Here is a 57,671-nt window from a genome sequence, read left to right as displayed (position 1 = left end):
GGAGGAGGGGCGGCTGACCGGGCTCGAGGCCTACAGCGCATCTCGCCCGCCGCACTCCGAGGGGCTCGCGGTGACGATCGCGTCCTACCTCGCGCACGAGACCGGGCTCCCGACGATCAACCTGCTCCACCTGTCGTCGGCGAAGGCGCTCGAGGCCGCGATGCTGATGGCCGGGGCGTTCCCGCACGTCGACTTCCGCCGCGAGGTCACCGTCGGGCACCTGCTGGCCGACGTGCACACCGCCGACGGCATCCGCGGCAAGGTCAACCCGCCGATCCGCCCGCGCGAGGACGTCGAGGCGCTGTGGCGGCACGTGCTCGCCGGCGACGTGTCGTGGGTCGTGTCCGACCACGCCTGCTGCAAGGAGGCGACGAAGTTCGGGGACGACCACGAGGACGTGTTCGCGGCGAAGTCCGGGTTCGGCGGGACGGAGTACCTGCTGCCGGGGCTGGTGGGCGAGGGGCTCAAGCGGGGGCTGGGGCTGGGCCGGATCGCCGATCTGGTTTCCGGTGCCCCGGCCCGGCGATTCGGGTTGGGCACGAAGGGCGACCTGGCGCCCGGGTTCGACGCCGACATCGCGCTCGTCGACCCCGACACCTCGTGGACGGTGGACCCGGCCGCGTCGGAGTCGACGCAGGAGTACAGCCCGTTCCGCGGGTTGGAGATCGGCTCGACGGTGACGCGGACGTTCCTCCGGGGTCGGACGGTGTTCGCGGGCGGGTCCGTCGTCGGGTCGCCCGCGGGGCGCTACCTGAAGCGGCCCACGTAGGTGCGCTTCGCGCTCGTGAGCACTAATTGACGTCAGGGCATCAATTAGTGCTCACGAGGCCGGAGGCCACCGAGGACCAGGTCCAGCAGGCGGCCGATCCGGGCGCGGTCGTCCGACACCCCGGTCGCGACGAACACGCCCACCAGCACCGTCACGACGTCGTCGGCCTCCACATCCGCCCGCAACGACCCGTCCGCCGCGCCGGCCCGCAGGATCGTCCCGACGGCGTCGTCGATCGACTCCCGGGTCTGCGCGGCGGCCACGGTCCCGTCGGCGACCATCGCGCGGAACGTGTCGGCCATCCCGCGCTTGGTGGTCACGAACTCGGCGTAGCGGTCCATCCACGCGCGCAGCGCGTCCGCCGGCTCGTGCTCGCGCAGCAGGCCGTGGACGCTCTCGCACAGGGTGGTCAGCTCCGTGCGGTAGACCGCCTCGACGAGGACCTCGCGGGTCGGGAAGTGCCGGTACAGCGTGCCGATGCCGACGCCGGCGTCGCGGGCGATCTTCTCGAGGGTCGGGTCGTCCCCGGCGGCGAAGCCCGCGGCGGCGGCGCGGAGCAGGGCGTCCCGGTTGCGGCGCGCGTCGGCGCGCAGGGGCGGAGCGGGGTCGTCGGCCATGAAGCGGAGGCTCCTCCGGTTTCTGTGCTAGCGTCGGCCGCAGGGAACGGAGGTGCCTCCGTTTTCATCGGCCAGTCTGCCACCGCGCGAGGAGAACCACCATGACCAGCACCGACACGCGTCGTCCGCACCCGGGCGGCCTCGCGACCCTCGCCGGCCGCCCCGTCGCCCGGGTCGGCTACGGCGCCATGCAGCTGCGCTGGGCGGAGACCGACGACGAGCCGGTCGCCGTCCTCAGTCGCGCGGTCGAGCTCGGGGTCGATCACATCGACACCGCCGAGTTCTACGGGGACGGCGTCGTCAACGCCCGCATCCGGAAGGCCCTCGCGCCCTATCCCGACCACCTCGTCGTCGTGACCAAGGTCGGGGCGACGCCGAACCCGGGCGGCGAGCTCCCGCTGCGCCTCGCCCAGCAGCCCGACGAGCTGCGCTCCCAGGTGGAGGACAACCTGCGCTCGCTCGGCGCCGAGCGCCTCGACGTCGTCAACCTGCGCCGGGCGGACGTCGCACCCGGGCTCGTCGCCGAGGGCGACCAGATCGTCGACCTCGACGACCAGCTCGCCACGATGGTCGAGCTCCGCGACGCGGGGAAGATCGGCGCGATCGGGCTCTCGCACGTGTCGGCCGGGCAGCTGCGGCAGGCGCTGCCGGTCGGGATCGTGTGCGTCCAGAACGCCTACAGCCTCGTCGACCGCAGCAGCGAGCCGGTGCTGGATCTCTGCCGGGAGCAGGGGATCGCGTGGGCGCCGTACTTCCCGCTGGGCGGCGGCTGGCCCGGTCAGCAGCAGGTCACCGACCTGCCCGGCGTGCTTGCCGTCGCCGAGCGGCTGGGAGCCACGCCCGCGCAGGTGGGGCTCGCGTGGGTGTTGGCGCAGGCCGAGCAGGCGATGCTGATCCCGGGCACGCGCAGCGTCGCGCACCTCGAGCAGAACCTCGCCGCCGGCGACGTGGATCTCGACACGGAGGCGCTCGCGACCCTGGAAGGCTGAGGCTGTCGAATCGCGGGCAGTGGCGACGACATCCGCGAGACAACCCCAGGAGGAACCCGTGACGACCTTCGTCCTCATCCACGGTGCCTCGTCGGACTCGTGGTCCTTCTCGCGCCTGGCGCCGGTCCTGACCGCGAGCGGGCACACCGTCGTCGCCCCCGACCTCCCGATCGCCGACGAGGCCGCGGGGTTCGAGGAGTACGTCGACGCGGTGATCTCGGCGATCGGGACGCGGCCGCCGGTGGTGCTGGTCGGAGCGTCGATGGGTGCGTTCACCGCGGCGCTGGTGGCCGGCCGGGTGCCGACGTCGCTGTTGGTGCTGCTCACGCCCATGATCCCGGCGCCGGGGGAGTCGATCGGGACGTGGTTCTCGACGACGGGGCAGGGTGCGGCGGTGGAGGCGTACGCGGCCGAGCTGGGCCTGGACCCGGCCGCCATCGACCCGTCCGTCGACCTCCGCGGGGCGTTCTTCCACGACCTCCCCGCCGACCTCGTGGCCCACATGGAGGCGGCCGGCGCGCCGGTGCAGGCGGGCGGGATCTTCGGCGCGCCCTACCCGCTGCAGCGGTGGCCGGAGGTCCCGACCCGCGTCGTCGCCGGGCGCGACGACCGCATGTTCCCGCTGCCGTTCGTGCGCCGGCTCGCGCGGGAGCGGCTCGGGGTGGAGCCCGAGGTGGTGCCGGCCGGGCACCTCGCGGCGCTCGGACATCCGCAGGACGTCGCGACGACGTTGCTGCGCCTGGCCGGGGAGGCGGGTCACGGCTGAGCCGTGCGACGGTGGGGCGGTGGCTGCTCCGGACTCCGACCAGAACGACGTCGCCCGGGCGCGGGAGCTGATCGCGGGTGCGCGGTCGGTCGTGGTGCTCACCGGCGCCGGCGTCTCCACCGACTCCGGCATCCCGGACTTCCGTGGACCGCAGGGCGTGTGGACGCTCAACCCCGCGGCCGAGCGGATCTGGACCTTCGAGCACTACCGCGACGACCTCGAGGTGCGGCGCGCGGCGTGGCAGGAGCGGCTCGAGCACCCGATGTGGTCGGCCACGCCGGGCCGCGCGCACGACGCGCTCGTGACGTTGGAGCGCTCCGGGAAGCTGCGCGCGCTGCTGACGCAGAACATCGACGAGCTGCACCAGGCCGCCGGCTCCTCGCCCGACAACGTCCTCGAACTGCACGGCACCAACCACCACACGGTGTGCCTGGACTGCGGGGTCGTCGCGCCCATGACGGAGGCGCTGGACCGGGTGCGCGCCGGCGAGGACGACCCGCGGTGCGCGCGCTGCGGCGGGATCCTCAAGGCGACGACGATCATGTTCGGCGAGATGCTCGACATGGACGTGCTCCAGCGGGCGCGGGAGGCGGCGCTGGGCTGTGACGTGTTCCTCGCCGTCGGGACCTCGCTGGGCGTGCATCCCGCGGCGGGGCTGGTCGACGTCGCGCGGATGGTCGAGGCCGACGTGATCATCGTCAACGCGGAGCCGACGCCGTACGACGACGTCGCGAGCGTCGTCCTGCGCGGGGGGATCTCCGAGGTGCTGCCGGCGATCGTGGGCGGCTGAACGGGGGGCCGGGAAAGTCAGCGATGCGGCGTTGCTGACGTTGAACGTCAGCCGTGCCGCATCGCTGACACCCCGCCGATAGGCCGAACGGCGGCATCCGTCAGGGTGAGGACCCACGGCCGGAGCCCGACCGCGGCGCCGTCGTCGGGAGGCGGACATGGCACGGACCGGACGGGTCACGGCCGCGCTCGGAGGGTGGCGACGACGCGTCGCGGGGTCGCGGCACACGCGGCGGGCCGGCATGACGCTCGTGCGCTACCGGGACCGCGACGGCAACCACTACGCGGCCGCCCTCACCTTCTTCACGCTGCTCTCGCTCGTGCCGCTGCTGATGCTCGGGGTGTCCGCGGCGGGGTTCGTGCTCGCCGCCGACTCGTCGGTGTTCGCCCAGCTCGACGGTCTGCTCTCCGGGGTGCTGCCGCCCGGGGTGTCCGGGCCGGCGGGCCGGATCGTCGACACCGTGGTGGCCGAGCGCGGCCGGCTCGGCGTCGTCGCCCTCGCCGTCGCGATGTTCTCGGGGTGGAGCTGGATCTCCCACGTGCGCGACGCGGTGACCGCGATGCTCGGCCAGGAGCGCCCCTCGCGACGGCTGGTGCACACGGTCGCCTCGGACGTCGTGACGCTGCTCGGGATCGGGTCGGCGCTGGTCGTGTCGTTCGTGTTCGCGGCGCTGACCGGGAAGGCCGGGATCGCGCTGCTCGACCTGTCCGGGCTCTCCGGGACCCTCGGGGCACGCCTGGTGCTGCTGGCCGGGTCGCTGCTGCTCGGGCTGCTGGCGAACTGGCTCGTCGTGGGGTTCTGCCTCGCGAAGCTGCCGCGCACGCGCCGCCCGGTCGCCGAGGTGCTGCCCGCGGCGGCGGCGGGGGCGGTCGGGCTCGCGGCGCTGCAGCAGCTCGGCGGGCTCTACCTCTCGCTGCTCGGGCGTTCGCCCGCGGTGACCACGCTCGGCGCGCTGGTCGGGCTGCTGCTGTTCGTCTACACGGTGATGCGCTGGCTGCTCGTGGTCACGGTGTGGAGCGCGACGCACGTGGACGAGGCGGTGCCGGACGCGGCGACCGGGGCCCGGCAGGCCGGCGGGACGCTTGCGGTCGGGGCCTCGGCGGGGGTGGCGGTGCGGGCGCTGACGGGGCGCTGATCGCGCTCCGCGCATGTGCGTGCGTTTCCGTGCTGGGGCACGGAAACGCACGCACAAGGCCGGAGGCCGAACCTTGCGTTCGAGCGCGCTCGAAGTCCTAACGTTCCCGGAGTGCCAGGATCGATCTTGGGAACGGCCGTCCGCCGCGTCGAGGACCCGGAGCTCATCCGTGGTCGAGCGACCTACGTCGACAACATCGTGCCGGCCGGCGCCCTGCATCTCGTCTTCGTCCGCTCCCCGCTCGCGCACGCGCTGGTCGAGAACGTCGACGTCGCGAAGGCCCGCGCGGCGCCCGGCGTCGTCGCGGTCCTGACGGCGACCGACCTCGCCGACGTCCCCGATCACCGCCCCGCCATGGTCCTCAACGACGCCTGCGCGCGGCCGCTGCTCGCACGGGGGAAGGTGCGCTTCGTCGGTGACATGGTCGCGGCCGTCGTCGCGACCACCCGCGCCGACGCCGTCGACGCGGCCGAGCTCGTCGAGGTCGACTACGACCCGCTCCCGCCCGTCGTCGACCCGGAGGCCGCGCTCGACGCCGACGCCCCGCTGCAGTTCGAAGAGCTCGGCTCGAACCTCGCGAGCGGCGTCCGCGACCCCGACGACGTCCGCCCGCTCGACGGCGCCGACGTGGTCGTCCGGGCCCGGATGGTGAACCAGCGCCTCGCCGTCGCGCCCATGGAGGGCAACGCGGTGACGGCCACCCCCGGCGCGCCCGACGAGGCCCACGACATGACCGTCCACGTCTCCACCCAGATGCCGCACGGCCTGCGCGCCCAGGTTGCGGCGCAGTGGGGCTGGGAGCTCGAGCGGGTCCGCGTGGTCGCCCCGCACGTCGGCGGCGGGTTCGGCGGGAAGGCGGGGCTGGCGCCGGAGCACGCGGTCGTCATCGAGACCGCGCGCCGGCTGGGCCGGGTCGTCACCTGGACCGAGACCCGGAGCGAGAACCTCACGGCGATGCCGCACGGGCGCGGGCAGGTGCAGTACGGCGAGCTCGGGCTGCGCCGCGACGGGACGATCGTCGGTCTCCGGGCGCGGGTGGTCGGCGACGCGGGGGCGTACGCCGGGTTCGGCGGCGCGCTGGCCCTCGGCCCGACCCGGAACATGGCCCAGGGCGTCTACCGCATCCCGACCATCGCCTACGACGCCGCCGCAGTCCTCACGACGACGACGCCGATGGGCGCCTTCCGCGGCGCGGGCCGGCCCGAGGCGGCGGCGATGCTCGAGCGGCTGATGGACCTCGCTGCCGACGAGCTGACGATCGATCCCGCGGAACTGCGCCGGCGGAACTTCCTCGCGCCGGAGGACTTCCCGTTGACGACGGCGACCGGCTCGCTCTACGACTCCGGCGACTACGCCAAGGCCCTGGACAAGGCGCTCGAGCTCGCCGGGTACGACGACCTGCGGGCCGAGCAGGCTCGTCGTCGGGAACGCAACGAACGGGTGGTGCTCGGCATCGGACTCGCGGTCTACGTCGAGGTCACCGCCGGGGGCGCGGCGCAGGAGTACGGGAAGGTGACGGTCGACGACGGCGGGGCCACGGTCGCCGTCGGGACCTCGGCCCACGGGCAGGGGCACGCGACGTCGTTCGCGATGATCGTCGCGGACCGGCTCGGCATCCCGATGGAGCGGGTGCGGTTCGTGCAGTCGGACACCGCGGTCGTACCGCACGGCGGCGGGACGGGCGGGTCGCGGTCGCTGCAGCTGGCCGGGTCGAGCGTGCTGGTCGCGGCCGACGCGGTGCTGGAGCGGGCCCGGGAGGTGGTCGCGAGCGTCTTCGAGGCGGCGCCCGACGACGTCGTCGTGACCGACTCGGGTGGGCTCGGGATCGCCGGCGTGCCGGGGCGGGAGCTGACGTGGCGCGAGGTCGCGGCGGCCGCGCACGAGCAGGGGGTGCCGCTCGCCGAGGCCCGCGACGAGTCGCAGCCGGGCGCGACGTACCCGTTCGGCGCCCACGTCTCGGTGGTCGAGGTGGACCTCGACACCGGGCGGGTCGTGCCGGTGCGCCACGTCGCGGTCGACGACTGCGGACGCGTGCTCAATCCGACGCTCGTCGCCGGGCAGCAGCACGGCGGGCTCGCGCAGGGCATCTCGCAGGCGCTGTGGGAAGGCTTCTCGTACGACGAGGACGGCAACCCGACGACCGGCTCCTTCGCCGCCTACCTGCTCCCGACGGCCGTCGAGGTCCCGACGTACGAGGCCGCGAGCACCGAGACCCCGACCCCGTACAACCCGCTCGGCGCCAAGGGCATCGGCGAGGCCGCGACGGTCGGGTCGACGCCGGCGGTGCAGAACGCCGTCGTCGACGCCCTGCGCCCGCTCGGCGTCCGGCACCTCGACATGCCGCTGACCCCGGAGCGGGTGTGGCGGGCGGTCCGTGACGCCGAGGCCGGGGTGGTCGCGGATCCGTGGCGCGAGCCGCCGTCGTTCTTCGCGACGCTGCCGGTGCGGGGGACCGCCGTGGATCCGGAAGCGGCGTCGGTGGACATCTAGGTGCGCTCCGCGCTTGTGAGCACAAATTGACGCCAGAGCCTCAATTTCTGCTCACAGGCGCGCAGCGCACCCCCCCTCTTGACCACCGGAGCAACATCCTCGTGGTGAGCACATTCGGGTGGGGGCACCGAGGGGCGGCGGGGGTCGCGCTGCTCGTCGTCGGGATCGTCGTCCTGGCGGGATGTTCGTCCGGTTCCGACGACACCTCCTCCGGACCTCCGCCACCCGCCCCCGCCACCGTCGCGCCCTACCCGGCGCCGTCGGTGCCCGCGTCCGGCGCCGGTCTGGTGCTGCCGCCGGTGGCCGGGGCCGCCGCGCCGCCGCCCCCGCCGTCCGGGGGAGTGCGGGCGGGCGCGGACTGGCCGACGTACCACGGCGACGCCACCCGCACCGGCTACGTCGCCGCCGGACCCGACCCCGCCAACCCCGCGCTGGCCTGGCAGACCCCGCTCGACGGCAAGGTCTACGGCAGCCCGGTCGTCGTCGCGGGTGAGGTGGTGGCCGCGACCGAGGGCGGCTCGGTGTACGGGCTCGACGCGGTCACCGGAGCGGTCCGGTGGCGGACCCATCTCTCCGATCCGGTGCCCGGCTCGGCCCTGCCCTGCGGCAACATCGACCCGATCGGCATCACGGGGTCACCCGCGCTCGACCCCGCGACCGGGCAGGTCTTCGTCGCGACCACCGAGGCCGGCGTGCACCACCAGCTCTACGGCATCGATCCGACGAACGGCGGGGTCCGGAGCAAGCGGGACGTCGACGTCCCCGGCGTCGACCCGGCCACCCACCTGCAGCGCGGCGCGCTGCTGGTGTCCGGCGGCACCGTCTACGTCCCCTACGGCGGGAACTACGGCGACTGCGGCCAGTACCGCGGCAGCATCGTCGGGCTCCCGACGACGGGCACCGGCGCGGCGAAGACCTTCGTCGTCCCGACCCCGCGCGAAGGCGGCATCTGGGCCGCGTCCGGTCCGGCGGCCCTGCCCAACGGGGACCTCATCGTCACGACGGGGAACGGCGAGGCCACCTCCGGGGACTGGGACCACAGCGACTCGGTGCTGCGCCTGAACCCGGCGCTGGCGCTCGTCGACGGGTTCGCGCCGCAGCAGTGGGCCGAGGAGAACTCGACCGACGCCGACCTCGGCTCGATGGGCCCGGTGCTGCTGCCGGGCACGCACTACGTGATCGCCGCGGGCAAGGGCGGCGGGGTGTTCCTCGTCGACCTCACCGCGATGGGCGGGGTCGGCGGGCAGAAGAGCCAGCTCGACGGCTGTGAGGCCTACGGCGGCGGGGCGGCCGCGCCGGTGCAGGGCGGCGGGTCGGTCGCCTACCTGCCGTGCTCGTCCGGGCTGCTCCAGGTGCGGGCGGGGACCGACGGGCGGATCACCAAGGGCTGGCAGGCGCCGTCGCAGGTGCAGGGCTCGCCGTTGATCGTCGGGACGACGGTGTGGTCGCTGCAGCAGGACGGCGCCCTCATCGGGCTCGACGCGGCCACGGGGGCGCAGCGGGCCACGATCTCCGTCGGGGACTCCACCCGCTTCGCCACCCCGGCCTACAGCGGGAACGCCCTGTTCCTCCCGACCAGCCACGGGATCACGGCGGTCCGACTGGGTGCCTGACGGCAGGTGAGCACTCATTGATGCCAGAGCATCAATGTGTGCTCACAGGCCGGAGGCACCGACGAGCACGCGCAACTCGCTGAACAGCTCCGCCCGGCTCTCCGACCCGAGCCGGCGACGGATCCGGGACACGTGGTGCTCGACCGTCTTCGCGGAGAGGAACAGCCGGGTCGCGATCTCGCGGTAGGTCAGGCCCTCGAGGACCAGCGCGGCGATGTCGCGCTCCCGCTCGGTCAGCGCCGCCGCCCCCGCTCGCCGGGCGTGGACGCTCGCGGCGGCCCGGGAGGCCTCGGCGTCGGGAGCCTGGACCGGAGCCGGCGCGACCGGCGCCCGCCCCGCCTGCAGCGTCCGCGCACAGGCGAGCAGCGCGGCGGAGTCGGCGCGGTCGGTGGTGCGGATGGCGGCCTCGCCGGCGAGGCGCGTGCCGTCCCACCCGAGCCCGACCGCGCGCAGCCCCGCCGCGGCCCGCGCGACCTCCTCGGCGTCGACCACCCCCTCGAGCACCGCCAGCCAGACGCGGGCCGCGCGGGCCGGGGCGGCGGCGCGGTCGTTGGCGGCGACGGCGGCCTCGAGCGCGGCGGCGTGCGTGCCCGCGGCGGTGAGGTCGTGCGCGGTGATCGCCGCGTGCAGGCCCGCCCAGTGCCAGGACGTGCCCCACGACGCCGGGCCGCCGAGCGCCTCGAGCAAGGTCGTCGCCTCCGCGAGGTGCGGCTCCACCCAGCGGGTCTCGCCGAGCCGGGCCGCCGCGATCGCCAGCTCGCCCACCGGCAGGAGGCAGTACAGGTCGACCGGGTGGCGCAGCAGTGCCTGGCGCGCGCGCGACCACAGGTCGAGCAGCCCCCGGGTGTCCCCGGCCCGGCGGGCGAGCGCGACCTCGAGTGCCACCGCCGTCAGCTCGTCCCGCGGCTCGGCGGCGCGCGCGAGGTCGGCGGTGGCGGCCAGCGCGCTGCGGGCCGCCTCCTCGTCGTCGCGCAGCAGCGCCGCCCACCCGCGCAGCAGCAGGTGGCGGCGGCGCAGGGCGGGTCCGCCGAGGTCGGCGTCGACGGCGAGGTCGAGCAGCGGGTCGGCGAGCTCCGGCTCCCCGCGGTGCAGCGCGAGCAGGGCGCCGAGCGCGGCGGGGGAGTCGCCCATCGGGGAGCGCTCCACGGACGAGGCGAGCGCGGTCGTCGCGCGGACCAGCAGCGAGAGTGCGGTGCCGGCCGACCCGTCGACCGACGCGAGCAGCCCCTGCGCGGTCAGCGTGTCCGCGGTGTCGCGCAGGGCGGGCAGTCCGCGCCGGGCCGTGGCCGCCTGCCGGCCCTCGGCGAGGGCGCCGGTGCCGAGCAGCGCGACCGTCGCGCCCGCCGTCGCGACGCCCTGCCGGTCGATCAGCCAACGGTGCACGTCCGCGCCGCGGGCGAGCAGTCCGCGCTGCGGCAGCACGGCCGCGAGGACGGTCGCGCCCCGGACCTGTTCGTCCGGGTCGTCGGCCTGCAGGGCGGCATCGGCGCAGCTCAGGGCGGTGTCGAGGTCGCCGTCGGCGGCGGCGCGCTCGGCGGTGTCGGCGGTGCGCGGATGGTCGGGCTCCGGGGCGCTCACGAGCCGGCTCCCGGCGTCGACGAGCCGGTCGGGGCGGAGGCCATGGCGGGCTCGACGGACGAGGGCTCGACGACGGCGGGTGCGACGCTGCCCGGTGCCGGGGCGGCGGTCGCCGACGACGGCGGGTCGGACACCGGGGCGTCCGGTGACGCCGGTGATGCCGGGGTGGCCGTGTTCGGGGAGCTGCCGGAGATCGCCGAGCTGCCGGGGCTCGCCGTCGTCGGGACGAAGGCGGCCGGGGAGGTGCGGCGGGTCGTGGTCGGGCGCGAGGCAGTCGAGCGCGGGGTCGCCGAGGAACCGCTCTCCGAGGAGCCGCTCTCCGAGGAGCCGCTGCTGCCCTTCGAGGAGCCGCCCCCGGAGGAACCGCTTGCCGCGCTTCCCGACGACGAGCCGCCGGCCGCGGTCGTGCTCGGTGGCGCCGACGAGGGCGGGGGTGGGGCGGGGGTCGCCGCGGGCGTGGGGGTCGCGGAGGGCGGGACGGGGGTCGGGGCGGGCGTCGGCGTCTCCGTGGTGCGGGCCGCGGTGAGGCCGGGGATCGGCACGGTCGCCGCGCCCGCGCCGAGCACGACCACCGCGAACCCCGCGACGATCCAGCTCCGGTACCGGCGCAGCGGCCCCGGCTCGGCGTTCGGTCCGATCGGCGGGAGCGCGGTGTTCACCGGCGGGCGCGGGACCTCGCTGGTCGACGGGCGCGTGCGCTCGAGGACCGCGGTGGCCGAGCGTCCGGAGGCGCCGGTCCCGAGGGCGCCGGGTGCGGAGTCGGCGCTGTCGTCGAGGTCGGTGCTCCAGGCCCCGGTCGCAGTGGCGGCGGCGCCCGCACGCGCCGCCGCCGCATCCGCCGGGTGACCCGCCGCGTCCGTCGTCTCGGGGGACCGGTGCCTCGCCCCAGCTGCGCACGTGCCCACCGCGGTGCCGGCCATGACGGCCGCGCCGGCCGCCGCGACCGACCCCGCGCCGGCCGCCGCGAACTCGCCCGTCGCCGGACCCATCGCCTCCCGATGCCGCGTGGCCGCGTGCTCGGCGGCCGCGACCGCGGCGCCCTCCGCGACCACCGTCACCGGGTCGACCCCCGGATGCACCGGGCGTCCCAGCTCCTCGGCGAGCAGCCGCGCGACCAGCGGGATCCGGGAGGACCCGCCGACGAGCACGACGTCGTCCAGCGGCACCCCGGCCGCGTCGACGGTGCCGGCGAACGACTCGACCGTCGCGGCGACCAGCGGCGTGATCCGGCCCTCGAGGTCGGAGCGGGTGATCCGCACCGTCGTGTGCAGCGACCCGAGCGCCACCTCGATCCGGGCCTCGGTGTCCGCGGAGAGCAGCTCCTTCGCGTCGTGGGCGGCCGTGCGCAGGGTGCCCAGGCCGACCCGGGCCTCGTCGTCGGGAAGTCCCTCGATCGCGGCCTCGAGATCGCCCCCGAGCTGCTCGCGGACCAGCGCGAGCACCGCGGCGTCGATGTCGATGCCGCCCGCGCGGTCCGGGGCGCCGGAGTCGGCGAGGACGTCCCTGCCCGCCGGGCCGAGGCGCACGACGGCGGCCCGGAAGCTGCGTCCGCCCAGGTCGTAGACCCCGGCGACCGGACCGCGGGCGCCCCCGAGGGCCGCGGCGCGCGACTCGGAGATCAGCGTCGCGTGGCCCAGGCCGACCCGGATCAGGGCGCGGCGCAGCGTCCGCTCGCGGTGCGGGCCCCAGCCGGCCGGGTGCGTGACGGCCAGCGCCCGCGCGGCCCCGCCCTCCTGCGCGGCGACGCGGCGGACGGCGGCGAGGACGATCTCGGCGGCCACGTCGTCGGGCCGCCAGGGTTCGCCCCCGACGACGTGCGGGACCTCGTCGCCGAGGCGGGAGGTGACGTCGCGGACGACCCGGTCGGGCTCGGCCGCGGCGCGTCGTTCGGCCTCCTCGCCGGTGCGGACCGCGCCGTCGCTACCCCGGTGTGCGGTCGCGGGCAGGGCCGCGGCCCCGTCGAACCCCAGCGGTACCGCCTCGGCCTGCCGTGCCCCCTCGCGCAGGACCGCCGCGACGACGGTCGTGCCACCCAGATCGACCCCGAGGTCGTAACCCACCGTGCTCCCCCCGATCACCCTCCTGGCCGCACATCACTGTTCCCCAGTCAAGTGCAACATACTGAGCCATTCGGATTAATCGATGAGAAGGTTGAGGGGAAACGCCCGAGTGGGTGTCGATGCTCGCGTCGGGTGAGGGGGCGATCCGGGGGTGGTCGGATCCCCCTCCCCCTGGGGGCGTGGTCGCGGGGAGAACACCGATGGCAGCGCCGGTCGGCGTCCTTAGCGTTCATCCCAACGCCGGAGCCACCTGCTCCGGAGAGCCGAAGAATTGCTCACCGAGGAGCCACCACGATGCCCGTCACCGAGGCCAAGACGATCCTGCAGTTCCTGCTCGACCTGCTGCGCGACCCGAACGCCCAGGCCGCCTTCGCCGCCGACCCGCACGGCACCCTCGCCTCGGCCGGCCTCGACAACCTCTGCTTCGCCGACGTCCGCGACGCGCTGCCGCTGGTCATGGACCACGCCCCGGCCGCCGTCGCCGCCCGGTACGACGACGACGTGCGCGCCGGCACCGCGTCCACCGCCGCGGTCGTCTCCGACCCCGGGCACCACTGGAACCACGGCGGGCACCACGAGCCGGCCCACCACTGGAGCCCCGCCCCGGTCCCGGCGCACCACGGGCCGGAGGTCGACAAGGTGATCTCGCACCTGAACTGGACCACGAACAACTACTCGTTCGACTCGCACGACACGACGTTCACGACCGCGCTCGACCAGCACATCATCGCGAACGGCGACGTCACGACCACCGTCGACACCCACCCGCAGGTCGCCTCGGGCGACGGCGCCGTGGCCGTCGGCGGGAACCTGGCCGCCCCGGTCGCGACCGGCACCGGGTCGGTGGCCGGCGACGCCAACCAGGTCAACCACGACGGCACCGCGTCCTTCGGGGCGGGCGACGCCACCAGCGTCGGCGGCTCGGTCGGCGCCTCCCACGGCGGCGCGGTCTCGCTGACCGACCCGGCCACCGGCACCGAGCAGGACTCCGCGGCCACCTCGTTCGGCTCGGGCGACTCGGCCTCGGGCTCCGGCACCGCGGCGGTCACCCCCACCCACGACCAGTCGGACAACTCCACCCACACCGCGACGGCGACCGACACCAGCCACAGCGGCAACACCGACAACTCCACCCACGACGCCACCTCGACCGGCGCCAGTGACGCGGACGCCGGCAGCAACGACGCCGGGCCGCTCTTCGCCCACGACGCCGCGCCGGAGACCCACGTCGACGACGCCCTGGCCGCGCACGAGGCCCAGCCCACCCACGAGGTCGCGGTGCACTGACCTCCCTGTTCGTGCCTCCGGCACCTGTGCGTGCGTTTCCGTGTCAGAGCACGGAAACGCACGCACATGGGCCGCAGGCCCGAACGGGTGCACCGTCCACCGACCGCGCCGGATCGAGCGGGCGCCCGGGATCGCGCTCCGCGGTTATCGTCCTATACACGGCTGAACGGGCTAACGCGCTAGCCCATTAGTCGCGATGAGGGGATGGCATCGAGGACGGGGGGTGGCGCGTGAGCATGCAGATGGGCGCCGGGGACAGCCGGCTCGCAGCGGATCGCGAGGAGGCCCGCGCCGTCACCGCGCTGGCCGTGCGGGCCGCGACCGCCTACGGCCGCCCCGACATCGCGGCCACGCTCGACCTCGCCCACGACCGGCTCGCCGACACCGGCGCCCGCGTCCTCGTCGTCGGCGACTTCAAGCAGGGCAAGAGCGCGCTCGTCGGGGAACTGGTCGGCGTGCCGGTGTGCCCGGTCCACGACGACGTGGCCACCCGGCTCCCGACGGTCGTGCGGCACGCGGAGACGACGACCGCGACCCTCGTCGGCACCGACGCCGACGGCGCCGAGATCCGCCGGCCGATCACCTCGGCCGACCTCACCCGGGCCGTCACCGGCGGCGCCGACGACGACGGCGAGGCGTGGACCGCCGCGGAGGTCACCGTCCCGGGCGGGCTCGCGGCCGACGGGCTCGTCCTCGTCGACACCCCCGGCGAGGGCGGCCCCCGTTCGGCCCGCGGGCTCGCGGTCCGGGCGGGTTTCCCGGAGGCGGACGCGGCCGTCGTGGTCAGCGACGCCTCCCGCGAGCTCACCGCGCCCGAGATCGCGCTGGTCCGCGCGGCGACCGAGCAGTGCGCGACGGTCGTCGTCGCGCTGTCCAAGGTCGACCTGCACCCCCGGTGGCGTGAGGTCCGTGACCTCGACCGTCACCACCTCGCCGCGCACGGCCTCGACGTCGACGTGCTCCCGGTCTCGGCGACGCTCGCCTCGCACGCGCGCCGGCTGGCCGAACGTGCCGAGCCCGCGGCCGACGCCGTCGCCCGGGAGTCCGGCGTGCCCGCGCTCGCCGCGCGGCTGCGCGAGCGGGTCGGCGACCCGGCCGGCGCGCGCCTGGCCGTCGGCGTCCTCGACCAGGTCGCGGGCGCCGTCGCGGAGCTCGGGGCGGCGCTGGAGGCCGAGCGGGTCGGGCTCGAGGATCCCGAGCGCGCCCGCGAGGTCGCCGCCGACCTCACCGCAGCCCGCGACCGCGCCGCCGAGCTCAAGGAACGCAGCGCCCGCTGGCAGCAGACCCTCGCCGACGGCGTCTCCGACCTCGTCTCGGACATCGACTGGGACCTGCGCGACCGGATGCGCCACGTCGTCCGCGCCGCCGAGGAGGCCCTCGACGCCGCCGACCCCGGCGCCTCCTGGGACACCTTCGCGCCGTGGCTCACCGAGGAGGTGGGGGAGGCGGTCGCGACGACGTTCGTGTGGGCCGGGGAGCGCACGTGGCGGCTCTCCGAGCGGGTGGCCGAGCACTTCGCGCTCTCCGGCGACGACGTCCGGGGGCGGCTCCCGGGCGGCGCCGGTGGGGCGCTCGTGCACGCCGGGGTCTGCGACGAGAGCCGGGTCGAGCAGACGATGCCGGGCGGGATGCTGGTGCGCGCCGAGCTCCCGGACGTGCCCGGGATCGACGTGCCCGACCTGGAGCGCATCGGGTTCGCCAACGGCGTCGTCGTCGGGATGCGCGGGTCCTACGGCGGGGTGCTCATGGTCGGGATGGTGACGACGCTGTCCGGGCTCGCGCTGATCAACCCGTTCTCGATCGGCGCCGGGGTGCTGCTCGGGTCCAAGACGATCCGGGACGAGCGCAAGCGCGCGCTGCAGCGCCGTCGGGCCGAGGCGAAGCAGGCGGTCCGCCGGCACGCCGAGGAGGTCCTGCACCTCGCGGGCAAGCGCTCGCGCGACCTGCTGCGCGACGTCCAGCGCCTGCTCCGCGACCACTTCACCGGGCAGGCCGAGACGCTCGCGCGCTCGGTCGCGGAGGCGGTGACGGCGGCCGCGGCGGCGCAGGAGATCGCGACCGGCAGTCAGGAGCGGCGGCTGCGGGACGTGCGCGCCGAGCTCGGGCGGGTCGACCTGCTGGCGGAGCGGGTGGCGGCCTGCCGGGCGGGGTTCGGCACGTCGGATCTGAGCGAAGGGCACCTTCGCTCGAATAGATCGAGCGGGGGGCACCTTCGCTCAGAACCCGGGCACCCGGCCGGATCGGGCGAAGGGCGTCCTCGTCCGGATAGATCGAGCGAAGGGCCCCCTCGCTCAGAACCGGGCCGGACCTACGCCGCGACGGCCGCCCCGTGAGCGGGCTGCTCGACGACGCGCGCGGGGTGCTCGAGCACGCCGCCGGGGTGTTCGGCCGCGATCCCGACGCGCTCGCGGTGCTCGAGGCGCACACCGACCGGCTCGGCGGGCCGCTGCGGGTGGCGCTGGCCGGGTCGGTGAAGTCGGGGAAGTCGACGCTGCTCAACGCCCTGGTCGGCGAGCAGATCGCGCCGACCGGCGTGGGGGAGTGCACCCGCCTGGTCACCCACTACGCCGACGCCGCCAGCCCCCGCATCGGCGTGGTCTACCGCGGTGGGCGTCGCCCGGACGACCCCGTCGAGCTGCCCGCCCTGCACCGGCGCGGTTCGCTCGTGCTCGAGCTGGACCGCATCGCCGTCGACCGCGTCGCCGCCCTGCACGTCGACTGGCCCTCGCAGCACCTGCGCGAGGTCACCCTCGTCGACACCCCGGGCGTCGACTCGGCCGCGCTGGAGGGCCGGCCGCGACCCTGGGTCTGGCACGGCAACGACGGCGCCGGCGACGACGAGCACGGCGGGTGGGGCGCCGACGTCGTCGTCCACCTCGTCCGCCACCTGCACGAACCCGACGTCGCGTTCCTCGAGGCCTACGGCGACCGGGTGGCCGCCGGGGTCGGCGCGGCGGGGACGCTCGTCGTCCTGTCGCGGGCGGACGAGGTCGGCGGCGGTCGGGTCGACGCGGTCATGGCCGCCGGTCAGGTCGCCCGCCGCTACCGCACCGACCCGACGTTGCGCCCGTGGTGCGCCACGACGACGACGGTGGCCGGGCTGCTCGCCGAGACCGCCCGCACCCTGCGCGGCGTCGAGTTCACCGCGCTGCGTGCACTGGCCCGGCTCGAGCGCGCCGAGCTCGACGAGCAGCTCCTGACCGCCGACCGGTTCGTGGCCGCGGGCTCGGCGGGCGACGCCGCGGGACTGCCCGAGGGGACGCGGCTGGCGCTGCTCGACCGGTTCGGGCTCTTCGGGGTCCGGCTCGCGACCTCGCTGCTGCGCCGCGGCGTCGAGGACTCCTCCGCGCTGGCGGCCGAGCTGGGCCGCCGCAGCGGCCTCGACGAGCTGCGCGCCGTGCTGGCCGAGCGCTTCCTGGCCCGCCGTGACGTGTTCCAGGCCCGCGCCGCGCTGCTCGCCGTCGATCGGCTCGTCCGCCGTGCCCGCGCCGAGGAGCCGGTCGACGCCGACCGCCGTCCCTCGCCGGTCCCGCGCGGCGGCGGACCCCGCCCGGGTCCCTCGCCCGCCGCGGTGACCGCGCTCGCCGCCGAACTGGAACGGGTGCGCTCGAGCGCCCACGAGATCGTCGAACTGGATCTGCTGACGACGCTGCGCCGCCGCCCGCTCGCCGCGCCCGGGCGCCGCGACGCCGCCCGCGACGCGGAGCTCACCGAGGAGGCCGAGCGCCTGCTCGGCGACCGCGGCCCGTCGGCGTCGGCGCGGCTCGGGCTCGACGACGGGGTCGGGCAGGGCGAGCTGCGGGCCGTGGCACTCGCCACTCTCGGCCGGTGGCGCGCCCACGCCGACAACCCGCTCGCCGACCGGGACACCACCGAGACGGCCCGCGTCGTGGTGCGCAGTGTCGAGGGCCTGCTCGCGGGGCATCCGGGACCCGTCGGAGTCACCTAGACCGGACGACGCCGAAACCTGAGCGGACCGGACTCACACACCTCCGACCCGGCGTCGTCGTCTCGCCTACGATGGAGTGTCGGGTTCGAACGAGCCGTTCGGGAGGAGGTCCGACGACGATGAACTCCGAGGAACGCCGCATAGCGGTACTGCGCGCGATCGTCGCGGACTTCGTGGCGACCAACGAGCCGGTCGGGTCGAAGGCCATCGTCGACCGGCACAACCTCGGGGTCTCCTCCGCCACCGTCCGCAACGACATGGCGGCGTTGGAGGACGAGGGCTACATCATCCAGCCGCACACCAGCGCCGGCCGGATACCGACCGACAAGGGCTACCGCCTCTTCGTCGATCGCCTCTCCCAGATCAAGCCGCTCTCCGCCGCGGAGAAGAAGGCCATCGCGACGTTCCTCGACGGCGCGGTCGACCTCGACGACGTCCTGCGCCGCAGCGTGCGGCTGCTCGCGCAGCTCACCCGGCAGGTCGCGGTGGTGCAGTACCCGACGCTCTCCCGCTCCACGGTGCGCCACCTCGAGGTCGTCCCGCTCACCCCGGCCCGGCTGATGCTCGTGCTGATCACCGACACCGGGCGCGTGGACCAGCGCGTCGTCGACCTCGGGGACGTGCTCACCGACGACGACGTCGCCCGGCTGCGCGCCCTGCTGAACACCGTGCTCGTCGGACAGCAGCTGACCACGGCCGCCGCCCGGGTGGCGGCGTTGCCGGAGGAGGGCCCGAACCACCTGCGGGCCGTCATGACGACGCTGGCCTCGGTGCTGGTGGAGTCGCTGGTCGAGCACCCCGAGGAGCGCCTCGTGCTCGGCGGCACCGCCAACCTGGCCCGTCAGGGCGGCGACGCGACCTCACTGCGCGGCGTGCTCGAGGCCCTCGAGGAGCAGGTGGTGGTGCTGCGCCTGCTCACGGCGGCGGACGATCCGGCGCAGGTCACCGTGCGCATCGGCGAGGAGAACGAGGCCGAGGAGATGTGGGCGACCTCCACCGTCTCCATCGGTTACGGGCCCCTCTCCACCCCGGGTGCGGCCCTCGGCGGCATGGGTGTCGTCGGACCGACCCGGATGGACTACCCCAGCACCATCGCGGCGGTCCGGGCCGTCGCGCGCTACGTGGGGGAGATCGTGGGAGGGCGCTGACGGCGGCTTCCATCCCTGCACCGTTCCCCGGGGCGCCCCGAACGCCCGTACGACGACGAAGGACGACGAGGACACACCAGCGTGGCCACGGACTACTACGACATCCTCGGCGTGAGCCGGGAGGCCGACGAAGCGGAGATCCGCCGGGCGTACCGCAAGCTCGCCCGTGAGCTCCACCCCGACGTGAACCCCGAGGCCGCCGAGCGCTTCCAGCAGGTCAAGAGCGCCTACGAGGTGCTCTCCGACCCCGAGAAGCGCCGCATCGTCGACCTCGGCGGCGACCCGCTGGCCACCGCGGGCGGCGGCGGCGGCGGCGGTTTCGGCGGCGCGAGCGGCTTCGGCGGGGCGGGCTTCGGCGGCCTCGGCGACATCATGGACGCGTTCTTCGGCGCGGCGGGCGGCGGCTCCGGGCGCGGCCCGCGTGGCCGGGTGCAGCCCGGCGAGGACGCGCTGATCCGCATCGACCTCACCCTCGAGGACTGCGCGGCCGGGGTCGCGCGGGAGCTCACCGTCGACACCGCGGTGCTCTGCGAGCGCTGCGAGGGCGGCGGCGCCGAGGCCGGCTCGCAGCCGGTCCCCTGTGACACCTGCGGCGGCCGCGGCGAGATCCAGAACGTGCAGCGGTCGTTCATCGGCCAGGTCGTCACCGCGCGGCCCTGCCCGGTCTGCCGTGGGCTCGGCGAGATCATCCCCAACCCGTGCCAGCAGTGCGGCGGCGACGGCCGCGTCCGCGCCCGGCGCACGGTCACGGTGCAGGTCCCGCCCGGCGTCGGCGACGGGATGCGCATCCGGATGGCCGGCCAGGGCGAGGTCGGCCCCGGCGGCGGCCCGGCGGGCAACCTCTACGTCGAGGTCTCCGAGGAGCCGCACGAGTACTTCGAGCGCGACGGCGTCGACCTGCACTGCCACGTGACGCTGCCGATGACGGCGGCCGCGCTCGGCACCACGCTGCGCCAGCGCACGCTCGAGGGCGACGAGGAGCTGCACGTCGACCCGGGCACCCAGCCCGGCACCGTCTACACGCTGCGCGGCAAAGGGATGCCCCGGCTGCGTTCCTCCGGGCGCACCGACGGCCGCGGCGACCTGCTGGTCCACCTCGACGTCGGGGTCCCCGAGAAGCTCGACACCCGCCAGACCGAGCTGCTCCGCGAGCTCGCCTCGCTGCGCGGCGAGGAGCAGCCCGAGTACTGGGGGCAGGCGCGCAACGGGCTGTGGGGGCGGCGGAAGACGGCGGGTCGGGGTCGGTGATCTTGCGGTCCCCGTGTCAGCGATGCGGCACCGCTGACACTGGACGTCAGTGACGCCACATCCTCGCGCGCTCGCCTGGTCCCGCCCGGCGCTGTTCCTGCTCGACGCGGTGCCGGGCGCGGGCGAGGTCGTCCTCGACGGCGCCGAGGGCCGCCACGCCGCCGACGTCAAGCGGGTCACGCCCGGCGAGATGATCCTGCTCGGCGACGGGGCGGGCACACGAGCCCGCGCCGAGGTCACCGCCGTCGCCAAGGGCCACGTCACCGCGACGATCCGGGAGCACCGCCACGACGAACCCCCCGCCGTGACGATCACCCTCGCCCAGGCCCTGGCCAAGGGCGACCGCGGCGAGCTCGCCGTCGAACTGGCGACGGAGGCCGGGGTCGACGCCGTCGTGCCCTGGCGGGCCGAGCGCTGCGTGACCCGCTGGGACGACGGGCCGCGCGGCGCCAAGGCCCTGGCCCGCTGGCGCTCCACCGCCACGGAGGCGGCCAAGCAGGCTCGCCGCGCCCGGATTCCGCACGTCGAGGAGCCGGTGACGACGCCGCAGCTGGCCCGCCGTCTCGGTGGCACGACGACGCTGCTCCTCGAGGCCGGAGCCGACGAGTCCCTCGCGACCGTCGCGCTGCCCGAGGCGGGCGAGGTCGTCCTCGTCGTCGGGCCCGAGGGCGGGGTCACCGACACCGAGGCCGCTCGGCTCGCGGATGCGGGCGCCGTCCCGGTCCGCCTCGGCCCCGACGTGCTCCGCACCTCCACCGCGGGCGCCGTCGCGCTCGGTGCCCTCGGGGTCCGGACCGCCCGGTGGACCTCGCGGTGATGACCCGCCGCTCGATGCTCACCACGCTCACCGCCGCGGCCGGCCTGCTCGCCGCCTGCTCCGGACCCGGCGGAGCCACCCCGGCGGCGCGCCCGGGCACCCCGGAACCGCGCCGACTGACCTTCGGCCCCGACCCCTCGCAGTTCGCCGACCTCCACCTGCCGCCCGAGCGCTCGTCCGGTGGCGGCGGCCCATTGCCGGTCGTCGTCGTGCTGCACGGCGGCTACTGGCGCGCGCAGTACGGCCTGGAGCTGGGCACCCCGCTCGCGGTCGACCTCACCAACGCCGGGGTCGCCGCGCTCAACGTCGAGTACCGGCGCATCGGCGCCGGGGGCGGGTTCCCGACGACGTTGGACGACGTCGCGACCGCCGTCGACCTGCTCGCCGGGGCGGCGTCCGACGAGGCGCGGCAGGCCGGGCGGGCGCTCGACCTCGATCGCGTCGTGCTGCTGGGGCACTCCGCCGGCGGTCAGCTCGCGGCCTGGGCGGGGTCGCGGTCGCGGTTGCCGGTCGGTGCTCCTGGTGCGGGACCCCGGGTGTCCGCGCGCGGGGTGGTCGCGCAGGCCGGGGTGCTCGACCTCGTCGCCGGCGCGGAACAGGGGCTCGGCGGCGGCGCGGTCGTCGACCTGCTCGGCGGGCCACCGACCTGCTCGGCGGGCCGGTACGCGATCGCCTCGCCCGCCGCGCTCGTCCCCGCGCCCTGCCCCGTCGTGGCGGTCCACGGCACCGCCGACGTCACCGTCCCACCCGACCAGAGCCGCCGCTACGTCGACGCCGCCCTCGCCGCGCACGGTCAGGCCCGGCTGCGGATGCTCGACGGCGCCGACCACTTCCGACTCATCGACCCCGCCGACCCGGCCTGGGCGGCGGTGCGCGACGAGGTGCTCGCGCTCCTGCGCTGATCGTCCTCTCCGCCGCAAGGGACGAACGAGTCGTTCGTGCACGTAGACGCCACGAACGAGTCGTTCGTCCCGGACGGGGCTTCTCCGGACGGGCCTCGTCCGGGAAATCCCGTTGACCATCCGTCTCCACCCGGTATCGTCGGCGAACATCATGGAGCTCTGACGACGTCCTGACCACGGCCGTGGCCCTTCCGCGCGCCCGCCGTGGTCCTCGCTCCGCCTCCGGAGACGTCGCCCATGTCAGCCCCCGCCACCGCCCTCGCGCCGCTGGTCGCCCACGGCCTGACGCGCACCTTCGCCGCCCGGCCGTGCCTCGACGGCGTCGACCTCGTCGCCGCACCCGGGACCCACGTCGGCCTGATCGGCGAGAACGGCACCGGCAAGTCCACGCTGCTGCGCCTGCTCGCCGGCCGCGATCGTCCCGACGCCGGGTCGGTGCAGGTCCCGGACGACGTCGTGTACCTCCCGCAGGAACCGGAGATCGGGGGCGCCGGCACCGTCGGCCGGCTCCTCGACGACGCCCTGCGCGCGCTGCACGACGCGGTCGCCGAACTGGAGCACCTCGCCGACCGGATGGCGGCCGGTGAAGACATCGCCGCGGAGTACGACCGCGTCCTCCAGTGGGCGATCACCCACGACGCCTGGGACGCCGACCGCAGGGCCGAGATCACCGCGACCACCCTCGGCGTCGGGACCCTGGACCGGGCGCGGCCGGTCGCCACGCTCTCCGGCGGCCAGCGCACCCGCCTCGCGCTCGCGGCGGCGCTCGTCCGGCGGCCGGCGTGCCTGCTGCTCGACGAGCCGACCAACCACCTCGACGACGAGGCCCTCGACCTGCTCGAGCGCTCGCTGGTCGAGATGCCCGGCGTCGTCGTGGCGGCGAGCCATGACCGGACGTTCCTCGATCGCGTCGCCACCGAGCTGGTCGACCTCGACGCCGGGGCGCTCGGCACCGACGGGCATGGCGGGCGCCGGTTCGGCGGGTCGTTCACGGCATACCTCGACGAGCAGGCCCGCACCCGTCGGCGCTGGGAGGAGACCTGGGCCGCGCAGCAGGAGGAGATCGACCGGCTGCGGGAGCGGACCCGGGCCGACCTGCGCTCGGTCGCCGCCGGACGGGGCCCCACCGACAACGACAAGTTCATCCACGCCTTCAAGGGCGCGAACGTCGAGCGGGCGCGGGCGCGGCGGGTGCACGACGCCGAGCGCCGCCTCGAGACGGCCGAGCGGGAGGCGCTGCCGAAGCCGCCGGCGCCGCTGGAGCTCCGCGGCGGCCTGACCAGCGAGGCCCCCAGCGGGCTCGCGGTGACCGTCCGGGACCTGCGCGTGGACGGGGCACCGGGCGCGCCGCCGCGGGTGACGGTCGACGTGCTGGACGTCCCGGCGGGGGAGAAGCTGCTGGTCACCGGGCCGAACGGGTCGGGGAAGTCGACGCTGCTCGCCGTCCTCGCCGGGGTCCTGACGCCCGACGCCGGGCGGGTGGACGTCGGGGCGCGACGCGTCGCGTTCGTCGAGCAGGATCCCGACGTCGGGCCGTCCGACCGGGCGGCCGGTGCCGCCTACGCGGCACTGGTCGGCCCGACGACGGCCGAGGACGTGCCCCTGCGCACCCTCGGTCTGCTCCACCCACGTGATCACGGGACCGCGGTCGGGGCGCTGTCGGTGGGGCAGCGTCGGCGGCTGGCGCTGGCGGTCGCCGTCGCGACGGGGCCCGACCTGCTGCTGCTCGACGAGCCGACCAACCACGTCTCGCTGTGGTTGGCCTCCGAGCTCGAGGAGGCGCTCGGGCAGGCCGCGGGCACGGTGATCGTCACCTCGCACGACCGCTGGCTGCGGGCCCGCTGGGAGGGTCCGACGCTCGCACTCGGGGGCGCCGTGCCCACCTCACGCGGGCAGAACGGTGTCAGGGGGGAGCGCTAGAGTGTCGGGAGAGGCAGAGACCGGTTCCGGGGCGGGCATGAGCGTCGTCGTGGGCACCGGCAACAACGACGCGGGGAGCCGACGCTCCCAGGCAGGAAGCAGGACCGATCTGCACGTGACCGGCCAGGGACCCACGCCAGACCCCGCCACCGGGAGCGCGACCACGTCCGGCGAGTCGCGCATCGTCGTCCCCGAGTCCGCCCTGCTGGCGCTGCTCGGCAAGCGCGACGAGAACCTCCGCGAGGCCGAGGGCCTGCTCGACGCCGATGTCCACGTCCGCGGCAACGAGCTCACGCTCACGGGAGACCCGGCCGACGTCGGGTTCGCGGAGCGGGTGTTCGCCGAGCTCGTCGTGCTCGCCAGCCGCGGCCAGCAGATCGACCCCGACGCGGTGCGCCGCACGGTGCGGATGCTCTCCGAGGCGGAGGGCCCGTCGCCGGCCGAGGTGCTCAGCCTGGACATCCTGTCCCGGCGCGGGCGCACCATCCGGCCGAAGACGCTGAACCAGAAGCGCTACGTCGACGCGATCGACGTCAACACCATCGTCTTCGGGATCGGCCCGGCCGGCACCGGCAAGACCTACCTGGCCATGGCCAAGGCGGTCCAGGCGCTGCAGGCCAAGCAGGTCACGCGGATCATCCTGACGCGCCCGGCGGTCGAGGCGGGGGAGCGGCTCGGCTTCCTGCCCGGCAGCCTCTCCGAGAAGATCGACCCGTACCTGCGCCCGCTCTACGACGCGCTGCACGACATGCTCGACCAGGAGTCGGTCCCGAAGCTGATGGCCGCAGGGACTATTGAAATAGCCCCTTTGGCTTACATGCGTGGCCGCAGTTTGAACGACGCGTTCATCATTCTGGACGAGGCGCAGAACACCACGCCGGAGCAGATGAAGATGTTCCTGACGCGACTGGGCTTCGGCTCGAAGATCGTGGTCACGGGTGACATCACCCAGGTCGACCTGCCGGGTGGGCAGACCTCGGGCCTGCAGGTCGTGCGCCAGATCCTCGACGGGATCGACGACGTGCACTTCTCGGAGCTGACCAGCGCCGACGTCGTCCGTCACCGCCTCGTCGCCGACATCATCGACGCGTACGGCCGGTGGGACGAGCGGAACAGCGGACCGAAGGCGGTCCCGAACGCGCCCCGGAACGGGCCGCCGCAGAACCGCCGCGAGCGCCGGGGACGCTGAGCGCGATGAGCATCGAGATCGCGAACGAGTCCGGGGTCGACGTCGACGAGGCGCCGATCGTCGACGTCGCCCGCTACGCCCTGGAGCAGATGGGCGTCAGCCCGCTGGCGGAGCTGTCGATCCTGCTGGTGGAGCTGGAGCCGATGTCCGAGCTCCACGAGCGCTGGCTCGACGAGCCGGGCCCCACCGACGTCATGAGCTTCCCGATGGACGAGCTGGACACGGCCAAGCGGCCGGACGCGCCGCCGTCGGGTCCGAGCCTGCTCGGCGACATCGTCCTGTGCCCGGCGTTCGCGCGGGACCAGGCGACCTCGGCCGGGCACACGCTCGACGACGAGCTGCACCTGCTGACCGTGCACGGTGTGCTGCACCTGCTGGGCTACGACCACGCCGAGCCGGACGAGGAGAAGGAGATGTTCGGCCTGCAGGGCGAGCTGCTCTCCGGCTGGCGCGCCGAGGTGGCCGAGCGGGCCCGCGCCGAGCGGGAACGACTCACCCTGGAACGGCAGCGCGCGGCGGACGCGAAGCTGCTCGGGACCGTCGGGCTCGGCGAATCCCCCGGAGACGGCGCCCAGCGGAGCTCGACCGGCGACCCTGGCGGGCCGGAACCGTCGTGACCGGCGCCCAGGTCGCCGAACTGGTCGCGGCGCTGCTGCTGGTGCCGCTGGCCGGGGTCTTCGCGGCCGCGGACGCCGCGATCTCCACGATGTCGCCGGCCCGGGTCGACCAGCTGGTGCGCGAGGAGCGGACCGGGGCGCGGGCGCTGGCGACGGTGGTGGCCGACAAGCCGCGCCACCTCAACCTGGTGCTGTTGCTGCGGGTGTCCTGCGAGGCCGTCGCGACGGTGCTCGGGGCGTACGTGGCGCTGCAGTTCGTGGTGATCGACGGCCTGGCGGTGACCATCGCGGCCGTCGTCGTGATCGTCGTGTCCTACGTCCTGATCGGGGTCGGCCCGCGCACCCTCGGGCTGCAGCACCCCTACGGCATCGGCCTGGCCATCGCCCTGCCGATCCGCGCGCTGGTGCGCCTGCTCGGCCCGCTGGCGAACCTGCTGATCCTCCTCGGCAACGCGATCACCCCGGGGCGCGGGTTCCGGGAGGGCCCGTTCAGCCACGAGGTGGAGCTGCGGGAGCTGGTCGACATGGCCGGGGCGCGCGGCCTGGTCGACGACGACGAGCGCTCGATGATCCAGTCGGTGTTCGAGCTCGACGACACGCTCGTGCGCGAGGTGATGGTCCCGCGCACCGAGATGGTGTGGATCGAGCGCGAGAAGTCGGTCCGGCAGGCGCTCGCGCTGGCGCTGCGCTCGGGCTACTCGCGCATCCCGGTGATCGGCGACAACGTGGACGACACCGTCGGCGTCGTCTACCTCAAGGACCTCGTCCGGTTCACCACCGCGCGCACCAACGACCGGTCCGGCACGCCCGCCGACCACCCGGGCGCGGTCGCCGAGATCATGCGCCCCGCGGCGTTCGTGCCGGACTCCAAGCAGGCCGACGAGCTGCTGCGCGACATGCAGCGCACCCGCAACCACATGGCGCTCGTCGTCGACGAGTACGGCGGGATCGCGGGCCTGGTGACGATCGAGGACATCCTCGAGGAGATCGTCGGGGAGATCACCGACGAGTACGACGCCGCCGAGCACCGCCCGCTCGAACGTCTCGACGACGGGTCGCTGCGCGTCTCCGCGCGCCTGCCCGTCGAGGACCTCGAGGAGGCCGTCGGCGTCGAGTTCGACGCCGAGGACGTCGACACCGTCGGCGGACTGCTCGCCCAGCGCCTGGGACGGGTGCCGCTGCCCGGCGCGGAGGCCGAGGTCGCCGGCCTGCGGCTGCGCGCCGAGGGCGGCGAGGACGCCCGGGGCCGGATGCGGATCGTGACCCTGCTGGTGTGGGACCCGAGCCCGCCGGCGGACGAGGAGCAGGCGAACGGCGGGCCGTCGGACGCCGAGGACACCCACGACGTCGGGCTGGTCGGAGCCCGGGGAGAGGAGCACCGTGGCTGACGCGCCGCGCGCAGGGGCCGGGGAACCGGGAGGGTGGTCGGTGCCCGGGCCGAGCCCACGCCACGACGTGGTCGTCGTCGGCGGCGGCATCGTCGGCGTCGCCGTCGTGACCGCCCTGCTCGACGCGGGCCACACCTCGGTCGCGCTGGTGGAGCGGGAGTCGTCGCTCGCGGCGCACCAGACCGGGCGGAACTCCAACGTCATCCACTCCGGGCTGTACTACGCGCCCGGGTCGCTCAAGGCGCGGCTGGCGGTCGCGGGCTGCGCGGAGACCAAGGCGTTCTGCGCCGAGCAGGACCTGCCCTACCTCGAGTGCGGCAAGGTCGTGGCGGCGACCGACGAGTCCGAGCTGGGCCGGATGGCCGAGCTGGTCCGTCGCGGGCGCGCCAACGGCGTGGAGGTGCAGGAGCTCGACGCGGCCGGGGTGCGCGACCGGGAGCCGGCGGTCTCGGCGGTGGCCGGCCTCTGGGTCCCCTCGACCGGGATCTGCGACTACGAGGCGATCACCCGCCGGCTCGCCGAGCTGGCCGTGGCCCGGGGCGCGGTGCTGCACACCGGGCGGGCGGTGCGCTCCGCGGTCCGGCGCCGCTCCGACGTCGTCGTGCACACCGATGCCGGCGACCTGCTGGCCGGACAGGTCGTGGTCTGCGCGGGGCTGCGCTCCGACGAGATCGCCCGCGCGTCCGGGTTCGATCCGGGCGTGCGCATCGTGCCCTTCCGCGGCGAGTACTCCGACCTGCGCGGACCGAAAGCCGACGCGGTGCGCGGACTGGTCTACCCGGTGCCCGACCCGGCGTTCCCGTTCCTCGGCGTGCACGCCACCCGGGGCGTCGACGGTTCGGTGCACGTGGGGCCGAACGCGGTCCTGGCGCTGGCCCGCGAGGGCTACGACTGGCGGACGCTGAAGGTCCGCGAGCTGGCCGGCACGCTCACCGACCCCGGGTTCCTCGCGCTCGCGGCGAAGCAGTGGCGCTACGGGCTGGGGGAGATGCACCGGTCCGTGTCGAAGGCGGCGATGGCGGAGGCGGTGTCGAAGATGCTGCCGGGGACGACGGCGGACGACCTGCAGCCCCCGCACGACGTCATGCGCCGCGCCGGGGTGCGCGCCCAGGCGGTGCGCCCGGACGGGGCACTGGTGGACGACTTCCTGTTCGTCCAGGACGGCTCGGGCGGTGACGGCGAACCGACGGTGCTGCACGTGCTCAACGCGCCCTCGCCCGCCGCGACGGCCGCGCTGCCGATCGGCCGGGAGATCGTGTCGCGGCTCGAGGGCAAGTCGACGGACGGAGCCGTCGCGTCATGACGTGGCCCGAGGGGTTCCGCTCCGGGTTCGCCTGCTTCGTCGGGCGGCCGAACGTCGGGAAGTCGACGCTGACGAACGCGATCGTCGGGCAGAAGGTCGCGATCACCTCGTCGCGCCCGCAGACGACGCGGCACGCCATCCGCGGCATCGTGCACCGGGAGGACGGGCAGCTGGTGCTCGTCGACACCCCGGGGCTGCACAAGCCGCGGACCCTGCTCGGCGAGCGGCTCAACGACGTCGTGCGCACCACGTGGGCCGAGGTCGACGTCATCGGGTTCTGCGTGCCCGCCGACCAGGCGATCGGGCCCGGCGACAAGTTCATCATCTCCGAGCTGCGCAAGGTCGCCGACCGGACACCGGTGGTCGGGGTCCTCACCAAGACCGACCTCGTCAGCCGTGACCAGATCGCGGAACGGCTGATGGCGCTCTCGCAGCTCGCGGAGTTCGCCGAGATCGTCCCGGTGTCGGCCACGAAGGGTGACCAGGTCGAGCTGCTGGCCGATCTCCTGCTCGCGCAGATGCCGCCCGGTCCGCCGCTCTACCCCGACGGCGAGCTCTCCGACGAGCCGGAGACGACGATGATCGCGGAGTTCGTCCGCGAGGCGGCCCTGGAAGGCGTCCGCGACGAACTGCCGCACTCCCTCGCCGTCGTCGTCGAGGAGATGATCGAGGGCAAGACGCTGCAGATTCGCGCCGAGATCTTCGTGGAGCGGCAGTCCCAGAAGGCGATCGTGATCGGTCGCGGGGGCTCGCGGCTCAAGGAGGTCGGGACGCAGGCGCGGGAGCAGATCGAGAAGATGCTGGGCACCAAGGTCCACCTCGAACTGTTCGTCAAGGTGGCCAAGGACTGGCAGCGCGACCCGCGGCAGTTGCGGAAGCTGGGGTTCTAGGTGCGACTCCGTCGCTCGTGCTCACGAGCGCGGAGCGCACCTACGCCGAGTAGCTGTACGAGAAGCTCCCGCCGCCGGCGATGATCGCCACCCAGAACGCGATCCAGGCGAGGCACCCGAGCCCGCCGAGCACCAGCGCGATGATCGCGAGCGGCTTGCCCTGCTCGCCGGTGCGCGCGATCTGCCGGACCGACACCCAGCCGAGCACGACGGCGAGCAGCGGGATGAAGAACGCCGAGATCAGCGCGACGATCGACAGGACGTTCCAGCGCGGCGCGGGCGCGTACCCCGGCGGGCCGTACCCGGGCTGGGCCATGGGCGTGGCGGCGTACGGAGCGTCGGGGCCGGTGGGCTGCTGCTGCGGAGTGGTCATGACCGGTTCCTCTCGGTTCGATGTGACTGAGAGTGACGCTAGCCGGGTGACGATGCCCTGACGATGAGCTGAACAGGTGACGACGCCGCCGTCGGGTCGGAGGTGGCGTGGAGTGCCAGGATGGGCGCGTGAGCTTCTACCGCGACACCGGAGTGGTGCTGCGATGCCAGAAGCTCGGCGAGGCGGACCGCATCGTCACCCTCCTGACCCACCGGCACGGCAAGGTTCGCGCCACCGCCAAGGGCATCCGGCGCACGACGTCCAAGTTCGGCGCGCGACTCGAGCCGTTCGGCCACGTGGATCTCCAACTGCACACCGGGCGCAGCCTCGACATCGTCACCCAGGTCCAGACGATCGACGCGTTCGGCGGCGACCTCGTCGTCGACTACCCGCGCTACACCGCCGGGTGCGCGTTGCTCGAGACCGCCGACCGGCTCACCCCGGAGGAGGGCGAGCCGGCGCGGGAGCTGTTCCTGCTGCTGGTGGGCGCATTGCGGGGTCTCGCGGCCGGTCGTCGGGACCCGCATCTGGTGCTCGACGCCTACCTGCTGCGCGCCATGGTCATCGCCGGGTACGCGCCGGCGATCACCGAGTGCGCCCGCTGCGGGACCGAGCCCGAGACGCCGCTGGACGCGCCCGAGGGCACCCACGGCTTCCACCACCGGTTCGCGGTGACGGCGGGCGGGGCGGTGTGCGACGGGTGCCGGCCCGGCGGCGCCGTCGTCCCGTCGTGGTGGACGTGGCGGCTGCTCGAGGCGCTGCGTGACGGCGACTGGGAGGTCGCCGAGGACAGTCCCCCCGACGCGCGGCGGGACGCCGCCGGCCTCGTCGCCGCGCACCTGCAGTGGCACCTGGAGCGGCGGCTGCGGTCGTTGCCGCTGGTCGAGCGCCGCGGGGTGCCGCGGGTGGATCTCGAGGACGGCGTCCCGGTATCGAGCGAAGGGCCCCTTCGCTCGGAAGGCGCCGACGAACCTGAACCCGACGACGCCGGAGTCGCCCCGTGAGCCCCCTCCGTCAGCGCGCCGACCGCAGCAGCAACGGCGCACCACGCTCGGGCCGCCCCCTCCGCGGCCGCGACGACCCGACGGTGATGGCCCCGACCCCGCACCCCTCCGGCGCGACCGCTCCGCCCATCCCGCCCGAGCTCGTCCCGAACCACGTCGCGCTCGTGATGGACGGCAACGGGCGGTGGGCCAACCAGCGCGGACTGCCCCGCATCGAGGGCCACCGGCAGGGCGAGGGCCAGCTGCTCGACGTGGTCCGCGGGTGCATCGACCTCGGCGTCAAGTGGATCAGCGCGTACGCGTTCTCCACCGAGAACTGGCGCCGCAGCCCCGAGGAGGTCCGCTTCCTGCTCGGCTTCAACCGCGACGTGATCCGCCGCCGCCGCGAGGAGATGCATGCGATGGGGGTGCGGGTGCGCTGGTCGGGGCAGCGCCCGCGGCTGTGGCGCAGCGTCATCAAGGAGCTCGAGATCGCCGAGGAGATGACGCGGGACAACGACGTCGTCACCCTCACCATGTGCGTCAACTACGGCGGGCGCGCGGAGATCGTGCAGGCCACCCGGGAGCTCGCCCGCCGCGCCGCCCGCGGTGAGATCGACCCCGACCGCATCGACGAGCGCGCGATCGCCCGCCACCTCGACGAGCCCGACATGCCCGACGTCGACCTGTTCGTGCGCAGCTCGGGGGAGCAGCGGACCTCGAACTTCCTGCTCTGGCAGTCCGCGTACGCCGAGATGGTCTTCCTCGACACGCTCTTCCCGGATTTCGACCGCCGTCACCTCTGGCAGGCCTGCGAGATCTACGCCTCGCGTGATCGCCGCTACGGTGGCGCCGCCGACAAGCCCGGCGACGCCGACGACGACGGCGGATCCGCCGACGCCGACCGGTCCGACCCGGACGCCGAGCACGCCGAGACCGACCCCGACCACGCCGAGGAGACCCCGTGAGCCGCGAGGCCGCGACCACCGCGACCCTGCTCATCACCGCCCGTGAGTCGCTCGAGAAGTTCGTCGACGTCCGGGTCGACGACGACGGCGCGCTGTCGTTCCGGCACGGCGACGTCCCGTGCGCGGTGCAGGGCATCGAGCTCGTCGAGGGGCTGGCGGTGCTGTCGCTGACCTGCGTCGTCGCCTGGGATCTCCCCGGCGACGACGTGCCCCGCCAGGTCGCCGAACGGGCCGGTCAGGGCCTGTTCGGGACCCTGGGCGCCGTCGCCACCGACGCCGGCTGGGACGTCACGCTGCGCTACGCGTTCCCCGCGGAGGGCCTGGCGACCGACCCGCTCGGGACGCTGCTCATGCTGGTCGTCTCCACCGCCTCCCAGGTGCGCACGGACCTCGTCGACGCCGATTAGGATCTCCCGAATCATCACGTTCGTCCTGTTCATCCCGTAAGGTCCTCTCAACGCCGTGCCGTGAGAGGAGGACGCCCGCCCCCGGGCGGGCGCACCCGCATGACCCAGCAGGAATCGCCGCCGTCCGGAGATCAGGACCGTGCCCGGGCGCCGGTCGACAAGGTGGTCTTCGGCGTCGGGGCGGTGCTCGCCGTCGTCTTCGTGCTGTGGGGGATCGTCAGCACCGGCACGCTCAAGAGCGTCACCTCCGGGGCACTGTCCGGCCTCATCCGCGGCGGCGGCTGGATGTTCATCCTCGCGGCCACCGGGTTCGTGGTGTTCGCGCTCTGGCTGGCGTTCTCGCGGTTCGGGCGGATCACGCTCGGCAGCGAGGGCGAGGAGCCGGAGTTCCGGACGGTGTCCTGGATCGCGATGATGTTCTCGGCCGGCATGGGCATCGGGCTGATGTTCTACGGCGTGGCCGAGCCGCTGTCGTTCTTCACCAGCCCACCGCCCGGGTCGGTCGCCGGCGGGGACCAGGTCGAGGCGCTGCGCACCGCGATGGCGACCTCGCTCTTCCACTGGACGCTGCACCCGTGGGCGATCTACGCGGTCGTCGGGCTCGCGATCGCCTACTCGACCTTCCGCAAGGGTCGCCGCCAGCTGATCAGCCAGGCGTTCATCCCGCTGATCGGGGAGCGGGCCGCGAACGGGGCGCTCGGCAAGGTCATCGACATCGTCGCGATCTTCGCGACGATCTTCGGCTCGGCGGCGTCGCTCGGGCTCGGGGCCCTGCAGATCGGCGGTGGGCTCGACGCGACCGGCTTCCTGCGCGGGGCGGGCAACGAGGTCCTCGTCCCGATCATCATCGTGCTCACCGCGGCGTTCGTCCTCTCCGCGGTGTCCGGGGTCGCCAAGGGCATCCAGTGGCTCTCGAACATCAACATGGTGCTCGCCGGGGTGCTGGCGCTGTTCGTGTTCGTCGTCGGCCCGACGGTGATCATCCTCGACCTGCTGCCCACCGCGATCGGCGCGTACTTCTCGGACTTCTTCGAGATGGTCGGCCGCACCGAGGCCACCGGCGGCGCGCCGATGCTCGACTGGCTGTCCTCGTGGACGGTCTTCTACTGGGCCTGGTGGATCTCGTGGACGCCGTTCGTCGGGATGTTCCTCGCCAAGATCAGCCGGGGCCGGACCATCCGGCAGTTCGTCGGCGGCGTGATCCTGGTTCCGAGCCTGGTCTCACTGGTCTGGTTCGCGATCTTCGGCGGGTCCGCCATCTCCCAGCAGCAACAGGGCCTGAACCCGGCCGGGGCAGGCACCGAGAGCCAACTGTTCGCGGTGCTGCAGGGCTACCCGGCGGCGACGTTCACCGGGATCCTGGTCATGGTGCTCGTCGCGATCTTCTTCGTGTCCGGGGCCGACGCGGCGTCGATCGTCACGGGCACCCTGTCGCAGAACGGCAGCGACGAGCCGAAGCGCTGGGTCGTGATCTTCTGGGGCGCCACCATGGGCCTCGTCGCGATGGTGATGCTGCTCGTCGGCGGGGAGGACGCGCTCTCCGGCCTGCAGAACCTGACGATCCTGGTGGCCGCGCCCTTCGTGGTGATCATGGTGCTGCTGTGCGTCGCGCTGACCCGCGACCTCAACCACGACGCGGTCGTCCTGCGCGAGCAGAAGGGCACCGAGGTCATCGAGCAGGCCATCGACTACGGCACCGACAAGCACGGCGACGACTTCTACCTGCACGTGCAGTCGTTCCCGGTCGACGCGGACGGACCCTGGCGGTCGAACGGCGAGGCGCCGGACCGGGTCACCTACGCGGACATCCGGCGCGGCGTCGATCCGTTCGCCGACGAGCCCGACGAGCTCACCGACGGGCCGGGGCGGGACGACGCGGACGGGGTCGACGACGCGCTCCAGTCCGGACCGGCCGCGGCCGCCGACCCGGCGCCGGCGGGGCGTCCGAGCGCGGAACGGGACTGATCGCCCGACGGTGCGGACGAGCGGACCCGACGACGACGGCGGGCGGCCGACCCGCGACGGCCGCCAGCGAAGATCAGGAGCACGCTGCGCACCCTCGGAGCGCCGAGAACCTGCGCCACGTGCCCCTCGCCGCCGACCCGACGACGCCCAGCCGACCCGACGCGTGACCTCAGGACCGGCAGGACTCGCAGACGCCGATGATCTCGACGGTGTGATCGATCTCGGCGAACCCGTGCTCGGCCGCGACCTTCTCCGCCCAGTGCTCGACGGCGGGCCCCTCGACCTCCACGGTGCGCCCGCAGGTCCGGCACACCAGGTGGTGATGGTGTGTGTCCGAGCACCGCCGGTAGGACGCCTCGCCCGCCGCGGTGCGCAGCACGTCGATCTCGCCGGCCTCGGCGAGCGCCTGCAGCGTCCGGTACACGGTGGTCAGGCCGATGCCCTCGCCGCGGCGGCGCAGCTCCTCGTGGATGTCCTGCGCGGAGCGGAAGTCGTCGAGCTGGTCGAGCAGATCCCCGATCGCGGCGCGCTGGCGCGTCGCGCGCTGGCCCGGCACGACGGTGGGGCGGGCGGTGGTCCCGTCCGCGGGATCGGCGCTCACGCGTCCTCCTCGGCGTGCTCGACGGCGTCCACCACGATGTGGGCGAGATGATCGTCGACGAGACGGTAGACGACCTCCCGGCCGCGCCGTTCGCCCCGGACCACCCCGGCCGCCTTGAGCACGCGCAGGTGCTGGCTGATCAGTGGCTGCGTGACGCCGAGCGCGTCGACCAGCTCGTGCACGCAGCGCGGCGAGGACCGCAGCTGCAGCACCACGGCGATCCGCACCGGGGCGGCGAGCGCGCGCAGCAGCTCCCCGGCGGCGGTCAGCGTGTCGGCCTCGGGCGGTGCCGGCGCGTCCGCGGGGGCATGGGTCGAGCCCGCCGGGAGGTCCCCGGGCGCCTCGGCTGCGAGCGCCTCGGCCGGCAGCGCTTCGGCGGGGGTCATCGCAGCGCCACCCCGATCGTCACCGCCACGAGCACCGCCAGGACGAACCCGCGCGCGAGGCGTTCCGGAGGCGACAGCCGGGCCCACGTTGTGGCGAGCAGGATCGCGACCCCGGCGGCCAGCAGGGCCAGCAGCAGCGCGCCGATCAGCCCACCGACGACGACCGCGACCGCGAACACCGCGGCGACCACCAGGAACACCAGCACCGGCGGCGTCCCGGCCAGCGGGCCGGAGCCGGGCAGCAGGGGTCGCCGCATGTCCCCGCGTCCGCGCCGGCGCGCCCCTGCGCCGCCGCCTTGCGTCGCCACCGTCGTCCACCCCCACCTCAGCTTGGTCCGAACGTCCGGCCCCAGTCTTCCACCTCCTGCCGGTACTGACACCCGGTGTCGATAAGCTCGGGCGGTGCTGCTGGTCTGCCGCTACGGGCCCGAGGAGATCGTCGAACCCGAGGGGGACTTCCTCGCCCGCGCCCGGCACGCGGTCGGCCTGCTCGCCCGGCAACCCGGATGCGAGCGGGTGGAGTTCGGCCGGGCCGTCGAGGCGCCGGGGGAGTGGGTGCTCGTCGCGGTCTTCGCCTCGCTGACCGACTACCGGCGGGCGCTCTCGCCGTTCGACGTCCGCGAGCACGTCGTGCCGTTCCTCGCCGCGGCCCGCACCGACGAGCCGGCCACGTTCGAGCGCCGGCTCTCCGCGAGCGGCCCCGCCGGCGACGACGGCCCGGCCCCGGCCGAGGACGGCGTCGTCGACCACCCGAGCATCCTCGACTGATCCCGGGCCGATCGTCCGTCGTCGCACGACCCGCCTGAGTTCCCGGGCATGAGCTACACCGCAGGCCTCTCCCGCCCAGCTGTCCACCCTCCGTAACGTGATCGGAACGCGCGGTGGCAGAGAGGTGCCGACATGGTGGCGGGATGGCCGGGGATGGTCGTGGTCACGGTCTTCGTGATCACGACGGTGCTGTGCGCCGTCTCGTTGTCGGTCCGGTCCACCTCGCACGGTCCGCGGCTCGCGGCGGCCGAGGCGAACCACGTCGTCATGAGCGTCGCGATGATCCTCATGGCGGAGCCGGCGACGATGTCCGTCGTCCCGCCGGCCGTCGGGGCCTGGATCTTCGGGGCCGCCGGAGCGGGCTGGCTGGCGCTGCTCGTGACGCTGCGGTGGCGTGAGGAACCGCTCGGGCCGGCCGTCGGCCTCGACCGGTGTGCCGCCCACCCGACGCACCTGCTGCTGGTCAACGCCGCGATGGCCGCCATGTACGTGGCGATGATGCCCGCGGGCGGCGACAGCTCGATGGGGGACATGCCCGGGATGGACATGTCCCGGTCCGGGCCCTCCCCGGCGCTCGTGGCCGTGCTGGCGGTGCTCGCGCTCTACCTGCTCGCGCATGCGGTCGCGACGGTCGTCGTGATCGCCCGTCGTCGAGGCGGGGTCGCGACGGCGGGTGACACCGCCTGTCCGACGACGGGTGACCCCGCCTGTCCGACGACGGGCGCGCGGGCGACGACGGGCGCCCCGGAGACGGCGGCGCCGACCCCGACAACCGGCTCCCTCGCCACGCTGGCCCGGCCGGTGCATGCCCTCGCGCACGGCGTCCCGCAGCTGATCGGGCAGGCCGGGATGAGCGTGGCGATGGCCGCGATGCTCCTGCTGATGGTCTGAGCGACACCCGCTACCACCTCACCTCCGACCTCGACCCGAGAGGCCGCCCGTGACCCTGGACGACCGCCCCGGCACCACGCAGGCCGCCGCCCCGTCTCCACCGCAGTCCGGCACCTGGGATCTGCTGCGGCCGCTGATCCTGCGCATCCACTTCTGGGCGGGGCTGCTCGTCGGCCCGTTCCTGCTGGTGGCCGCCCTGACCGGGTTCGCCTACACGCTGACGCCGACGCTGCAGCCGCTGGTCTACGACCACGAGCTCACCGTGCCCGCGTCCGCGGCCCAGGTACCGCTGGCCGATCAGATCCGGATCGGGGAGGGCGCCGCCGCGGGCGCGCCGTTGAAGGCGGTCCGACCGGGCGCGACCCCCACCGACTCCACCCAGGTGATCTTCGACCCGCCGTCGTACCCGGACTCGAACTACCGCACCGCGTTCGTCGACCCCCACACCGGCGAGCTGCGCGGGGTGCTCGACACCTACGGCGGCCAACAGGCGATGCCGCTGCAGGCCTGGATCGACCAGCTCCACCGCAACCTCCACCTCGGGGATCCCGGCCGGCTCTACACCGAACTGGCGGCGAGCTGGTTGTGGGTGATGGTGCTCGGCGGGCTCGCGATGTGGATCGGGCTGGCGTGGCGCCGGCGGCGGGCGCGCGCGGTGCTCGTCCCGCGCGTGCGGGGCGGGCGACGGGCGCGACTGCTGTCGTGGCACGCCGTCGTCGGGCTGTGGGCGGCGGTCGGGCTGCTCGTGCTCTCGGCGACCGGCCTGACGTGGTCGACCTACGCCGGCGACAACGTCACGGCGCTGCGCTCGGCGCTGTCGTGGAGCACCCCGGCGCCGAGCACGAAGCTGCCACCCGCCGCCGTCGCGCCCGGCACCCCGGCCTGGACCCCGGAGGGGTTCGGGACCGCGGCCGCCGTCGCCGACCGGACCGGGCTCGTCGGACCCGTCGAGATCACCCCCGGCAAGAAGCCGGGGCAGGCGTACTCGGTGTCGCAGGTCCGCAAGGCCTACCCGCAGCGTCTCGACGCGATCGCCGTCGACGCCGCGACCGGGCAGGTCACCGACACCGTCCGGTTCGCCGACTGGCCGCTCCCGGCGAAGCTGGCCCGCTGGGGCATCGACATCCACATGGGGACCCTCTTCGGCCTGGCCAACCAGATCCTGCTCGCCGCGCTCGCGGCCGGGCTCGCCTGCATCGTCGTCTGGGGCCATGTCCTGTGGTGGCGCCGCGGTCCGGGGCAGCGCGCCGGGGCGGCGCCGCGCGGCGGGGCGCTGCGCGCGCTGCCGCGTCGGTGGCTCATCGGTGTCGCGGCGGTGACGGTGGCCGTCGGGATCGCGCTGCCGGTGCTCGGCGCGAGCCTGGTGGTTTTCCTGCTCGCCGAGACCCTGCTCGACACCCGGATCCGGGGAGCAGCGGCCGGTGGGTAAACCCCGCTGCGTCCGTCGCTACGCTGGGTAGGCCAAGCACCAGCGAGTCCGGCGGGCCGGCGCGGCCCGCCGTCGGGAGACAGAAGTGCCCAGTCCCACCGGAAGCGCCCGTATCGAGACCGTGGTGAACCTGTGCAAGCGCCGCGGGTTCGTCTTCCCCTCGGGGGAGATCTACGGCGGTACCCGGTCGGCCTGGGACTACGGTCCGCTGGGCGTCGAGCTCAAGGACAACATCAAGCGGCAGTGGTGGCGGTTCATGGTCACCGGTCGCGACGACGTCGTCGGGCTCGACTCGAGCGTGATCCTGCCGCGGCAGGTGTGGGTTGCGTCCGGGCACGTGGACGTGTTCACCGACCCGCTCGTCGAGTGCACCAACTGCCACCGCCGCTTCCGCGCGGACCAGCTGGCCGAGGAGTACTCCGAGCGCACCGGCGGCCCGTCGCTGGAGACCACCGACGAGTCGGGTGCCGTGGGGTACGATCTCTCCACGGTGCCGTGCCCGAACTGCGGCAATCGTGGCGAGTACACCCCGCCGCGCGAGTTCAACATGATGCTCAAGACCTACCTCGGCCCGGTCGAGTCCGAGGAGGGACTGCACTACCTGCGCCCCGAGACCGCGCAGGGCATCTTCGTGAACTTCGCCAACGTCATGTCGACGTCGCGGAAGAAGCCGCCGTTCGGCATCGGCCAGATCGGCAAGAGCTTCCGCAACGAGATCACGCCCGGCAACTTCATCTTCCGGACGCGTGAGTTCGAGCAGATGGAGATGGAGTACTTCGTCGAGCCCGGCTCCGACGAGCAGTGGCACCAGTACTGGATCGACGAGCGGACCCGCTGGTACACCGAGCTCGGGATCGCGCGGGACAACCTGCGTCACTACGAGCACCCGAAGGAGAAGCTCTCCCACTACTCCAAGCGCACGGTGGACGTGGAGTACAAGTTCCAGTTCAACGCCGGCCAGGAGTGGGGCGAGCTCGAGGGCATCGCGAACCGCACCGACTTCGACCTCACGACGCACTCGAACCACTCGGGTGTCGACCTGTCCTACTACGACCAGGCGACCGACTCCCGCTACAAGCCCTACGTCATCGAGCCCGCGGCCGGTGTCGGGCGGCCGATGATGGCGTTCCTGCTCGAGGCCTATACCGAGGACGAGGCGCCGAACGCCAAGGGCGGGGTCGACAAGCGCACCGTGCTCAAGCTCGACCCGCGGCTCTCGCCGGTGAAGGCGGCTGTGCTCCCGCTGTCGAGGAACTCGGACCTGTCGCCGGTCGCGCGGGACGTCGCCGCGACGCTGCGGCAGCACTGGAACGTCGACTTCGACGACGCCGGGGCCATCGGTCGCCGGTACCGGCGCCAGGACGAGATCGGTACGCCGTTCTGCGTGACGGTCGACTTCGACTCGCTCAACGACCAGGCCGCGACGGTGCGCCACCGCGACGAGATGACGCAGGAGCGGGTCGCGCTCGACCAGCTCGAGAGCTACCTGGCGGCTCGGCTCATCGGCTGCTAGGTGGCCTTCGGCCTTGTGAGCACTAACTGACGCCATAGCGTCAATTAGTGCTCACAAGCGCGGCAGCGCACCTACTCGTACATGAGTACTCACTCTTGAACTAGGGCGAGTACTCGTGCTTGAGTACCTCATGAGCAGCGTGCGGCTGTACATCCTCGGAGCTCTCGCGGAGCTCGGCCCCATGCACGGCCACCAGATCCGACGGGAGGCGCAGACCAACCGCACCGAGCTCTGGACCGACATCAAGGTCGGCTCGCTCTACGCGGCCCTCGGGCGGATGGCCGACGAGGGGATCATCGAAGCGGTCCGCACCGAGCGGGCCGGCAACATGCCGGCCCGCACGGTCTACGCGATCACCGACACCGGCCGGCAGGAGCTCGCCGTCCTGCGCGGCGACGCCCTGCGCGAGGTCCACCTGCGCCCCGACCCCGTCGACCTCGCGCTGCAGTACAGCGCCGCGCTGGGTGTCGACGCGCTCGTCGGCGCATTCACCCACCGTCGCGCGGCCCTGCAGTCCCAGCTCGACGCCTGGCGGCTCCTGCACGCCGAGGCGGCCCCGCACCTGAGCGGCACCGAGCCGCTGAGCTTCCAGCACACCCTGATGCGCCTCGAGTCGGAGATCGCCTGGCACGACCACGTCATCGCCGAGCTGCCGGGAGCGCTCACCGGAGACCAGGAGACACCGTCATGACCGACTCACCCCTGCGCGTCCTGATCATCGGCGCCGGCATCGGGGGCCTCGCCCTCGGCCAGGCCCTCGTCGCGTCCGGCGGCGTCGACGTCCGCATCCACGAGCGCAACCCGGACGCCGCGGCCTGGCTCGACGGCTACCGCCTCAACATCAACCCCGACGGCGCCCGTGCCCTGCACCGATGTCTCCCGATAGGGCTGTGGGAGGCGTTCACCGCCACCTCCCCGACGCCGCCGGGCGGCATCTCGTTCCGCACCGAGCACCTGCGCGAGCTCTTCACGATCACGCGCGACGACATGACCGGCGGCTCCACCGACCCGGCCGACGGGCAGTACGGGGTCAGCCGCCGGGTGCTGCGTACGCTGCTGCTCGCCGGCCTGGACGACCACATCCGCTACGGCGCCGAGTTCGAGCGCTACTCGGTGGAGCCCGACGGGACGGTCACCGCCCACTTCACCGACGGCAGCACGGCCACCGGCGACGTCCTGGTCGGCGCGGACGGCGCGAACTCGGCGGTCCGGCGCCAGTACCTGCCCCACGCCGAGCGGGTCCCCTCCGACGCCGGGGGGTTCGCGGCCCGGCTCCCGCTCGACGACGAGACCCGCGCCTGGCTGCCCGCGGCCCTCACCGAGGGGATGACGCTGGTGATGCCGCCGTCGGGCCGCGCCTCGATGTTCACCTCGGCCTTCCCCGGCCGCGACGCGCTCACCGCGGCGATCTCCGACGGCGTCGGGCTCGCCGGCCTCGGTCTCGACGCGGACACGCTGCTCGACGACACCGACGACTACGTGCTGTGGAGCGTGATCGCCGACCATCGCGCGCTGCCCGACGACGGCCAGGACGGCCCGACGCTGCAGGCCCGCGCCCTCGACATGGTCCGCGGCTGGAGCCCGGCCCTGCGCCGGATGATCACCGAGACCGATCCCGCGTCCATCGCCGTCATGCGGTTCCGGCAGTCCACGCTCGTCGAGCCCTGGCCGAGCGCCACCGTGACTGTGCTCGGCGACGCGATCCACAACATGCCGCCCGTCGGCGGGCTCGGCGCCAACAGCGCCCTGCGCGACGCGGCCGAGCTCGCCGACCGGCTCCTCGCCGCCCGGGACGGCGCCCCGCTCGTCCCGGCGATCGCCGCCTACGAGGAGCGCATGCGCGGCTGGGGCTACGGCGCGGTCCGCGAGTCGACCAGGAACGCCCGGCAGGCCACGACGGCGAACCCGGTAGCCCGCCGGATCAGCCGCGGCTACTTCCGGACCCGCAGCGCCCTGCGCCGGCGACACAGCAGGCCGCAGGCCGTCACCACAGCTCCCCGCCGGTGAGCACGTAGACGAACGGCACGACCGGGATCAGCGACAGGATCGCCCAGATGGCCTTCTGGCCGCCGGAGAGCTCGGGCCGGACGATCAGGTTGAGCCATACCAGGATCACCGCGATCGGGTGCAGGAAGCAGACCAGGAGCTCCAGGAGCTTCTTCACGGGACCTGCCCCTCGCTGGACGGTGTCGAGCCACCGACGATAGTCCTCGACGGGTCCGACGCCGAGGGGTGAACATCGGGGTCGTACCCGGCCCGCAGGGTCGCCACGGTCGCCCGCGGGGTGAGGACGATGACGACGTCGGGGAGCTCCGAGCGCGGCCGTGACGCGTCGTACCCGGCCATCGACCAGCGGTGCACGTGTGCACCCAGGACCAGCCAGAACCCGTCGTCGTACGCGATCATCACGCCGTCCGGGAGCTCCGCCAGGTCCGCGGAGAACGTGCGATGAACACCGTCGACGTCGATCCGGTCCGCGTGCAGCCGGCGGTCGATCTCGCGGGCGCCGCGTGGGTCGTCGGGATGCGCCAGCGCCCAGGCGCGCGTGAAGCGCTGGTAGTCGTGGTAGCGGCACTCACCGCACGGCCGGTGCCCGGCCGCGAACGCCGTCGGCTCGTCGAGGAAGTAGAGCTCGGTGAGCCGGTTCGGCGTCCACTGCGTGCGGTGCCTGCCGTGGAACTCGAGGACGCAGACGATCCAGTTCCGGCCCAGGTGGTGGCGCGCCACCTCGCCGCGCGCGTTCAGCAGCCGGCCGCGGTTGCCCCAGTAACGGCCGCGGTCGGCGACGGCGTGGGTGGAGCCGTCGGGGGCGACCCGGTTGGGACGGCCGCTGGCATTCGGCGTCATGCCCCGGCCCGGGGGCGCAGGCCGTCGGAGACCAGCTCGATGTAGCGGGACCGCTGCGCGACGTCGTCCTTCTCCGGAGCGCGCGCGAGCAGCAGCAACAGGTCGGTGAGGGTGACGTCGTCGCGCATCTCGCCGGCCGCCTGGCTGATCCCCACGAGGGTCTGCAGGGAGCGCAGCGCCTCCGCGGCCGGCGCCGGGGTGCCCGACGACTCGTCGCCGAGACCGAGCAGCTCGGCGGTGCGCTCGACGGCGGCGCGGGCGCTGTAGCCCTCGGAGATCGCGGCGAAGACCCCCTCGAGCTCCTCCCACGCACTCCCGCCCGCGTGGGCGCGCTCCAGCGCGAGCCCGGCGAGATGCGCGAGCTGCGCGACGGACTCCTCCACGACGGCGTCGACGAGGGCGGTCTTGGTCGGGAAGTGGCGGTAGAGGGTCCCGACCGCCACGCCGGCCTGCGCGGCGAGGTCGTCCATGCGGACCTCGACGCCGTCGCGCGCCACCAGGTCCCGGGCCGCGTCGACGATCCGGGAGCGGTTGCGCTGGGCGTCGGCTCGCACCGATACAAGATGAACCTGAGTTCACCGCGGCGCAATCACGGGACCACCGCGTAAGGTGAACCCGTGCTCAGCTTGTCGAGGAAGATGTCCACGTGACCCGCGCCGTCGTGCTCGGAGGCGGCGGCGTCACCGGTATCGCCTGGGAGGCCGGTGTCGCGCGCGGACTCTGGGCCCACGGGATCGACCTGACGGCCGCCGACACGTTCGTCGGCACCTCGGCGGGCTCGGTGGTGGCCACGCAGCTGGCCGCCGGCGTCGCGCCGGAGGAGCTGTTCCGGGCCCAGTTCCGGCCGGCGTCCTACGAGTCGTCCCCGATGGTGGACGTGGACGGCCTGCTCGAGGCGCTCGCCCGGGCCTCGCGCGGCGCCACCGACGCGCGGGACGCCCGGGCCCGCGTCGGGAGCGTCGCCCGGTCCGCGTCGGTCGGCGACCCCGAGGCCCGGCGGTCCGTGATCGCCACGCGGCTCGCCGGGCTGTCGTGGCCGACCGGTCTGCGGGTCACCGCGGTCGACGCCGACTCCGGCGAGGTCGTCGTGTTCGACCACACCTCGGGCATCGACCTGGTCGACGCGGTCGCGGCGAGCTGCGCCGTCCCGGGCGTCTACCCGACGGTGACCATCGGTGGTCGGCACTACATGGACGGCGGCGCGGCGAGCGTGGCGCACGCGGATCTCGCCGGGGACCACGCCGCCGTCGTCGTGGTGGCCCCGATCTCGCCCGAGGCCACCGCGGCCACCACCGCGCTCGACGACGAGGTGGCGGCGCTGACGGCCGCCGGCGGCCACGTCGTCGTGGTCGGCCCCGACCTCGCGTACCAGCACGACGCGGGCGCCGAGCCGCTGAACCCCGGGCGGCGCGGCGACGCCGCCCGCGCCGGGGAGGCCTTCGCCGCCCGCGCGGCCCGGCGGGTCCGGGACGTGTGGGCCGATCAGACGACGAGCTACGCGGCCCGGTGAGCCCGGCGGGAGCCGCTCCCGTCACCCGTCGAGGTACCCCCGGGACGCTGCTCGGGGACGTCCGCGACGGGTGCGTCGTCCCGGTCCTTGGAGAGCGCGCCGAGCACCTCGCGCAGCCGTGACCCGTCACGCAGCGGGGCGCACCACTCGTCGATGACGGCCTGCAGCACGACGGCGTCGTCGGTGGTCGCGATCTCGGCGAGGCGCAGCCCACCCGGCAGCTCCGGCGACGGCGCCGACCCGGCCGGCATCCACCACGTCTGGGTCCACCGGCCGACCGGGGTGACCAGGGCGACGGGGACGAAACGGATGCACTCGTCGGTGACCTCGAGCTCGATCACCACGTCCACGCCCGGGAGCCACGGCGAGCGCAGCTCACCGTTCACGACGCTGATGTCGGGCGTCGGCCCGTCCTGCTCGCCCAGGGCGCCCAGCGACTCCGGCGCCACCGTCGCGGTGATGGTCACGCCGGTGGCCGTGACCGTCGACCCGACGGCCAGCGTGTCGCACTCGACGAGCAGCTCCCGCGCGGTGAGCTCCGGGGTGATGACGTCGCTGAGCACCACCTGCACGTCCTGGGCCCGGCCCAGCGACCAGCGTGGGCCCTGTGGACGGCCGTGCAGCGACACGACCGTGAACGCGGCGTCCCGTACCGAGAAACGCCGTCCCGTGAGCCCTCGTCCGACCCGCCGCAGGAGCGCGAACCACATGCGCGCCGGCGTCCGGGTCGACTCGTCTCGACCGTCCATGGCCCCGAGTGTGAGGGGCCGACGGGCGTCGGCGGGTGGGCAATCGGGCGAGCACGACGTCCGGCGGCCCCGGCGGGCTCAACGGTTCCCCTGGCGTGACCCCCGACACCTTGCTTGTCAGTCCCTGACCTGCAGCGACGCGGCGAGCCGGGCGAACCCGTCGTCGAGCGGTACCTGCGGTACGTAGCCGAGGTCGCGCCGCGCGGCGCCGATGTCGAACCAGTGCGCGGTGGCCAGCTGGCGGGCGAGGAACCGGGTCATCGGGGGGTCGCCCACGTCCCCCACCAGGGGGACCCGCTCCAGCACCCGCCACACCGACTCCACCGCTGCACCGGCGGCGACGGCCACCGGCAGCGGCACCGTGCCGTGGACCGGCTCCAGGCCGCCCGCGACGACGATGCCGTTGACGAGTTCGTGCACCGGGCGCGGGTCCCCGGAGGTGATGAAGTACGGCCGGCCCGCGCACGCCGCGCCCGGGGCGAGCCGGTCGGCGGCGTCGAGGTGGGCCCGCGCGGCGTCGTCGACGTACGTGGTGTCGATGATCGCGGTCCCGTCGCCGACGAAGCGCAGCCGGCCGGAGCGGGCGCGGTCGAGGATCCGCGGCACGAGCTGGGTGTCGCCGGGGCCCCACACCAGGTGCGGGCGCAGCGCGACCGTCGCCAGGTCGGGGCCGTTCGCGGCGAGCACCAGCCGCTCGGCCTCGGCCTTGGTCTCCGGGTACGGCGAGTCGAAGTGGGTCGCGTAGGGGAGGGACTCGTCGCCGCCGGTGATGTCGCCGCCGGTGTGCACCACGCTGGGCGTGCTGGTGAACACGAGCCGCCCGATCCCCTCGGAGCGGCACGCGTCGAGCAGCACCCGGGTGCCCTCGACGTTCGCGTGCCGGAACTGCGCCGCGCTGCCCCGGATCCCGGCCCGGGCGGCCACGTGGAGGACGACGTCGGCGCCGGTGACGGCCTCCCGGGCCGCTGCCGGGTCGGTCAGGTCGCCGCGCACCGTCGCCACCCCGCGCTCGCGCAGCGCCGGGTAGTCGCCGCGGGCGAGGCTGGTGACGGCGTCGCCGCGGGCGAGCAGCGCGTCGACGACCGCGCCGCCGAGGAACCCGCCACCCCCGGTGACCAGCGCCTTCACGCCAGCTCCCGCGTCGCCCAGCGGCCCAGGGCCTCGCGGTCGATCTTCGAGTTGTGCCGCGGGTCGACCGGCAGCGCGGGGTGCTCGAGCAGCGTCGTGATCGTCTTCGTGCGGGTGTCCGCGGCGGCCAGCGCGCGTAGCTCGTCGGCCACCTCCCCGGTCAGCCGGTTCCCGGCGAGCATCTCGACGACGGCGACCGGCGTCCGGTCGTGCTCCGGCCCGACCCCGACGAGCGCGCACCGGCGCACCGCCGGGTGGTGGTTGAGCACCTCCTCGCACGGGACGCTGTGCAGCGGGCCGCCCGCCGTGTGCACCACGTGCGCGACCCGCCCGGCGAACCACAGCCGGCCGTCGTCGTCGAGGCTCGCGAGGTCGCCCGTGCGGTGGGCGAGCCGGCCGTCCCAGCGCAGCTTCGCGGCGGCGGTCGCGTCCGGGCGGTCGGCGTAGGCGGGGCTGACGACGGGGCCGCGGACCACCACCTCGCCGACCTCACCGGGCGCGACGAGCCGGTCCGACGTCAAGGCGTCCACCGGTCCGTCGCACACCCGCATGAGCGCGACGTCGACGCCGGGCACCGGGCGTCCCACGCAGATCCCGTCGTCGGGCAGGGCGAGCAGCTCGTCGCTGCCGATGGATGCCACCGGGAGGGCCTCGGTGGCGCCGTACGGGGTGTGGACCTGCGCGCCGGGACCGAGCAGCGCGAGCACCCGTCGCTGGGTCTCCCGCGGCACCGGGGCGCCGGCCGAGATGACCTGGCGCAGCCACGGGATCCGGGTCCCGGCCGGGGCGCCGCGGCCCAGCCGGTCGAGCAGCGCGGGGGAGCCGAACATGACCGTCGCGCCGGTCCGCTGCGCCGCGTGCACGAGCCGGGCAGGTCTGGCCTTCGCCGGGCGGGTCGGGTCCATCCGCGGCACCACCGTCGTCATCCCCAAGGCCGGGCCGAACAGCGCGAACGGCGGGAACGTGGCGAGGCTGACGTCGCCGGGGCCGAGTCGGTAGAGGTCCCGGATGAGGTCGGCCTGGGCGAGCAGCCCGCTCTCGTGGTGCTCGACCCCCTTGGGCGGGCCGGTGCTGCCGCTGGTGAAGAGGATCGCGGCGGGGCTGCCCTCGGGACGGGGGAGCGGGTCCTGCGGCGCGCGTCGGGCCCCGTCGCGCTCGAGGCGGCGCACCGACGTCGTCCCGGGGACCGGTACGGCGCCGGCGGTGATCGCGATCCGCGCGTCCGGGCACCAGCGCAGCACCCGACGGGCGAGGTGGGCCTTCGCGATCCCGACGAAGGCCTCCGGTGCGGCCTCGCCGAGGCACGAGCGCACCCGGTCCAGCCCGATGCCGGGGTCGACGACGACGGGGACCGCGCGGATCCGCAGCAGGGCGTAGGCCAGCACGAAGAAGTCGGCGATCGGGGGCACGAGCAGCGCGGTGCGGGTGCCCGGCCCGACGCCCGCGGCGAGCAGGCCCGCCGCGACGTCCTCCACGCGCCGCTGCAGCACCCCGAACGTGACGGTGCGCATGCCGGCGCCGGGCACCGACGGGAGCATGACCGCGGCGTCGGCGGGGCGGGCCGCGGCGTGCTCGGCGAGCATGCCGTCGAGGCTCGTGTCCGGGGTCGTCGCGGTCATCGGCCGGCCAGGAAGGTGCGGACCGCGGGGACGATCCGGTCGGCGGCGTCCTCGAGCACGTAGTGGCCGGCGTCGGGGTAGCGGTGCACCTCGGCGTCGGGCAGGTACGTGACGAGGTGGTCGAGGATCCCGGCGTCGAACACCGGGTCCTTCATGCCCCAGTGGATCTGGACCGGCTTCGCGTCGAGGAGCGGCAACCGCTCGGCGAGGCGGGTGAGCACCGGATGCGCCGGGTCGGCCGGGCCGGTGGGGATGTCCTGGACGAAGGCGTGCACGGCGACCCGGTGGGCCGGGCTGTCATAGGGCGCGAGCAGGCCGCGGCGGGCCTCGGCGTCGAGCACCCACCGCCCGCTGCCCAGGGAGAGCGCGCCGAGCGAGAACGCGTTGAACCGGCGCACCGCGACGTCCCCGACGACGGGCAGCCGCGCGGCCTGGAGCGTCCAGGGGATCCGCTTGTCGGCCGGGAGCGGGAAGGCGCCGGTGTTGAGCACGACGACCTTGTCCACCCGGTCGAGGTGCTCCACCGCCCACGAGAGCCCGATCGGGCCGCCCCAGTCGTGCACCACGAGGCTGATCGGGTCGTCGAGGCCGAGCTTGTCCACGAAGTCCGTGAGGTCGGCGACGCGGCGGCCCAGGGTGTGCGGGTAGTCGGCGAGCGCGGGCTTGTCGGAGCGGCCCATCCCGATGTGGTCGGGCGCGACGGCGCGGAACCCGTCGTCGGGAAGGGTCGCGAGCAGCGAGCGGAAGTAGAACGACCAGGTCGGGTTGCCGTGGACGTGCAGCACGGGCGGGCCGGTCCCGACGTCGACGTAGGCCATCGTGTGCCCGCCGATCTCGACGGCCTTCTCGTCGAAGGCGAACCCGGGCAGCGCAGAGACGGTCACCAGATCACCTCCGCGGCGGCGGCGTTGATCCCGCTGCCGACGCCCATGAGCATCACGCGGGACCCGTCGGTGACGGTGCCGTCCTCGACCGCCTTCGACAGCACCGTCGGGACCCCGGCCGGGCCGATGTTGCCGAAGCGCGGGAACTGCGAGGGGAAGCGGTCGAGCTCCAGGCCCATCTGGTCGGACACCGCGCGGGTGTGCACCTTGCTGACCTGGTGCAGGCAGTAGACGTCGTAGCTGTCCGGCTCCCAGTCGAAGGCGGCGACGGCGTCCTTCCAGGCGCGGCCGCCGAGCTCCATCCCGGCCATGAGCAGGCCGCGGGTGTCGGTGCGCATCTGGTCGGCCTGCCCGACGCAGAGCTGCGAGTTCCCGACGGTGCTCGCCCGGCCCAGCCCGCCCAGGTACCGGTGCCCGCCAGGGCCGTCGGCCCGTGAGAGCACCATCGCCACGGCGCCGGAGCCGACGGTCAGGGTGGCGAACTGCTCGTGGAACATCGTGCGGGTCGCGTCGTCACCGGCGAGCCGCTCGATCGTCGATTCCATGGCGAATCGACTGGTCTCGCCCGCGACCACCAGCCCGTGGTCGATCTCGCCCGACGAGATCATCGTCGAGACGACGTTCATCCCGTTGATGAATCCCAGGCACGCATTTCCCAGATCGAAGTTCGCGGCCTCCGGCGACAGTTCCATCCGGCCGTGGACGATGCTCGCCGTCGACGGTTCCAGGTGGTCGCGGCTCACCGAGGTGTTGATCAGTGCGCCGATCTCGTCACGCGGGACGCCGCTGCGCGCGAGAGCTTCCTCGCCGGCCCGGGCGGCGACCTCGCTGGGCATCGTCCCCTCGTCCCAGATCCGCCGTTCCGCGATGCCCGACAGCTTCTCGAGCAGGCCGGAGCTGATGCGCAGCCGTGCCAGGGTCTTCGCCAGCCGAGCCTCGAGCTCGGTCGAGGTGACGGTGTGCGGCGCGTCGACGTGCGCCAGGCCGGTGATCACCACGTCGTCGTACCGCTGAACCGCTCTCATCGCCCGAGAATGCGGGAGCATTTCGCGGTCCGCCAGGAGTGGGTCGCGAACTCACGCAATTATTACAGGCGTCGGAGCCTGATACCGGGAATCACACGAACTCGGGTAACAGGAAAGACGGAGATCTGTCTCCGCCGGATGGTCGTACAGCTCTGCTCCGGGCGGGTCCGATTCGGGCGCGCGCACCGTACGGCACTACTGTTCGGTACAGCGACGCGTCCGGTGCGACATTCCCGGTATTCGTCGGGCGGTCCGCGAGGGAGTCGATGCGGGGCGAGCGGATCTCCGTTCGGCCCCGCAGCGACTCCCTGATCTTCGTCGTGGGCGAACACGCGGCGAGGGGCGGCGTCTCCAGGCGCTGCGAATCGCGGAGACGGCCCGTGAGCCGAGCCCGGCCACCTCCCGCCCGGCGGGCATGGGGTGTCGGGGGGCTCCCCTACCCTGGTGGTGTGAATCGGCCGACCAGCAGGACTCCGTTGAGCGAGGTGCTCGCCGGGAGCGCGGGGTCCGACGAGTCCGTCGGCGTCGTGCGCGTGCTGGAGCGGCACGGGTTCGGCACCGTCGAGCCCGGCCAGCTGTTCGCGGCCCGCGGGGAGAGTCGCGGCGGAGACCTGCTGCGGGGCGCGCTGGACGACCGCGCGGCCGAGCTCGCCCTGGCCGCGCTCACCGCGCCCACCCTCGGCGAGGCCCACGTGGCCGAGGACGACGCCGTCGCGGCCGGGCTGGCCTGCGCCGGCGGCGCCACCCTGCTCGCGCACCCCCTCGCGGCCGACCCGGCGCGCGCCCTGGGCGCCGCCTTCGCCGCCGGGACGCCCGCGGCCCTCGTCTCGCCCGTCGACGGCACCCACGCGCTCGCGGTCACCGGGCTGACCCTCGACGAGGTGCACGGCTCGCTCGGCTCCCCGGCGCTCGACGACGCCGCGCTGGAGCACGTCCGCGGCCTGCTGCGCCGCGGGGCGACCACCACCGACCGTACGGAGCTCGCGGGCACCGACGTCCTGGTCGACCTCTGGGTGCCGGTCCCCGCGCTGCTCGTGGCGGGCGCGGGGGCGATCGCCGGGGCCCTCGAGGCGCAGGCGGTCGTGCTCGGGTGGGGCTACCGGCAGGTCGCGGGCGTCGAGGAGACCGCCGCCGCCGTCGCCGCGTTCACCGACGCCGACGTGCTGGTGCTGCTCGACCACGATCCCGCCTTCGACGCCGCCCTGGTCGCCGGCCTGCGCCACGGGCGCGGGTTCCTCGGGGCGCTCGGCTCGCGCCGGACCCAGGCCGCCCGTCGGGAGCGGCTCCTCGCGGCCGGGATCGCCGAGGCGGACCTCGCCCGCATCCACGGGCCGGTCGGGCTCGACCTCGGGGCCCGGACACCCGCGGAGACCGCAGTGTCGATCGTCGCGGAGGTCGTCGCCGCGCGCAGTGGCCGCGCCCCGGCCGCGCTGTCCTCCGGGCGGGGGCAGATCGGCGTATGACCCGGTCCGCTGAGGCGCCGACCCGGACCCACAGCCGCCCCCGCGCGGCCCTGACGTGGGCGCCCCGCGTCGTCGTCGGAGCCCTCGTCATCGGCCTGCTGCTGGTGGGCGGCACGGCGTTCCGCGTCTGGCAGCTCGGACGTGTCGACGAGCGCTCGCCCACCGACGTGATCCTCGTGCTCGGCGCCGCCCAGTACGACGGCCGTCCGTCCCCGGTGCTCCAGGCGCGCCTGGAGCACGCGCTCACGCTCTACCAGCAGGGCGTCGCCCCGACCGTCGTCACCGTCGGCGGCGCCGCGAAGGGGGACCAGTTCTCCGAGGCGGAGGCCGGCGACCGGTGGCTGACCGAGCACGGCGTCCCGAACCGCGACGTCCTGCCCGTCGACGAGGGCAAGGACACGCTGGGGAGCTTCGAGGCGGTCGGGTCGGTCGCGAAGCAGCGGGGCTGGAGCTCCGCGGTGATCGTCAGCGACCCGTGGCACTCACTGCGCTCGCGCACCATGGCCCGCGACGTGGGCCTCGACGCGACGACGTCGCCGACGAAGAGCGGCCCCGTCGTGCAGACCCGGCAGACCCAGTTCTTCTACATCGTCCGCGAGACCGCGGGCCTGATCTACTACCACCTCGCGCACGCCTCGTCGGACTTCTCCGACCCGAGCCTGCAGTGACTCCCACCCGGCGGGACCCGCGCGAGCGGTTCTTCCCCGAGGAGCCCAAACGCGGCCGGGACCGTCGCACGCCGTTCGCCCGGGACCGCGGCCGCGTGCTGCACAGCGCCGCGCTGCGCCGGCTCGCGGGCAAGACCCAGGTCGTCGGGCCGGGCGAGGCCGCCGAGGTCACCGGCGTGCCGCGGACCCGGCTGACGCACTCGCTCGAGGTCGCGCAGATCGGGCGGGGGATGGCCGAGGAACTGGGCCTCGACCCCGACGTCGTCGACACCGCCGGGCTCGCCCACGACATCGGGCACCCGCCGTTCGGGCACAACGGCGAGTACGCGCTGAACGCGATCATGGCCGACGCCGGCGGGTTCGAGGGGAACGCGCAGACGCTGCGGCTGCTCGCCCGCCTCGAGCCCAAGACCCTCGACGACGAGCGCTGCCGCGGCCTCAACCTCACCCGCGCGACCCTCGACGCCTGCATGAAGTACCCCTGGCAGCGGCGGCCGGGGTCGCGCAAGTTCGGGGTCTACGCCGACGACCTCGAGGTGTTCACGTGGGTCCGCGCCGGGCTGCCCGCGGCGCGCGCCGAGGTGCCGTGCCTCGAGGCGCAGACCATGGACTGGGCCGACGACGTCGCCTACTCGGTCCACGACGTCGAGGACGCCATCCTGGCCGGGCGCATCGACCCCGAGCGGCTCGCCCACCCCGACGACGGCCTCGTCGCGCTCGCCGCCCACGCGTTCGGGGCGGACACCGCCGACCTCGAGGCCGCCGCCGAGCGGCTCGGCGAGTACCCGCCGCTCGTGGGCGTGGCGCGCGAGGCGGGGGAGCCGGGCACGCTCGGCGCCCAGGTGGCCCTCAAGCACCTGACCAGCGAGCTCGTCGGCCGGTTCGTCACCGCCGCCGTCGACGCCACCCTCGCCGTGACCGGGGAGACCGCGGGCCCGGACGACGACCTCGTCGTCCCGCCCGGGGCCCGCGCGGAGGTGACGCTGCTCAAGGCGGCCGCGGTCCGCTGGGTGATGTCCGACCCCGAGCGGCTGGCGGCCCAGGAGCGGGAACGGGGGCTGCTCGCCGACCTGGTCGGGCGGCTGCACGACGGCGCGCCGGGCGTCCTGGACCCCGCGTTCCGCCCGGCGTGGGACGCTGCCTCCGACGCCGCGTCCCGGCTGCGGGTCGTCGTCGACCAGGTCGCCGTCCTCACCGACGCGCAGGCCAGGTCGTGGTCGGCCCGCCTGGACACCGAGGGGCCGCGGCGGTTGGTGTCGGGATGACGGGAAGGCCGGCGCGGCCGGCAGGGGGAGCAGCGGTGACGGTCGGCACGACGGCGGGTGCCGCGGAGGGCCCCGCGACCGGCCGGCTCACGATCCGCGCCGCGCACCCGGCCGCGTCGCGCGCCGTCGAGCTCACCGGCACCCTCGCGGGCCGCGCCCGCCGTCGTCCGGTGACGACGACGGCCGTGCTGCTCGGCCTCGCTGTCGCCCTCGACGTCGTGCTCATGTGGCAGCGGCGCTGGATGTCCGACGACGGCCTGATCTTCCTGCGCACCGTCCGGCAGATTCTCGCCGGGAACGGGCCGGTGTACAACATCGGCGAGCGCGTGGAGACCAGCACCTCGACGCTGTGGACGGTCCTGCTGCTCGGGCTCTCCGTGATCCCGGTGCGCCTCGAGTACACCGCCGTCGCGGCCGGGCTGGTGCTCTCCGCGGCCGCGCTCGGGTTCGCGCTCGACGGGGCCCGGCGGCTCACCGGGCTCGGGCGGGTCGTGGTGCCCGCCGGCGGGCTGGTGGTGCTCGCCCTGCCGCCGTTCTGGGACTTCGGCACCTCGGGCCTCGAGACCGGGATGTCGTTCTGCTGGCTGGCCGTCACCTGGTGGCTGCTCGTGCGCCGGTCCCAGCGCGAGCCGCGGCTGTTCGCCGCCCGCGGGACCCGACGCCGGCCCGGGGCGGCCTGGCCGTCGGCGCTGGTCATCGGGCTCGGTCCGCTGGTGCGCCCGGACCTCGCGCTGGTGTCGGTGACCGTCGGGATCGCGCTCGCGGTGCTCGAGCAGCCCCGGGACCGGCGCGGCTGGGCGCGGGTCGTGGGGCTCGGGGCGCTGTGCGTCGCGCCCGTCGCCGGCTACGAGGTGTTCCGCGCCGGGTACTACGGCCTGCTGGTCCCCTCGACGGCGCTCGCCAAGGAGGCCGGGGTCGCGCTCTGGGGGCGGGGCTACTCGTACCTGCGCGACACCGTGGCCACCTACTGGCTGCTCCTCCCGGCGCTGTTCCTGCTGGTCGCGGCGGCCGGGATCGTCCGCTCCCGGGTGGCTCGCAGCGAGTGGTGGGCCCGGCGGCGCGGGCGGACCGTGCCGGGCGCCGAGCCCGTCGACGCCGCGATCCGGGCGACCCGGAGGTGGGACCGCGCCGGGACGGCGGCGGTGGCGCTGGCGCCGGTCGTGGGCGGCCTGGGGATGGTGCTCTACGTCGTGCGGGTCGGCGGCGACTTCATGCACGCGCGCATGCTGCTCCCGGCGATCTTCTGCGTCCTGCTCCCGGTCATGGCGCTGCCCGTCCGCCGGCGCACCGCGCTGCCGCTGCTGGCGCTGCTGGTGTGGGCCCTCGCCGTCGGGACCCACGCCCGGATCAACTACGACGGCATCTCGGCGTCCGGGATCGCCGACGAGCGCGACTTCTACGTCCAGCTCCTCGGCACCCCGCACCCGCTGACCGCCGACGACTACCGCGGGCACCCCTACGTCGCGGGCGGCGCCAAGCTGATCGCCCAGAGCCCGGTGCCGGTGCTCGCGCTGCAGGCCCGGGGCAAGGGACCGGCGGGCCCGGAGTGGGAGACGGTGCCGCTCGCCCCGGGCCAGCCCAGCGGGATGGTCTTCCTCAACCTCGGAGTGGCGGGCGCGCTCAACCCGCTGAACGTCCGCGTCACCGACACCGTCGGGCTCGCGGAGCCGCTCGCGGCCCACACGATCATGGTTCCCGACGGCCGCGTGGGGCACGACAAGAACCTGCCCGCGGCCTGGAACGTCGCTGAGGGCGGGGGAGTGGCCCCGGACGACCGGGCGGTGCGCGCCGACGACGTCGCGGCTGCCTCGAGGGCCCTTCAGTGCCCGGCGATCCGCGACGTCGAGGCGTCGGTCTCGGCACCGCTCACGTGGTCGCGGTTCTGGGCCAATCTCGTCGGTGCCCCGGAGCGCACCGCGCTGCGCTACCCCCGCGACCCGGTGCTCACCGAGGTCGCGTGCACCCCGCCGGTGCGGTGATCGCCGACGAGCGGGTGATCAGGGCTCGGCGACCGGAGGATCCACACTGCTCCGAACCGGTGCACTTCGCGATCGGTATCGGCATGGTCACCCTGGGCTGATCCACCCGTCCGGGCGCGAAATACCCCGCTTCGCCACATGGCTACTACTGCGTTCGACGGCCAGGTCACTGGCACTTGCGGGGTAGGGGTGACACCCGGGTGCTCCGGCAGAATCCCGGCGTTCGGCCCAGCAGACCGGCGTGTCGCACCGCGACGCGAGGCAGAGACGCAGAGTCATGTCGTGTCCGGAGGAATGGTCCCCCGTTGGGCTGAACGGTGCTGTTGCCGGTCACGTGGGGCGATCCTTACCGTTCCCCGGTCCGGGACCCCGACAGCAGCAGTGAGGACGTGGCGTGGTCGCACACGGGTGGACGGCATCGCCTGCCGTCGAGCCCGCGCGCGAGCCTGGGCTCGCCGGGATCGGCCGGTTCGTGGACGGGCTCGCCGCACTGCCGGGCGCGGAGTACGTGCTCGCCGTGGACGCCGACGGCTCGCGGGTGCTGGGCGAGGTCGGCGGGCCCCCCGGACCGGCGCTCGCCGTCATCGAGTGGGTGCGTCAGCTCGCGGCGGTCTCGCACGACCGCCGGCGTGAGCTCGAGGACCTGGTGCTGACCACCAGCTCGACCTACCACCTGGTGCGCCTCGTCCCCAGCGACCGCGACGACGACGGCGTGTGGGTCACCGTCCGCATCGACCGCGCGCGCGGGAACCTCGCGTGGGCCCGTCGCGCGCTCGCGGGGCTGGGCACCGCGGGGTCGCCGACCGGGCCGCGGGCACTCACGGCGGCTCCGGAGCCGCCGTCGACGGTGCCGTCCACGCCGTCCACGCCGTCCCCGTCGTTCCCCGCCGCCCCGGCGCCGGCCCCGTCGTCGTTCCCGAAGACGACGGCCCCGTCGTCGTTCCCGCGGACGCCGGCCACGCCGGCCGCCCCGTCGTCGTTCCCGCGGACGCCGGCCGCGTCGGCCCCGGGGGCGACGGCCCCGGCCCCCCGATCGGCGTCGCCGACCGAGCAGGCTCCGCCGAGCATGCAACCCCCGCCGACGACGCCGGGGTCGTCGACCGGCCGCGCCCAGGCGAACAAGCCCTTCGAGCCGTTCCGGCCGTTCGAGCCCTCCCGCCCGTTCGCGCCGTTCCAGCCGTCCCGGGGGCGCAGCACCCGATCCTGGCCGTCCCCGAGGACCGGCCCGTTCCCCGCGTCCGCGCCCGCGGACGCGTTCACGCCGGCCGAACCGCCGAAGGACACCGCGACCCCGATGACGGGCGCGACCCCGGCGGCCATGCCCGGGCCCGCGGCGCCGCACGAACCCGACGTCGACATCCCGCCGCAGCGCCCGGCGGGGCGGGACGAGAGCGTCCGTCGCCCGACGAACGGCCGGTTGGCGCGCAAGGACCGGCAGGACCGCGAGGAGCCGGATCCGGCCGGCCCCGAGGTCGTGCCGCCCCCGCCCCCTCCGCCGGCTGCGGAGGCGGACACCGTCGACGCGCCCGCCGAGGCGTCGGCACCCGTCGAACCGTCGGCGCACCCCGAGCCCACCATCCCCGCGGCGCGGGAGTCGGCCGAGGACCCCGAGCCGCCGTCCGTCCCGGCCCCCCGCCGAACGAACCTGTGGGCCCCCGTCGTCGTCGTACCGCCCCCGCCGTCCCCCGTGCCGGAGGACGACACCACCGAGATGCCGGCCCCGGTGCCCTACCCGATCATCACCGCGCCGCCGCTGGAGCCCACCGAGACCGCCGCCGACGCTCCCGAGGAGGAAGCCGCGGCGGACGCCGAGGCCGACGACGACGAGCTGCCGGTCCTCCCGCAGCGCATGCCGGGCACCCACCTGCCCGGCGGCCTGCCCACCCCCCGATCCGTCCCGACGGTCCGCCCTGCGGCCGCCGTGGCCGGCGCCGCGGCGTTCACGAGTGAGCCCTCGGTGCTGAGACGGCTCATCGACGGACTACGCCGTCTGTCCTGAACCCCCGTCGTCCCCCGATCCGAGCCACCCCTGATGGAGAGCACCTTCAATGGCTGACATCGATTACGTCCTCAACGCCGCGACCAACATCAAGGGCGCCTTCGCGGTCGCGATCGTCGACTACGAGAGCGGCATGACCCTGGGCTCACGCGGCGGCAGCGCGGAGTTCGACCTCGATGTCGCCGCTCCCGGCAACAGCGAGGTCGTGCGCTCGAAGTTCGACGTGATGCAGAAGCTGGGCCTGCGCGAGACGATCGAGGACATCCTGATCACCCTCGACACCCAGTACCACCTGATCCGTCCCGTCTACTCGCGCAACGACGACGACAAGATCTTCTTCTACCTGGTGCTCAACCGGCAGCAGGCCAACCTGGCGATGGCCCGGCGTGACCTGCGCATGATCGCCCAGCGCTTCACGATGGACGGTCCGGACGCGAGCCCGGCGGTCGACCCGGGGTACTACCAGCAGGCCGGACGGCGCTGACCGGAACCGACCGATCCGAAGTGGGACGGCACCGTCACGTCACCTGCGTCCGCACCGACGGGCTCTCGACGGTGCTGGCGTCGCTGCTCGAGGACCGGCGGGTGGTCGCGGCCACCCTCGTCGACGTCGGCAGCGGCTTCGTCCTCGACGCCTGCACGCGCGAGGGCGACCTCGCCGACCTCGAGCTGCTCGGGGCCGGCCACGCCGACCTCGCGCGCGCGGCCCGGGCGATCACCAACGGCTCGCCGGGCACGGCCGGGACCCTGACCGTCGAGGCCGGGGACGGCTGGGTGCACCTGTTG

The 57,671-nt window shown here is 74.6% G+C and carries 53 protein-coding genes (2 of these 53 only partly in view); 38 read left to right on the top strand and 15 right to left on the bottom strand.

The features are described from left to right. On the top strand, positions 1–769 hold the 3' portion of the coding sequence (locus LQ327_RS23655) for a dihydroorotase (protein WP_230738220.1). It extends 686 nt beyond the left edge of the window; only the last 769 of its 1,455 coding nucleotides appear in the window; the start codon falls outside the window, past its left edge; it ends in the stop codon at positions 767–769. A gap of 44 nt (positions 770–813) precedes the next feature. On the opposite strand, the gene LQ327_RS23650 is transcribed toward LQ327_RS23655, so the two are convergent. Next, positions 814–1,386: a TetR/AcrR family transcriptional regulator gene (locus LQ327_RS23650; protein ID WP_230738219.1), complete on the bottom strand. Its 573-nt coding sequence runs from the start codon at positions 1,384–1,386 to the stop codon at positions 814–816. A 101-nt stretch (positions 1,387–1,487) separates the two neighbouring features. On the opposite strand from LQ327_RS23650, the gene LQ327_RS23645 reads away from it, so the two are divergent. The 6 genes from LQ327_RS23645 to LQ327_RS23620 all read left to right on the top strand — a co-directional run bounded on the left by LQ327_RS23645 (position 1,488) and on the right by LQ327_RS23620 (position 9,169). Beyond that, entirely contained in the window at positions 1,488–2,375 is an 888-nt protein-coding gene (locus tag LQ327_RS23645; RefSeq protein WP_230738218.1) for an aldo/keto reductase, read from the top strand. A 58-nt stretch (positions 2,376–2,433) separates the two neighbouring features. Beyond that, positions 2,434–3,141: an alpha/beta fold hydrolase gene (locus LQ327_RS23640; RefSeq protein ID WP_230738217.1), complete on the top strand. Its 708-nt coding sequence runs from the start codon at positions 2,434–2,436 to the stop codon at positions 3,139–3,141. 19 nt (positions 3,142–3,160) lie between these two features. Further along, complete coding sequence (locus tag LQ327_RS23635; RefSeq protein WP_230738216.1) at positions 3,161–3,931, top strand: SIR2 family NAD-dependent protein deacylase; 771 nt, start codon at positions 3,161–3,163, stop codon at positions 3,929–3,931. A 157-nt stretch (positions 3,932–4,088) separates the two neighbouring features. Then, positions 4,089–5,066 (top strand): YhjD/YihY/BrkB family envelope integrity protein, encoded by a 978-nt coding sequence (locus LQ327_RS23630; RefSeq protein ID WP_230738215.1) that lies wholly within the window; start codon positions 4,089–4,091, stop codon positions 5,064–5,066. 111 nt (positions 5,067–5,177) lie between these two features. After that, on the top strand, positions 5,178–7,556 hold the full coding sequence (locus tag LQ327_RS23625; protein ID WP_230738214.1) for a xanthine dehydrogenase family protein molybdopterin-binding subunit: 2,379 nt from the start codon (positions 5,178–5,180) through the stop codon (positions 7,554–7,556). Between the two features lie 104 nt (positions 7,557–7,660). After that, positions 7,661–9,169 carry an outer membrane protein assembly factor BamB family protein gene (locus LQ327_RS23620; RefSeq protein WP_230738213.1) on the top strand — a complete coding sequence of 503 codons (1,509 nt, stop codon included), beginning with the start codon at positions 7,661–7,663 and terminating at the stop codon, positions 9,167–9,169. Positions 9,170–9,211: 42 nt separating this feature from the next. Here LQ327_RS23620 and LQ327_RS23615 read toward each other — a convergent pair whose 3' ends face one another. Together LQ327_RS23615 and LQ327_RS23610 are read right to left on the bottom strand one after the other, a co-directional pair. Continuing rightward, positions 9,212–10,747, bottom strand: a complete 1,536-nt coding sequence (locus LQ327_RS23615) for a helix-turn-helix domain-containing protein (protein ID WP_230738212.1) — start codon at positions 10,745–10,747, stop codon at positions 9,212–9,214. Then, positions 10,744–12,807: an Hsp70 family protein gene (locus LQ327_RS23610; protein WP_230738211.1), complete on the bottom strand. Its 2,064-nt coding sequence runs from the start codon at positions 12,805–12,807 to the stop codon at positions 10,744–10,746. Before LQ327_RS23610 ends, LQ327_RS23615 begins: the two co-directional genes overlap by 4 nt. Before the next feature lie 294 nt (positions 12,808–13,101). Between LQ327_RS23610 and LQ327_RS23605 the strand changes: the two genes are divergently transcribed. From LQ327_RS23605 to era, 13 genes are all read left to right on the top strand, one after another. Next, positions 13,102–14,094, top strand: a complete 993-nt coding sequence (locus tag LQ327_RS23605; RefSeq protein WP_230738210.1) for an IniB N-terminal domain-containing protein — start codon at positions 13,102–13,104, stop codon at positions 14,092–14,094. Between the two features lie 236 nt (positions 14,095–14,330). Further along, entirely contained in the window at positions 14,331–16,427 is a 2,097-nt protein-coding gene (locus tag LQ327_RS23600) for a dynamin family protein (protein WP_230738251.1), read from the top strand. Next, positions 16,424–18,043 carry a dynamin family protein gene (locus LQ327_RS23595; RefSeq protein ID WP_230738209.1) on the top strand — a complete coding sequence of 540 codons (1,620 nt, stop codon included), beginning with the start codon at positions 16,424–16,426 and terminating at the stop codon, positions 18,041–18,043. The genes LQ327_RS23600 and LQ327_RS23595 overlap by 4 nt, the downstream gene beginning before the upstream one ends. A gap of 119 nt (positions 18,044–18,162) precedes the next feature. Next, positions 18,163–19,191, top strand: coding sequence for a heat-inducible transcriptional repressor HrcA (gene hrcA / locus LQ327_RS23590; protein ID WP_230738208.1), 1,029 nt, complete (start codon positions 18,163–18,165; stop codon positions 19,189–19,191). An 81-nt stretch (positions 19,192–19,272) separates the two neighbouring features. Continuing rightward, on the top strand, positions 19,273–20,439 hold the full coding sequence (gene dnaJ / locus LQ327_RS23585; protein WP_230738207.1) for a molecular chaperone DnaJ: 1,167 nt from the start codon (positions 19,273–19,275) through the stop codon (positions 20,437–20,439). Positions 20,440–20,488: 49 nt separating this feature from the next. Beyond that, a complete protein-coding gene (locus LQ327_RS23580) occupies positions 20,489–21,256 on the top strand; it encodes a 16S rRNA (uracil(1498)-N(3))-methyltransferase (protein ID WP_230738206.1) in 768 nt (255 codons plus the stop codon). After that, positions 21,241–22,158 carry an alpha/beta hydrolase family protein gene (locus LQ327_RS23575; RefSeq protein WP_230738205.1) on the top strand — a complete coding sequence of 306 codons (918 nt, stop codon included), beginning with the start codon at positions 21,241–21,243 and terminating at the stop codon, positions 22,156–22,158. Before LQ327_RS23580 ends, LQ327_RS23575 begins: the two co-directional genes overlap by 16 nt. Positions 22,159–22,395: 237 nt before the next feature. Then, entirely contained in the window at positions 22,396–24,078 is a 1,683-nt protein-coding gene (locus LQ327_RS23570) for an ABC-F family ATP-binding cassette domain-containing protein (protein WP_230738204.1), read from the top strand. 115 nt (positions 24,079–24,193) lie between these two features. Then, positions 24,194–25,267: a PhoH family protein gene (locus tag LQ327_RS23565; RefSeq protein ID WP_372460731.1), complete on the top strand. Its 1,074-nt coding sequence runs from the start codon at positions 24,194–24,196 to the stop codon at positions 25,265–25,267. A 5-nt stretch (positions 25,268–25,272) separates the two neighbouring features. Next, complete coding sequence (ybeY, locus tag LQ327_RS23560) at positions 25,273–25,884, top strand: rRNA maturation RNase YbeY (protein ID WP_230738202.1); 612 nt, start codon at positions 25,273–25,275, stop codon at positions 25,882–25,884. Next, a complete protein-coding gene (locus LQ327_RS23555) occupies positions 25,881–27,272 on the top strand; it encodes a hemolysin family protein (protein ID WP_230738201.1) in 1,392 nt (463 codons plus the stop codon). The genes ybeY and LQ327_RS23555 overlap by 4 nt, the downstream gene beginning before the upstream one ends. Beyond that, positions 27,265–28,575, top strand: a complete 1,311-nt coding sequence (gene lhgD, locus LQ327_RS23550) for an L-2-hydroxyglutarate dehydrogenase (protein WP_230738200.1) — start codon at positions 27,265–27,267, stop codon at positions 28,573–28,575. The genes LQ327_RS23555 and lhgD overlap by 8 nt, the downstream gene beginning before the upstream one ends. Next, on the top strand, positions 28,572–29,465 hold the full coding sequence (gene era / locus LQ327_RS23545; protein ID WP_230738199.1) for a GTPase Era: 894 nt from the start codon (positions 28,572–28,574) through the stop codon (positions 29,463–29,465). Before lhgD ends, era begins: the two co-directional genes overlap by 4 nt. A 40-nt stretch (positions 29,466–29,505) precedes the next feature. Here the strand turns inward: era and LQ327_RS23540 are convergent, their stop codons facing one another. Beyond that, positions 29,506–29,838, bottom strand: a complete 333-nt coding sequence (locus LQ327_RS23540; protein WP_230738198.1) for a DUF4190 domain-containing protein — start codon at positions 29,836–29,838, stop codon at positions 29,506–29,508. Between the two features lie 128 nt (positions 29,839–29,966). Here LQ327_RS23540 and recO point away from each other — a divergent pair, with 128 nt between their 5' ends. The 4 genes from recO (at position 29,967) to LQ327_RS23520 (ending at position 34,161) form a co-directional block, all read left to right on the top strand. Continuing rightward, positions 29,967–30,842, top strand: a complete 876-nt coding sequence (recO, locus tag LQ327_RS23535) for a DNA repair protein RecO (protein WP_230738197.1) — start codon at positions 29,967–29,969, stop codon at positions 30,840–30,842. 86 nt (positions 30,843–30,928) lie between these two features. After that, positions 30,929–31,789 carry an isoprenyl transferase gene (locus LQ327_RS23530; RefSeq protein WP_230738250.1) on the top strand — a complete coding sequence of 287 codons (861 nt, stop codon included), beginning with the start codon at positions 30,929–30,931 and terminating at the stop codon, positions 31,787–31,789. Next, complete coding sequence (locus LQ327_RS23525; RefSeq protein WP_230738196.1) at positions 31,786–32,196, top strand: hypothetical protein; 411 nt, start codon at positions 31,786–31,788, stop codon at positions 32,194–32,196. Before LQ327_RS23530 ends, LQ327_RS23525 begins: the two co-directional genes overlap by 4 nt. A 99-nt stretch (positions 32,197–32,295) precedes the next feature. Beyond that, a complete protein-coding gene (locus LQ327_RS23520) occupies positions 32,296–34,161 on the top strand; it encodes a BCCT family transporter (RefSeq protein WP_230738195.1) in 1,866 nt (621 codons plus the stop codon). A 169-nt stretch (positions 34,162–34,330) separates the two neighbouring features. Here the strand turns inward: LQ327_RS23520 and LQ327_RS23515 are convergent, their stop codons facing one another. The 3 genes from LQ327_RS23515 to LQ327_RS23505 are packed head-to-tail and all read right to left on the bottom strand — an operon-like array spanning position 34,331 to position 35,405. After that, the gene (locus tag LQ327_RS23515; protein ID WP_308286361.1) at positions 34,331–34,762 is read right to left on the bottom strand and encodes a Fur family transcriptional regulator; all 432 of its coding nucleotides are present in this window, start codon (positions 34,760–34,762) and stop codon (positions 34,331–34,333) included. Next, positions 34,759–35,148, bottom strand: coding sequence for an ArsR/SmtB family transcription factor (locus LQ327_RS23510; RefSeq protein ID WP_230738194.1), 390 nt, complete (start codon positions 35,146–35,148; stop codon positions 34,759–34,761). Before LQ327_RS23510 ends, LQ327_RS23515 begins: the two co-directional genes overlap by 4 nt. Continuing rightward, positions 35,145–35,405 carry a hypothetical protein gene (locus LQ327_RS23505; RefSeq protein ID WP_230738193.1) on the bottom strand — a complete coding sequence of 87 codons (261 nt, stop codon included), beginning with the start codon at positions 35,403–35,405 and terminating at the stop codon, positions 35,145–35,147. Before LQ327_RS23505 ends, LQ327_RS23510 begins: the two co-directional genes overlap by 4 nt. A gap of 145 nt (positions 35,406–35,550) precedes the next feature. Here LQ327_RS23505 and LQ327_RS23500 point away from each other — a divergent pair, with 145 nt between their 5' ends. The 6 genes from LQ327_RS23500 to LQ327_RS23475 all read left to right on the top strand — a co-directional run bounded on the left by LQ327_RS23500 (position 35,551) and on the right by LQ327_RS23475 (position 41,756). Then, entirely contained in the window at positions 35,551–35,916 is a 366-nt protein-coding gene (locus LQ327_RS23500; protein ID WP_230738192.1) for an antibiotic biosynthesis monooxygenase family protein, read from the top strand. Positions 35,917–36,048: 132 nt separating this feature from the next. Continuing rightward, the gene (locus LQ327_RS23495; protein ID WP_230738191.1) at positions 36,049–36,807 is read left to right on the top strand and encodes a DUF5134 domain-containing protein; all 759 of its coding nucleotides are present in this window, start codon (positions 36,049–36,051) and stop codon (positions 36,805–36,807) included. Positions 36,808–36,856: 49 nt separating this feature from the next. Further along, on the top strand, positions 36,857–38,236 hold the full coding sequence (locus LQ327_RS23490) for a PepSY-associated TM helix domain-containing protein (protein ID WP_230738190.1): 1,380 nt from the start codon (positions 36,857–36,859) through the stop codon (positions 38,234–38,236). An 85-nt stretch (positions 38,237–38,321) separates the two neighbouring features. Beyond that, positions 38,322–39,749: a glycine--tRNA ligase gene (locus LQ327_RS23485; RefSeq protein WP_230738189.1), complete on the top strand. Its 1,428-nt coding sequence runs from the start codon at positions 38,322–38,324 to the stop codon at positions 39,747–39,749. A gap of 130 nt (positions 39,750–39,879) precedes the next feature. Beyond that, on the top strand, positions 39,880–40,440 hold the full coding sequence (locus LQ327_RS23480) for a PadR family transcriptional regulator (protein ID WP_230738188.1): 561 nt from the start codon (positions 39,880–39,882) through the stop codon (positions 40,438–40,440). Then, on the top strand, positions 40,437–41,756 hold the full coding sequence (locus tag LQ327_RS23475; protein WP_230738187.1) for an FAD-dependent oxidoreductase: 1,320 nt from the start codon (positions 40,437–40,439) through the stop codon (positions 41,754–41,756). Before LQ327_RS23480 ends, LQ327_RS23475 begins: the two co-directional genes overlap by 4 nt. On the opposite strand, the gene LQ327_RS23470 is transcribed toward LQ327_RS23475, so the two are convergent. From LQ327_RS23470 to LQ327_RS23460, 3 genes are read right to left on the bottom strand one after another with little or no spacing between them, the layout of a single operon-like run. Further along, entirely contained in the window at positions 41,734–41,913 is a 180-nt protein-coding gene (locus LQ327_RS23470) for a hypothetical protein (protein WP_230738186.1), read from the bottom strand. The two genes, LQ327_RS23475 and LQ327_RS23470, sit on opposite strands and share 23 nt — an antisense overlap. Then, positions 41,910–42,596 carry a hypothetical protein gene (locus LQ327_RS23465; protein ID WP_230738185.1) on the bottom strand — a complete coding sequence of 229 codons (687 nt, stop codon included), beginning with the start codon at positions 42,594–42,596 and terminating at the stop codon, positions 41,910–41,912. The genes LQ327_RS23470 and LQ327_RS23465 overlap by 4 nt, the downstream gene beginning before the upstream one ends. Next, a complete protein-coding gene (locus LQ327_RS23460) occupies positions 42,593–43,150 on the bottom strand; it encodes a TetR/AcrR family transcriptional regulator (protein WP_230738184.1) in 558 nt (185 codons plus the stop codon). Before LQ327_RS23460 ends, LQ327_RS23465 begins: the two co-directional genes overlap by 4 nt. A gap of 92 nt (positions 43,151–43,242) precedes the next feature. Here LQ327_RS23460 and LQ327_RS23455 point away from each other — a divergent pair, with 92 nt between their 5' ends. Then, the gene (locus LQ327_RS23455; RefSeq protein ID WP_230738183.1) at positions 43,243–44,106 is read left to right on the top strand and encodes a patatin-like phospholipase family protein; all 864 of its coding nucleotides are present in this window, start codon (positions 43,243–43,245) and stop codon (positions 44,104–44,106) included. On the opposite strand, the gene LQ327_RS23450 is transcribed toward LQ327_RS23455, so the two are convergent. From LQ327_RS23450 to LQ327_RS23430, 5 genes are all read right to left on the bottom strand, one after another. After that, the gene (locus tag LQ327_RS23450) at positions 44,091–44,855 is read right to left on the bottom strand and encodes a hypothetical protein (RefSeq protein ID WP_230738182.1); all 765 of its coding nucleotides are present in this window, start codon (positions 44,853–44,855) and stop codon (positions 44,091–44,093) included. The genes LQ327_RS23455 and LQ327_RS23450 overlap by 16 nt on opposite strands. Before the next feature lie 117 nt (positions 44,856–44,972). Further along, positions 44,973–45,983 (bottom strand): NAD-dependent epimerase/dehydratase family protein, encoded by a 1,011-nt coding sequence (locus LQ327_RS23445; RefSeq protein WP_230738181.1) that lies wholly within the window; start codon positions 45,981–45,983, stop codon positions 44,973–44,975. Further along, positions 45,980–47,602 carry a fatty acid CoA ligase family protein gene (locus LQ327_RS23440; protein WP_230738180.1) on the bottom strand — a complete coding sequence of 541 codons (1,623 nt, stop codon included), beginning with the start codon at positions 47,600–47,602 and terminating at the stop codon, positions 45,980–45,982. Before LQ327_RS23440 ends, LQ327_RS23445 begins: the two co-directional genes overlap by 4 nt. Continuing rightward, positions 47,599–48,486, bottom strand: a complete 888-nt coding sequence (locus LQ327_RS23435) for an alpha/beta fold hydrolase (protein ID WP_230738179.1) — start codon at positions 48,484–48,486, stop codon at positions 47,599–47,601. The genes LQ327_RS23440 and LQ327_RS23435 overlap by 4 nt, the downstream gene beginning before the upstream one ends. Continuing rightward, the gene (locus tag LQ327_RS23430; RefSeq protein ID WP_230738178.1) at positions 48,483–49,511 is read right to left on the bottom strand and encodes a 3-oxoacyl-ACP synthase III; all 1,029 of its coding nucleotides are present in this window, start codon (positions 49,509–49,511) and stop codon (positions 48,483–48,485) included. The genes LQ327_RS23435 and LQ327_RS23430 overlap by 4 nt, the downstream gene beginning before the upstream one ends. Before the next feature lie 485 nt (positions 49,512–49,996). On the opposite strand from LQ327_RS23430, the gene LQ327_RS23425 reads away from it, so the two are divergent. From LQ327_RS23425 to LQ327_RS23395, 7 genes are all read left to right on the top strand, one after another. After that, positions 49,997–50,974, top strand: coding sequence for an XdhC/CoxI family protein (locus LQ327_RS23425; protein ID WP_230738248.1), 978 nt, complete (start codon positions 49,997–49,999; stop codon positions 50,972–50,974). Next, on the top strand, positions 50,971–51,642 hold the full coding sequence (locus LQ327_RS23420) for a YdcF family protein (protein ID WP_230738177.1): 672 nt from the start codon (positions 50,971–50,973) through the stop codon (positions 51,640–51,642). Before LQ327_RS23425 ends, LQ327_RS23420 begins: the two co-directional genes overlap by 4 nt. Further along, on the top strand, positions 51,639–52,907 hold the full coding sequence (locus LQ327_RS23415) for a deoxyguanosinetriphosphate triphosphohydrolase (protein ID WP_230738176.1): 1,269 nt from the start codon (positions 51,639–51,641) through the stop codon (positions 52,905–52,907). The genes LQ327_RS23420 and LQ327_RS23415 overlap by 4 nt, the downstream gene beginning before the upstream one ends. A 35-nt stretch (positions 52,908–52,942) precedes the next feature. Then, complete coding sequence (locus LQ327_RS23410; protein WP_230738175.1) at positions 52,943–54,886, top strand: arabinofuranosyltransferase AftB family protein; 1,944 nt, start codon at positions 52,943–52,945, stop codon at positions 54,884–54,886. 394 nt (positions 54,887–55,280) lie between these two features. Further along, the gene (locus LQ327_RS23405; RefSeq protein WP_230738174.1) at positions 55,281–56,885 is read left to right on the top strand and encodes a hypothetical protein; all 1,605 of its coding nucleotides are present in this window, start codon (positions 55,281–55,283) and stop codon (positions 56,883–56,885) included. A 49-nt stretch (positions 56,886–56,934) separates the two neighbouring features. Beyond that, a complete protein-coding gene (locus tag LQ327_RS23400) occupies positions 56,935–57,369 on the top strand; it encodes a hypothetical protein (protein ID WP_230738173.1) in 435 nt (144 codons plus the stop codon). A 20-nt stretch (positions 57,370–57,389) separates the two neighbouring features. Next, a protein-coding gene (locus tag LQ327_RS23395; RefSeq protein WP_230738172.1) for a hypothetical protein crosses the window boundary here: on the top strand, positions 57,390–57,671 show its beginning. 447 nt of this gene lie beyond the right edge of the window; the window shows 282 of its 729 coding nt (coding positions 1–282); its start codon is at positions 57,390–57,392; the stop codon falls past the right edge of the window.

Source organism: Actinomycetospora endophytica (assembly GCF_021026375.1).
Taxonomy (GTDB): Bacteria; Actinomycetota; Actinomycetes; order Mycobacteriales; family Pseudonocardiaceae; genus Actinomycetospora; species Actinomycetospora endophytica.
This window is presented reverse-complemented; position numbering and strand designations above follow the sequence as displayed.

What these genes read in the sequence shown, in the direction of transcription:
- LQ327_RS23650 (WP_230738219.1), bottom strand. Translation starts at nt 1,386, where the DNA reads ATGGCCGACGACCCCGCTCCGCCCCTGCGCGCCGACGCGCGCCGCAAC.
- LQ327_RS23645 (WP_230738218.1), top strand. Translation starts at nt 1,488, where the DNA reads ATGACCAGCACCGACACGCGTCGTCCGCACCCGGGCGGCCTCGCGACC.
- LQ327_RS23630 (WP_230738215.1), top strand. Translation starts at nt 4,089, where the DNA reads ATGGCACGGACCGGACGGGTCACGGCCGCGCTCGGAGGGTGGCGACGA.
- LQ327_RS23605 (WP_230738210.1), top strand. Translation starts at nt 13,102, where the DNA reads ATGCCCGTCACCGAGGCCAAGACGATCCTGCAGTTCCTGCTCGACCTG.
- LQ327_RS23600 (WP_230738251.1), top strand. Translation starts at nt 14,331, where the DNA reads ATGCAGATGGGCGCCGGGGACAGCCGGCTCGCAGCGGATCGCGAGGAG.
- hrcA (WP_230738208.1), top strand. Translation starts at nt 18,163, where the DNA reads ATGAACTCCGAGGAACGCCGCATAGCGGTACTGCGCGCGATCGTCGCG.
- LQ327_RS23570 (WP_230738204.1), top strand. Translation starts at nt 22,396, where the DNA reads ATGTCAGCCCCCGCCACCGCCCTCGCGCCGCTGGTCGCCCACGGCCTG.
- ybeY (WP_230738202.1), top strand. Translation starts at nt 25,273, where the DNA reads ATGAGCATCGAGATCGCGAACGAGTCCGGGGTCGACGTCGACGAGGCG.
- era (WP_230738199.1), top strand. Translation starts at nt 28,572, where the DNA reads ATGACGTGGCCCGAGGGGTTCCGCTCCGGGTTCGCCTGCTTCGTCGGG.
- LQ327_RS23540 (WP_230738198.1), bottom strand. Translation starts at nt 29,838, where the DNA reads ATGACCACTCCGCAGCAGCAGCCCACCGGCCCCGACGCTCCGTACGCC.
- LQ327_RS23530 (WP_230738250.1), top strand. Translation starts at nt 30,929, where the DNA reads ATGGCCCCGACCCCGCACCCCTCCGGCGCGACCGCTCCGCCCATCCCG.
- LQ327_RS23520 (WP_230738195.1), top strand. Translation starts at nt 32,296, where the DNA reads ATGACCCAGCAGGAATCGCCGCCGTCCGGAGATCAGGACCGTGCCCGG.
- LQ327_RS23510 (WP_230738194.1), bottom strand. Translation starts at nt 35,148, where the DNA reads ATGACCCCCGCCGAAGCGCTGCCGGCCGAGGCGCTCGCAGCCGAGGCG.
- LQ327_RS23505 (WP_230738193.1), bottom strand. Translation starts at nt 35,405, where the DNA reads ATGCGGCGACCCCTGCTGCCCGGCTCCGGCCCGCTGGCCGGGACGCCG.
- LQ327_RS23495 (WP_230738191.1), top strand. Translation starts at nt 36,049, where the DNA reads ATGGTGGCGGGATGGCCGGGGATGGTCGTGGTCACGGTCTTCGTGATC.
- LQ327_RS23480 (WP_230738188.1), top strand. Translation starts at nt 39,880, where the DNA reads ATGAGCAGCGTGCGGCTGTACATCCTCGGAGCTCTCGCGGAGCTCGGC.
- LQ327_RS23475 (WP_230738187.1), top strand. Translation starts at nt 40,437, where the DNA reads ATGACCGACTCACCCCTGCGCGTCCTGATCATCGGCGCCGGCATCGGG.
- LQ327_RS23465 (WP_230738185.1), bottom strand. Translation starts at nt 42,596, where the DNA reads ATGACGCCGAATGCCAGCGGCCGTCCCAACCGGGTCGCCCCCGACGGC.
- LQ327_RS23450 (WP_230738182.1), bottom strand. Translation starts at nt 44,855, where the DNA reads ATGGACGGTCGAGACGAGTCGACCCGGACGCCGGCGCGCATGTGGTTC.
- LQ327_RS23440 (WP_230738180.1), bottom strand. Translation starts at nt 47,602, where the DNA reads ATGACCGCGACGACCCCGGACACGAGCCTCGACGGCATGCTCGCCGAG.
- LQ327_RS23430 (WP_230738178.1), bottom strand. Translation starts at nt 49,511, where the DNA reads ATGAGAGCGGTTCAGCGGTACGACGACGTGGTGATCACCGGCCTGGCG.
- LQ327_RS23420 (WP_230738177.1), top strand. Translation starts at nt 50,971, where the DNA reads ATGACCCGGTCCGCTGAGGCGCCGACCCGGACCCACAGCCGCCCCCGC.
- LQ327_RS23400 (WP_230738173.1), top strand. Translation starts at nt 56,935, where the DNA reads ATGGCTGACATCGATTACGTCCTCAACGCCGCGACCAACATCAAGGGC.